55 protein-coding genes, 2 tRNA genes and 1 pseudogene (2 of these 58 cut by a window edge) are annotated in these 57,671 nt (G+C 34.8%); 32 read left to right on the plus strand and 26 right to left on the minus strand.

Annotated elements, in window-relative coordinates; translation table 11 throughout:
• Positions 1 to 55: the start of a 30S ribosomal protein S12 methylthiotransferase RimO gene (rimO, locus tag OQK60_RS08310; RefSeq protein WP_297685952.1), read on the minus strand. The gene continues 1,259 nt to the left of window position 1, outside the view; only the first 55 of its 1,314 coding nucleotides appear in the window; it begins with the start codon at positions 53 to 55; the stop codon falls past the left edge of the window.
• A 46-nt stretch (positions 56 to 101) separates the two neighbouring features.
• Between rimO and OQK60_RS08315 the strand changes: the two genes are divergently transcribed.
• Complete coding sequence (locus tag OQK60_RS08315) at positions 102 to 1,256, plus strand: aminoacetone oxidase family FAD-binding enzyme (protein WP_297685953.1); 1,155 nt, start codon at positions 102 to 104, stop codon at positions 1,254 to 1,256.
• On the opposite strand, the gene OQK60_RS08320 is transcribed toward OQK60_RS08315, so the two are convergent.
• The 10 genes from OQK60_RS08320 to OQK60_RS08365 all read right to left on the minus strand — a co-directional run bounded on the left by OQK60_RS08320 (position 1,257) and on the right by OQK60_RS08365 (position 8,614).
• The gene (locus OQK60_RS08320; RefSeq protein ID WP_297685955.1) at positions 1,257 to 1,583 is read right to left on the minus strand and encodes a hypothetical protein; all 327 of its coding nucleotides are present in this window, start codon (positions 1,581 to 1,583) and stop codon (positions 1,257 to 1,259) included.
• A complete protein-coding gene (locus tag OQK60_RS08325; protein ID WP_297685957.1) occupies positions 1,577 to 2,725 on the minus strand; it encodes a HAMP domain-containing sensor histidine kinase in 1,149 nt (382 codons plus the stop codon). Before OQK60_RS08325 ends, OQK60_RS08320 begins: the two co-directional genes overlap by 7 nt.
• Positions 2,718 to 3,374, minus strand: a complete 657-nt coding sequence (locus OQK60_RS08330; protein ID WP_297685958.1) for a response regulator transcription factor — start codon at positions 3,372 to 3,374, stop codon at positions 2,718 to 2,720. Before OQK60_RS08330 ends, OQK60_RS08325 begins: the two co-directional genes overlap by 8 nt.
• A gap of 23 nt (positions 3,375 to 3,397) precedes the next feature.
• Positions 3,398 to 3,703 carry a hypothetical protein gene (locus OQK60_RS08335; RefSeq protein WP_297685960.1) on the minus strand — a complete coding sequence of 102 codons (306 nt, stop codon included), beginning with the start codon at positions 3,701 to 3,703 and terminating at the stop codon, positions 3,398 to 3,400.
• Between the two features lie 97 nt (positions 3,704 to 3,800).
• On the minus strand, positions 3,801 to 4,049 hold the full coding sequence (locus OQK60_RS08340) for a hypothetical protein (protein WP_297685962.1): 249 nt from the start codon (positions 4,047 to 4,049) through the stop codon (positions 3,801 to 3,803).
• Positions 4,050 to 4,114: 65 nt separating this feature from the next.
• On the minus strand, positions 4,115 to 4,828 hold the full coding sequence (locus tag OQK60_RS08345; protein ID WP_297685964.1) for an ABC transporter ATP-binding protein: 714 nt from the start codon (positions 4,826 to 4,828) through the stop codon (positions 4,115 to 4,117).
• Positions 4,829 to 5,974, minus strand: a complete 1,146-nt coding sequence (locus tag OQK60_RS08350; RefSeq protein ID WP_297685966.1) for an ABC transporter permease — start codon at positions 5,972 to 5,974, stop codon at positions 4,829 to 4,831.
• Positions 5,971 to 7,116 carry an efflux RND transporter periplasmic adaptor subunit gene (locus OQK60_RS08355; protein ID WP_297685968.1) on the minus strand — a complete coding sequence of 382 codons (1,146 nt, stop codon included), beginning with the start codon at positions 7,114 to 7,116 and terminating at the stop codon, positions 5,971 to 5,973. Before OQK60_RS08355 ends, OQK60_RS08350 begins: the two co-directional genes overlap by 4 nt.
• Positions 7,113 to 8,375 carry a TolC family protein gene (locus tag OQK60_RS08360; protein ID WP_297685969.1) on the minus strand — a complete coding sequence of 421 codons (1,263 nt, stop codon included), beginning with the start codon at positions 8,373 to 8,375 and terminating at the stop codon, positions 7,113 to 7,115. The genes OQK60_RS08355 and OQK60_RS08360 overlap by 4 nt, the downstream gene beginning before the upstream one ends.
• Before the next feature lie 164 nt (positions 8,376 to 8,539).
• A tRNA-Val gene (locus OQK60_RS08365) sits at positions 8,540 to 8,614 on the minus strand.
• A 159-nt stretch (positions 8,615 to 8,773) separates the two neighbouring features.
• Here OQK60_RS08365 and pckA point away from each other — a divergent pair.
• On the plus strand, positions 8,774 to 10,357 hold the full coding sequence (pckA, locus tag OQK60_RS08370; protein WP_297685971.1) for a phosphoenolpyruvate carboxykinase (ATP): 1,584 nt from the start codon (positions 8,774 to 8,776) through the stop codon (positions 10,355 to 10,357).
• Positions 10,358 to 10,589: 232 nt separating this feature from the next.
• Here pckA and OQK60_RS08375 read toward each other — a convergent pair whose 3' ends face one another.
• Positions 10,590 to 11,150: a DedA family protein gene (locus tag OQK60_RS08375; RefSeq protein ID WP_297685974.1), complete on the minus strand. Its 561-nt coding sequence runs from the start codon at positions 11,148 to 11,150 to the stop codon at positions 10,590 to 10,592.
• A gap of 176 nt (positions 11,151 to 11,326) precedes the next feature.
• Positions 11,327 to 13,309: an excinuclease ABC subunit UvrB gene (gene uvrB, locus OQK60_RS08380; RefSeq protein WP_297685976.1), complete on the minus strand. Its 1,983-nt coding sequence runs from the start codon at positions 13,307 to 13,309 to the stop codon at positions 11,327 to 11,329.
• Positions 13,310 to 13,561: 252 nt separating this feature from the next.
• On the opposite strand from uvrB, the gene OQK60_RS08385 reads away from it, so the two are divergent.
• On the plus strand, positions 13,562 to 15,223 hold the full coding sequence (locus OQK60_RS08385) for a methyl-accepting chemotaxis protein (RefSeq protein WP_297685977.1): 1,662 nt from the start codon (positions 13,562 to 13,564) through the stop codon (positions 15,221 to 15,223).
• A gap of 2 nt (positions 15,224 to 15,225) precedes the next feature.
• Here OQK60_RS08385 and OQK60_RS08390 read toward each other — a convergent pair whose 3' ends face one another.
• Positions 15,226 to 16,863, minus strand: coding sequence for a protein phosphatase 2C domain-containing protein (locus OQK60_RS08390; protein ID WP_297685980.1), 1,638 nt, complete (start codon positions 16,861 to 16,863; stop codon positions 15,226 to 15,228).
• A gap of 155 nt (positions 16,864 to 17,018) precedes the next feature.
• On the opposite strand from OQK60_RS08390, the gene OQK60_RS08395 reads away from it, so the two are divergent.
• The 5 genes from OQK60_RS08395 (at position 17,019) to OQK60_RS08415 (ending at position 23,135) form a co-directional block, all read left to right on the plus strand.
• A complete protein-coding gene (locus tag OQK60_RS08395; RefSeq protein WP_297685982.1) occupies positions 17,019 to 18,632 on the plus strand; it encodes a YcaO-like family protein in 1,614 nt (537 codons plus the stop codon).
• Complete coding sequence (locus OQK60_RS08400) at positions 18,601 to 19,824, plus strand: class I SAM-dependent rRNA methyltransferase (protein ID WP_297685984.1); 1,224 nt, start codon at positions 18,601 to 18,603, stop codon at positions 19,822 to 19,824. Before OQK60_RS08395 ends, OQK60_RS08400 begins: the two co-directional genes overlap by 32 nt.
• On the plus strand, positions 19,825 to 20,463 hold the full coding sequence (locus OQK60_RS08405; RefSeq protein WP_297685986.1) for an HAD family phosphatase: 639 nt from the start codon (positions 19,825 to 19,827) through the stop codon (positions 20,461 to 20,463).
• 195 nt (positions 20,464 to 20,658) lie between these two features.
• Positions 20,659 to 22,149, plus strand: coding sequence for a GGDEF domain-containing protein (locus OQK60_RS08410; RefSeq protein WP_297685987.1), 1,491 nt, complete (start codon positions 20,659 to 20,661; stop codon positions 22,147 to 22,149).
• Between the two features lie 62 nt (positions 22,150 to 22,211).
• Positions 22,212 to 23,135, plus strand: a complete 924-nt coding sequence (locus tag OQK60_RS08415; RefSeq protein ID WP_297685989.1) for a glutaminase — start codon at positions 22,212 to 22,214, stop codon at positions 23,133 to 23,135.
• A 24-nt stretch (positions 23,136 to 23,159) separates the two neighbouring features.
• Here the strand turns inward: OQK60_RS08415 and OQK60_RS08420 are convergent, their stop codons facing one another.
• Positions 23,160 to 24,182 carry a polysaccharide deacetylase family protein gene (locus OQK60_RS08420; protein WP_297685991.1) on the minus strand — a complete coding sequence of 341 codons (1,023 nt, stop codon included), beginning with the start codon at positions 24,180 to 24,182 and terminating at the stop codon, positions 23,160 to 23,162.
• Between the two features lie 12 nt (positions 24,183 to 24,194).
• Positions 24,195 to 24,857, minus strand: a complete 663-nt coding sequence (locus OQK60_RS08425) for a glucosaminidase domain-containing protein (RefSeq protein ID WP_297685993.1) — start codon at positions 24,855 to 24,857, stop codon at positions 24,195 to 24,197.
• A 129-nt stretch (positions 24,858 to 24,986) separates the two neighbouring features.
• On the opposite strand from OQK60_RS08425, the gene OQK60_RS08430 reads away from it, so the two are divergent.
• Positions 24,987 to 25,391, plus strand: a complete 405-nt coding sequence (locus OQK60_RS08430; protein ID WP_297685995.1) for a TerB family tellurite resistance protein — start codon at positions 24,987 to 24,989, stop codon at positions 25,389 to 25,391.
• 48 nt (positions 25,392 to 25,439) lie between these two features.
• Here the strand turns inward: OQK60_RS08430 and OQK60_RS08435 are convergent, their stop codons facing one another.
• From OQK60_RS08435 to OQK60_RS08450, 4 genes are all read right to left on the minus strand, one after another.
• Positions 25,440 to 26,720 carry an MFS transporter gene (locus tag OQK60_RS08435; RefSeq protein ID WP_297685997.1) on the minus strand — a complete coding sequence of 427 codons (1,281 nt, stop codon included), beginning with the start codon at positions 26,718 to 26,720 and terminating at the stop codon, positions 25,440 to 25,442.
• Between the two features lie 207 nt (positions 26,721 to 26,927).
• The gene (locus tag OQK60_RS08440) at positions 26,928 to 27,104 is read right to left on the minus strand and encodes a hypothetical protein (protein ID WP_297686000.1); all 177 of its coding nucleotides are present in this window, start codon (positions 27,102 to 27,104) and stop codon (positions 26,928 to 26,930) included.
• A 2-nt stretch (positions 27,105 to 27,106) separates the two neighbouring features.
• Entirely contained in the window at positions 27,107 to 28,735 is a 1,629-nt protein-coding gene (locus OQK60_RS08445) for a cbb3-type cytochrome c oxidase subunit I (RefSeq protein WP_297686002.1), read from the minus strand.
• A gap of 13 nt (positions 28,736 to 28,748) precedes the next feature.
• Positions 28,749 to 29,330, minus strand: a complete 582-nt coding sequence (locus OQK60_RS08450; protein WP_297686004.1) for a cytochrome C oxidase subunit II — start codon at positions 29,328 to 29,330, stop codon at positions 28,749 to 28,751.
• 238 nt (positions 29,331 to 29,568) lie between these two features.
• Between OQK60_RS08450 and OQK60_RS08455 the strand changes: the two genes are divergently transcribed.
• Together OQK60_RS08455 and OQK60_RS08460 are read left to right on the plus strand one after the other, a co-directional pair.
• Positions 29,569 to 31,137: a DmsC/YnfH family molybdoenzyme membrane anchor subunit gene (locus OQK60_RS08455; protein WP_297686006.1), complete on the plus strand. Its 1,569-nt coding sequence runs from the start codon at positions 29,569 to 29,571 to the stop codon at positions 31,135 to 31,137.
• Entirely contained in the window at positions 31,134 to 33,428 is a 2,295-nt protein-coding gene (locus tag OQK60_RS08460) for a molybdopterin oxidoreductase family protein (RefSeq protein WP_297686008.1), read from the plus strand. Before OQK60_RS08455 ends, OQK60_RS08460 begins: the two co-directional genes overlap by 4 nt.
• Here OQK60_RS08460 and OQK60_RS08465 read toward each other — a convergent pair.
• Positions 33,425 to 34,705, minus strand: a complete 1,281-nt coding sequence (locus OQK60_RS08465; protein WP_297686010.1) for an HD domain-containing phosphohydrolase — start codon at positions 34,703 to 34,705, stop codon at positions 33,425 to 33,427. The genes OQK60_RS08460 and OQK60_RS08465 overlap by 4 nt on opposite strands.
• A gap of 74 nt (positions 34,706 to 34,779) precedes the next feature.
• Here OQK60_RS08465 and OQK60_RS08470 point away from each other — a divergent pair, with 74 nt between their 5' ends.
• From OQK60_RS08470 to OQK60_RS08495, 6 genes are all read left to right on the plus strand, one after another.
• Positions 34,780 to 35,895, plus strand: coding sequence for a metallophosphoesterase (locus tag OQK60_RS08470; protein ID WP_297686012.1), 1,116 nt, complete (start codon positions 34,780 to 34,782; stop codon positions 35,893 to 35,895).
• 165 nt (positions 35,896 to 36,060) lie between these two features.
• Complete coding sequence (locus OQK60_RS08475) at positions 36,061 to 37,962, plus strand: ferredoxin--nitrite reductase (RefSeq protein ID WP_297686014.1); 1,902 nt, start codon at positions 36,061 to 36,063, stop codon at positions 37,960 to 37,962.
• Positions 37,963 to 38,048: 86 nt separating this feature from the next.
• On the plus strand, positions 38,049 to 38,276 hold the full coding sequence (locus OQK60_RS08480) for a hypothetical protein (protein ID WP_297686016.1): 228 nt from the start codon (positions 38,049 to 38,051) through the stop codon (positions 38,274 to 38,276).
• Between the two features lie 5 nt (positions 38,277 to 38,281).
• Entirely contained in the window at positions 38,282 to 38,500 is a 219-nt protein-coding gene (locus tag OQK60_RS08485) for a hypothetical protein (RefSeq protein WP_297686018.1), read from the plus strand.
• Positions 38,501 to 38,564: 64 nt separating this feature from the next.
• Positions 38,565 to 38,641: transfer RNA gene (locus OQK60_RS08490), tRNA-Arg, on the plus strand.
• Between the two features lie 175 nt (positions 38,642 to 38,816).
• Positions 38,817 to 39,749 carry an esterase-like activity of phytase family protein gene (locus tag OQK60_RS08495; protein ID WP_297686020.1) on the plus strand — a complete coding sequence of 311 codons (933 nt, stop codon included), beginning with the start codon at positions 38,817 to 38,819 and terminating at the stop codon, positions 39,747 to 39,749.
• On the opposite strand, the gene trpA is transcribed toward OQK60_RS08495, so the two are convergent.
• The gene (gene trpA, locus OQK60_RS08500; protein WP_297686022.1) at positions 39,746 to 40,486 is read right to left on the minus strand and encodes a tryptophan synthase subunit alpha; all 741 of its coding nucleotides are present in this window, start codon (positions 40,484 to 40,486) and stop codon (positions 39,746 to 39,748) included. The two genes, OQK60_RS08495 and trpA, sit on opposite strands and share 4 nt — an antisense overlap.
• 2 nt (positions 40,487 to 40,488) lie before the next feature.
• Positions 40,489 to 40,893 (minus strand): Hpt domain-containing protein, encoded by a 405-nt coding sequence (locus OQK60_RS08505; protein ID WP_297686024.1) that lies wholly within the window; start codon positions 40,891 to 40,893, stop codon positions 40,489 to 40,491.
• Between the two features lie 78 nt (positions 40,894 to 40,971).
• Between OQK60_RS08505 and panB the strand changes: the two genes are divergently transcribed.
• Genes panB through OQK60_RS08520 form a run of 3 tightly spaced genes read left to right on the plus strand, consistent with a single transcriptional unit; the run spans position 40,972 to position 43,836 of the window.
• A complete protein-coding gene (gene panB / locus OQK60_RS08510; RefSeq protein ID WP_297686026.1) occupies positions 40,972 to 41,763 on the plus strand; it encodes a 3-methyl-2-oxobutanoate hydroxymethyltransferase in 792 nt (263 codons plus the stop codon).
• 13 nt (positions 41,764 to 41,776) lie between these two features.
• Positions 41,777 to 42,790 carry a Holliday junction branch migration DNA helicase RuvB gene (gene ruvB / locus OQK60_RS08515; RefSeq protein WP_297686028.1) on the plus strand — a complete coding sequence of 338 codons (1,014 nt, stop codon included), beginning with the start codon at positions 41,777 to 41,779 and terminating at the stop codon, positions 42,788 to 42,790.
• On the plus strand, positions 42,787 to 43,836 hold the full coding sequence (locus OQK60_RS08520; protein ID WP_297686030.1) for an AI-2E family transporter: 1,050 nt from the start codon (positions 42,787 to 42,789) through the stop codon (positions 43,834 to 43,836). The genes ruvB and OQK60_RS08520 overlap by 4 nt, the downstream gene beginning before the upstream one ends.
• Positions 43,837 to 43,839: 3 nt before the next feature.
• On the opposite strand, the gene OQK60_RS08525 is transcribed toward OQK60_RS08520, so the two are convergent.
• The gene (locus OQK60_RS08525; protein WP_297686033.1) at positions 43,840 to 44,724 is read right to left on the minus strand and encodes a lipid A biosynthesis lauroyl acyltransferase; all 885 of its coding nucleotides are present in this window, start codon (positions 44,722 to 44,724) and stop codon (positions 43,840 to 43,842) included.
• Positions 44,725 to 44,819: 95 nt separating this feature from the next.
• Between OQK60_RS08525 and OQK60_RS08530 the strand changes: the two genes are divergently transcribed.
• The 7 genes from OQK60_RS08530 (at position 44,820) to OQK60_RS08560 (ending at position 51,034) form a co-directional block, all read left to right on the plus strand.
• The gene (locus tag OQK60_RS08530) at positions 44,820 to 45,725 is read left to right on the plus strand and encodes a PDC sensor domain-containing protein (protein ID WP_297686035.1); all 906 of its coding nucleotides are present in this window, start codon (positions 44,820 to 44,822) and stop codon (positions 45,723 to 45,725) included.
• Complete coding sequence (gene hisH / locus OQK60_RS08535) at positions 45,722 to 46,333, plus strand: imidazole glycerol phosphate synthase subunit HisH (RefSeq protein WP_297686037.1); 612 nt, start codon at positions 45,722 to 45,724, stop codon at positions 46,331 to 46,333. Before OQK60_RS08530 ends, hisH begins: the two co-directional genes overlap by 4 nt.
• Before the next feature lie 16 nt (positions 46,334 to 46,349).
• Positions 46,350 to 47,060 (plus strand): 1-(5-phosphoribosyl)-5-[(5-phosphoribosylamino)methylideneamino]imidazole-4-carboxamide isomerase, encoded by a 711-nt coding sequence (gene hisA, locus OQK60_RS08540; protein ID WP_297686039.1) that lies wholly within the window; start codon positions 46,350 to 46,352, stop codon positions 47,058 to 47,060.
• An 81-nt stretch (positions 47,061 to 47,141) separates the two neighbouring features.
• Positions 47,142 to 47,516 (plus strand): response regulator, encoded by a 375-nt coding sequence (locus OQK60_RS08545; protein ID WP_297686040.1) that lies wholly within the window; start codon positions 47,142 to 47,144, stop codon positions 47,514 to 47,516.
• Entirely contained in the window at positions 47,516 to 48,349 is an 834-nt protein-coding gene (locus OQK60_RS08550) for a 50S ribosomal protein L11 methyltransferase (RefSeq protein WP_297686043.1), read from the plus strand. Before OQK60_RS08545 ends, OQK60_RS08550 begins: the two co-directional genes overlap by 1 nt.
• A gap of 2 nt (positions 48,350 to 48,351) precedes the next feature.
• Positions 48,352 to 50,391 carry an ATP-dependent zinc metalloprotease FtsH gene (ftsH, locus tag OQK60_RS08555; RefSeq protein ID WP_297686045.1) on the plus strand — a complete coding sequence of 680 codons (2,040 nt, stop codon included), beginning with the start codon at positions 48,352 to 48,354 and terminating at the stop codon, positions 50,389 to 50,391.
• Complete coding sequence (locus OQK60_RS08560) at positions 50,381 to 51,034, plus strand: phosphatidylserine decarboxylase (protein ID WP_297686047.1); 654 nt, start codon at positions 50,381 to 50,383, stop codon at positions 51,032 to 51,034. Before ftsH ends, OQK60_RS08560 begins: the two co-directional genes overlap by 11 nt.
• Here the strand turns inward: OQK60_RS08560 and OQK60_RS08565 are convergent.
• Positions 51,027 to 53,357, minus strand: a complete 2,331-nt coding sequence (locus tag OQK60_RS08565) for a hypothetical protein (protein WP_297686049.1) — start codon at positions 53,355 to 53,357, stop codon at positions 51,027 to 51,029. The genes OQK60_RS08560 and OQK60_RS08565 overlap by 8 nt on opposite strands.
• 176 nt (positions 53,358 to 53,533) lie before the next feature.
• Between OQK60_RS08565 and OQK60_RS08570 the strand changes: the two genes are divergently transcribed.
• The 5 genes and pseudogenes from OQK60_RS08570 to OQK60_RS08585 all read left to right on the plus strand — a co-directional run bounded on the left by OQK60_RS08570 (position 53,534) and on the right by OQK60_RS08585 (position 56,916).
• Positions 53,534 to 54,832 (plus strand): HAMP domain-containing sensor histidine kinase, encoded by a 1,299-nt coding sequence (locus tag OQK60_RS08570; RefSeq protein ID WP_297686051.1) that lies wholly within the window; start codon positions 53,534 to 53,536, stop codon positions 54,830 to 54,832.
• Positions 54,833 to 54,945: 113 nt separating this feature from the next.
• Positions 54,946 to 55,233 carry a cytochrome C gene (locus OQK60_RS08575; protein WP_297686053.1) on the plus strand — a complete coding sequence of 96 codons (288 nt, stop codon included), beginning with the start codon at positions 54,946 to 54,948 and terminating at the stop codon, positions 55,231 to 55,233.
• A gap of 186 nt (positions 55,234 to 55,419) precedes the next feature.
• Entirely contained in the window at positions 55,420 to 55,722 is a 303-nt protein-coding gene (locus OQK60_RS08580; protein ID WP_297686054.1) for a monooxygenase, read from the plus strand.
• A gap of 180 nt (positions 55,723 to 55,902) precedes the next feature.
• Positions 55,903 to 56,274 (plus strand): annotated as a pseudogene (locus OQK60_RS11280) (sodium:calcium antiporter); the annotation flags it as partial.
• Positions 56,275 to 56,370: 96 nt separating this feature from the next.
• The gene (locus tag OQK60_RS08585; protein WP_297686056.1) at positions 56,371 to 56,916 is read left to right on the plus strand and encodes a hypothetical protein; all 546 of its coding nucleotides are present in this window, start codon (positions 56,371 to 56,373) and stop codon (positions 56,914 to 56,916) included.
• 23 nt (positions 56,917 to 56,939) lie between these two features.
• Here OQK60_RS08585 and serS read toward each other — a convergent pair whose 3' ends face one another.
• A protein-coding gene (gene serS / locus OQK60_RS08590) for a serine--tRNA ligase (protein ID WP_297686058.1) crosses the window boundary here: on the minus strand, positions 56,940 to 57,671 show its 3' portion. The gene runs 516 nt beyond the window's last position; the window shows 732 of its 1,248 coding nt (coding positions 517-1,248); its start codon lies beyond the right edge, outside the window; the stop codon is at positions 56,940 to 56,942.

Below are 57,671 nucleotides of genomic sequence, written 5' to 3' on the forward strand. Positions count from 1 at the left end.
TATCAACCAGGTTTTTTGTACATCCAAGAGATACTATGTGAAGTTTATTGCTCATTATTACTACTTTATAAATATTTTTCGTATTATACTATAATGTCGAGATGAAAATATATGATGTAATTATCTTGGGTGCCGGGGCAAGTGGTTTGATGTGTGCCTCGCACCTTGATAAAAAATTCACTGCAGCGCTCGTAGATGTAAACTCTAAAGTTGCACAAAAGCTCAAGATTTCCGGTGGAGGAAAGTGCAATATCACAAATGTACATGTAAGCCAAGAGAACTATGACGGCAATGGGGAATTTATATCTTATACTTTAAATGATTTTTCTAAAGATGATTTACTTGAGTATTTACATGTAAACGGCGTAGAGCCTGTTATCCGCAAAAATCGTTACTACTTCTGCAGAGATTCATCTGATGAGATTATAAATATTTTAAAAAAACAGACTCTACATGTAGATATGCTTTTAAATAGAGATATATTACATGTAAGTAAAAAAAATGACATCTTTGAAGTAAAAACATCGAGTGGAGTTTTAAAAACAAAAAGACTTATTGTGGCAACCGGCGGTAAAAGTTTTGCCAATCTTGGTGCAAGTGATATCGGTCTGGAGATTGCAAAAGACTTTGATATCAAAGTTAAAGATTTTACTCCGGCACTTGTCGGTCTGACTGTTCAAAAAGATCAGTTTTGGATGAAAGAGCTCAGCGGTCTTAGCTGTTATGTAAATATAAAAGTAGAAGATAAGATTTTAAAAGAAGAGATGCTTTTTGCACATAAGGGCATAAGCGGACCGGCTGTTCTTTCAGCATCACTTTACTGGAAGAAAGGAAATATAGCTATTGATTTTTTGCCAAGTAAGAGTATTTTAGAGCTTATCAATGGAAGTAAAAAAATGGTTAGTTCTGTTATCCCTCTGCCAAAAAGACTATCACGCGAGATATTAAAAGCTCTACATGTAGAAGATGTAGAGTGTAAAAAACTAAGCCAAGAGTCTAAGAAAAACTTACAAAAGATTCATAACTATGAGTTCGCTCCGGCAGGTAATTTTGGTTTTACTAAAGCTGAAGTATGCCGTGGCGGTGTACTCAGCGATGAGTTAAACTTTGCGACATTTGAGTCTTTACATGTAGAAAACTTACACTTTATAGGCGAGGTCATAGATGTGACAGGCGAGCTTGGCGGATACAATTTTCAGTGGGCATTTAGCAGCGCGGTAACTTGTGCAAGAGCGATAAATGCTACTAGGGCTTAATCAGTAAAGCTTAGAGTTCATATTGAACTTATCGTAGTAGACATCAATCATCTCTTTTAACAGCTTGTCATCCAAGCTTGTTTTTTCTTTTATGCCAAACCTATTTAGATATCCGACAGGCAGAATTGATTTTTCAAATGTAGGGTTTTTGAGATACTCAAATATCGCTTTTTTGATTTTTTTTTCGCTGCTGTATTTTAGAGTATATTTTTTCATCATCATATTAAATTTAAAATCATCTCCGTGACAATTTAAACAGTTTTGCTCAAATGAAGATGCACCCAAAATAGACGAAAATAAAATTATAAATATAGTTGTTCTTACCATGTCAATATAACCTTTGTACCTTTGTTGATAACGGATTTAATATCAATTTTTATATCATACTCATCTATAATAGATTTGATGATGTCATAGCCGATTCCAAATCCGCCTTGAGTTTTATCGAACCTGCGATATCTCTCAAAAATTTTATTTATTTCATCCTCGCTCATCCCTTTGCCTTCATCAGAAACACTTAGTAATGTTGAGGTTAAAGTGATATTTATATTAGTCTCTTTATCTGTATATTTAATGGCATTAGAGAGTATATTGTCAATCAAACGCTCTATTTTTTGCTTGTCTGCATTGAAATATACATTTTCTTCTATCTCTGCATGTATGTTTAGTTTTTTAATATTTGCCATATGCGTAAAATAGTGTATTCTTTGATTTAACATGTCAGATAAATTCAGCTCTTCGTTTTGAGATGAGACTTGATGGTTTAGCAGAAGGTAAACCAAGTCCTGATACAAGTTTGAGACGGTAGTAGAAGCCGTTTTTATTCTTTGGAGTTTTTTCATGGATTTTTCATCACAGTTTTGTGGATCGAGTGTCTCAATATTGGCAAGAATTGTTGTAATTGGAGTATTTAACTCATGCGTTGTGTCTTTGATGAAGTTATCCAGAAGCCGTAGATTGTCTCTTAATGGTTTTAACACAAGTTTTACTAAGAAAAAAGAAGTAATTATAGTAATAATTATTACTACTATTGCAAGAGTGACTAACTCATTTAAAATATTCATAGGGGTGGTTTTTTTCTCTATCACTGTGTATGCAGCACCAAGATAGTAAGGTTGAAGTGAAGATATATAATATGAATTGGAACCAATAAAGAAAAATTCTTTATCCAAATCTGTTACTTGTGTTTTAAGTGTTGAAAAAATCAAGTTTTTATCTATATCGTAAATAGCACTGTTGAAATCTTTAAATCTTGGATATTCATATTTTTCATCACTGCTTTCATGAACAGATAAAAGTTTATCCTCAAGTGTCAAGCTGTACTCTTTTAGAAGCTCTTTTTCACTGTGTGTGAGCTGCTCTTGTTTGTAAAAATAGTAACTGGTAAAAAGTGTTGCAATCAAAAGCAGGGTAGAGCTTAAGTAAAGAGCAAGCACATAAATTATAGTTTGTTTTTCGCTCTTATACAAGTTTATAACCTACTTTTTTTATACTTAGTATATTTTCTTTTCCTAAATGTTTACGCAAGTTTTTTATGTATGTTCTTAAACTCATTTCACTGTGGGGCTTATCAAATGACCAGACATTTTGGTAAATATCTTCAAATGATACACACTCATTTTTATGTTTTAAAAGTAATTTTAAAAGTAGAACTTCTTTTGGATTTAGCAATATTTTTTCGTTATCAACTATAAGTTTAGTTGTTTGAGTATCAAAATATATATCTTTAGTTACAAGAACAAGAGCATCTTGCGATTTAAATTCTCTTTTTAAAAGTGCTTTTATGCGAAACAGCAACTCCTTTAAAGCAAAAGGTTTTTTTATATAATCATCAGCACCGGATGTATAACCTTGAGATAAATCATCAATACTGTTGAGTGAAGTTGTGAAAATAGCAGGAGTTGATATGCCGGCCTCTCTTAGCTCTTTTAGCAAAGCAAATCCGTTAATCTGTGGAACATTTACATCAAGTAAAAACATATCAAAATTCTGTTTAAAAATAGTTTCTAAGGCTTCATTTCCATCATAAACAGCAACAATGTCAAAGCCTTCATCTATCAGAAACTCTTCAACCGTTTCTGATAAATCTATGTCATCTTCTAAGTATAAAATTTTCATAAAAAATTATACCTAAAAAACTATTATGCATATACTAAAAAACCTTCAGTTTCTGCTTCATTGACATCAGCCTTAGTCAAAATATCAAGAAGTGTTTGAGTGTATTCTTCAGCACTCATAGCAGAAGCATCTACCTCTTTCATTTGGGTAACTGCCGCCATTCTCTCTTCTTCACTCATAGAGCTAAGACTTTCTTTCATGGTATCTCTATCTTGGGTAGATAAACTCTGCATGATATCTCTCATACCGCCTTGACCCTGACCTCCGCCAGAACCATCCATTTTTCTCATCTGCATTTGCTGCATTGAGCTATATGAACCTACATCCATTTTGTCTCCTTTTTTACTAAAGATAAAAAAGTATATGTAATAAATGTGAAAAAATCGTGAATTCTTACTTTTGAGAACGATTTTTGCTTGTAGTTAGTTATCTACGACCGCCTCCGCCGCCTTTAGAGCCTTTATATTGATTTCCTGTTCCGTCTTGGGGACCTGAACTTCCTGCATTCTCATTTCCTTTTCTGTACCTGTTTTGTTTTTTTTCACCGGAGCCTTGATTATTTTGATTCATAGAGCGCTCTTGTATCTGTTGCATTTTTGCTTCATGTTCTGCAAAGCTGTCCTCTGCAAAACAGATACTCGCTGCCAACACTGAGAGTAGTAAAATTTTTTTCATCGGTAAATCCTTATTTTTATTTTCTCTATTATGATGATAATCTGTGAAATATTTGTGAAATGAAATTACAATATTTGTTTCTCATCTGAATCATGAAAAACTATGCCTCTGTTTTGTATTTTCATTATTCTGTCACAGTATGGAAGGATTCTTTCATCATGCGTAACTGTGATGATTGCAACATTTTGCTCGGATGCAATCTTTTTAAGCATTTTTATAACACTAACAGCTCTCTCACCGTCTAATGCAGCCGTTGGCTCATCTGCAAGGATTATCTCAGGATTGTTTGCAAGTGCGCGTGCAATCGCAACTCTTTGGTTTTGTCCTCCTGATAGTTGTGATGACATGTTGTATGCTTTGTCGTCTATTTCGAGGTATTTTAAAAGCTCCATGGCCTTCTTTTGAGCATCTTTTTCACTTACTTTATTTGCTTGAGGAAGAAGTGTTATGTTTTCTAAAACATTTAAAAATGGTATTAGATAGTGCGCTTGAAATATAAAACCAATCTTCTCTCTTCGAATGCGACGAGTATCTTTTGCCATCCATTTGTCTTTGTAGACCATGTCTTCTCCAAGCCAAATTTCTCCGCTTGTCGGCTCTATTACACAGCCTATCATCATCAAAAGAGTTGTTTTTCCTGCACCGCTTGGCGCAATGAGTGCAACAACTTCGCCTTTTTTTATTTCAAATGAGGCATTTTCAATAACCTTAACAAGGTTTTCATCTTTTCCAAAATTTTTGACTAAGTTTTTGACTTTAATGGCGATTTGTTGATTCATTTATCCTCCGATTGCTTGTGCAGGATCTGCACTTATTACTTTTTTTACACCTACAAAAGAGGCCAATATAGAAGCAACAATAATTACGCCAAAAAGTGTCCACGCATCAGGAATTTCTAATACAACTAATTTTGGGAACTTATCGTAAGTGAAATGTGAAAATATATTTCCAAAAATAAAAGCGAAAATACCAAGCAGCAGAGTCTCTTTAATAATCATATTTATAATCAAGCTGTTTGGCAGGCCCATAAGTTTCATAATGGCTATCTCTTTCATTTTCTCTAGAGTCATCGTATATATGATAAGTGCGATAATAATCGTTGAAACAACAACGAGTATAGCTGTAAAAAGTCCTATCTGCTTTGAAGATTTTTCTATCAGGTTTTTTGTCAATATATCTTTTTGCTGCTGCGCCGTATATACATTTTTATGTTGCCATTTTCTTATACTCTGTGCCACTTCATTTACATCATATCCATCTTTAATCGTTGCAAGAACAGTGTTTACCATCAATGATTCAGAGTTTTTTACTCCTCTGGCTTCGTTGTTATGAATCTCTTTGTTTGAGTACAAAAATTGCAGCTCCTGAGCATCTTTTAAGCTGATGTATACCAATGGGTCTCCACCTGATGATACGGTGTTACGCGTGATACCGACAACTGTATAAAAATTTCTTCCAAGTTTGATTTTATCTTCGAGTTTAAAGCCGGTCTTGTCAGTTACTACAATCTCATAGTGATTAGTTTTTAGCACACGCCCAGCTATCAATCTGTCCTTGTTTATTGGATTGATTGTTCCATAAACATCATATCCGACTGCAAAAACACGAACAGGCTTGATTTCATGAGGAAGCTGAATGTTTTGAAAAGTCATAGCTTCACTTTTATCTATGCCGTCTACAACGAAGATAATATTTTTAAGATCTTCATGAACTCTGGAAGATTCCGCAAAAGGTCCCATTGTATTTTCTTGGACAATCCATAAATCAGCATTGATATCGTTGAGTAATATCTCCGCTTCAGCGACCATGCCACGATAAACACCAATCATAATAAGAACAATTCCAAGTAACATTCCGACACCCATGGCAGTAACAATAAACTTGCCAAGAGTGTGCTCAATATCCCTTGCAGCTAAATTTATCATCTATATATCTTCATTCCATCGCGGAGCGGTTTGTTGCTGCTTGTATACAAAAGCAGTTCACTGTCGGCGTTGATCCCTGATGAAACGGCGGCTTCATTATCACTTTTTGCTAAAATAGATATTGGTTTAAAATTGGCAGTTGTACCATTTGCCACCCAAACACCTTTTTTGCCATTTCTTGTAACAATTAACTTAAGAGGAATTTTCAAAACATTTTCATATTTGGCTACTTTAATTGAAACTTCTGCCTGCTCATTTATGTAAAACGGAGTAGGAACGACATCAAAACCGACAGCTACTTCTCTTTCAAGCGTTACGGCATTACTTATGGCTACTACTCTTTGAATAGTTCCGGTTAATGCTGTATTAGGCTGAGACCTAAGTTTTATTGAGGCTTTTTGCATCAGTTTAACTTTGTCTGATAAGCGCTCATCAATATTTACTTTTACCCATAATGTTTTTGGGTCTACAATTTTAAAGATTGTAGTTGAAGGTAGAACATATTGTGCAGCTTGGGCCTCTTTTGCAATAATATATCCGTCTACAGGAGAGTAGATTTTAAGTCTTTGTATTTTGGTTGCTATTGCTTCTATACTCTTTTTAAGGCGTGATTTTTCTGATGATGCAGAAGCTATCTGCGAGTTAGCGGCATTTATCTGTGCATTGATGTTTTGAAGATCGCTTTTTGCCTTATCGTACTCTGCTTGAGTTGCAAACTTCTGCTCCATAAGCTTTTTGTAACGCTCGTAAGTTGCCAACAGAAGCACTTTTTGAGCTTCGAGACTCTCTAAAGTGCTTTTTGCAGCATCAACTTCATGTTCTGCCCTTTGTAAAGCAAGTTTTGCCTCATCGTGAAGCATTGGTAATTCAACCGGGTCTATGCTGATAAGAAGTTCTCCTTTTTTTACCCACATTCCCTCGTCAAAGTATATGTTTTGTATCTTTCCGCCGCTTTGCGCTGTAATGTTATATATATTTTTTGCATCGACATTTCCAATACCGCGTATTGTTACATTTAAGTCTCCGGTAACAGGTTTAGTAGTTGCAAAAGTTGATTTTACAACATAAACTTTGTTGTAAAAAATAGCTCCGCCTAAAATGATAAGAAGTGTTATAATTGTATATTTTAGCAATTTGCTCATTTAGTTTGTCCTTGTAAATAGTCTAGTCTATTGATGATTTTAATAACCGCGAATTTGGCTTCTAACAAGCCCAATTCTGCATAGAGATTTGTTGAAGTTGCGTCAAGTATTTCTATGTATGTTGAGAGCCCTTCTTTGTATCTTGCTTGGACTATCTCTTTTGTTAGCATTGAAGACTCTATCAAAGCTTTTTTTGCTTTAATAGTGTGCTTGTATCTATCAAAATCAATTATTAAATTTTCAAGTTCTTCTTGGATTAAGAGTTTTTTTGAGTTATATGACTCTTTTGCCTGTTTTTTTGATATAAGTGCTTCTTGTGTTTGCGCACTAATCCTTCCGCCGCTGTAAATAGGAATATTGATACTGATACCGACCAATGAGGTATCGTACTCATTTATGGAATCCTGATGTGTGTATGATGCAACTGCGTCTATTGAACCGTAGTTTTGAGCTTTTGTTGCACTGTATATAAGGTCGTTTCTCTCTATCTCTTCTTTAGAACTCTTTAGCGTAAAGTTTTTTTCTAAGATATCTTGAAAAAGTAAATCTTCATTTTGCAGAGCTTGATTGTTTTGCAATGCAGTGTTGTCAACGAGCTTTGTTTCAAAGTCTACTTTTTCTCCCATATATAAAGAGAGTGTAGAAAGCGCTTTGTTTAGGTCAGCTTTTGTTATAGCCAGAGTATCCTCAGCAATATACATTGCACTTAGTATGCTTGTTGCGTCTGCCTCGGTTTTTAGACCCTCTTTAACAAGAGCTTGTGCCTGTTTGTAAAGCTCGTTTTTTGTCTGCAGATCTTTTTGTCTTGCTTTTAGTGCATTGGTTTGAAAGAGTGCTAAATTATATAGATTTTTTACATTGTAAATAAGAAGAGCTTTTGCATCGTCTAAAGAGATGTTGGCAATGTTTTCATTTTTTTTAGAAGCTTTTATATTTGATGTGGTTCGTGAAAAATCATATATTTTTTGATTTATTTTTGCATCAAATTGCCAATTGTCATCTTCTATTGTTTTAAATTGACCGTTTTGCGGCATAACAAATGTGTTGATAGGATTGTACTGCGCACCGATATTAATCTGCGGCAAATAATCAGCTTTTGCTATATCCACAAGATGTCCGCTTTGTTCAACATTTAGAGTCAAGTTTTTTATATCTGGATGATTTTTGAGTGTTTTGTCAATACACTCATCAAGTGTTAATTCCTTGGCGCTCAATAAAAAAACAAAAACATATAAATACAGGGTTAAAAATTTTGTCATATGTATCTTTCATAGTATTAAAATAGTGTATGTATTATAGTCAAGTTTTGTGGAATTATTGTGAAATTGAAGTTATTCTACATGTAGTTATATATAAATGATAATAAGTAAAAAGACAGTAGGTTCAAACTGCTTAATACAGCGTAAGTCGGTTTATTATGTAGTGGTGCTCAATATTGGACTTGAACCAATGACTTCTTCCATGTCATGGAAGCACTCTACCACTGAGTTAATCGAGCAAGGGCGTAATTTTATCAAAAAATACTTAAATTAAATTTTCTTTTTAAGCAATAAAAGAAGTTTCTAAATTTTTCAATCAGGACTATATATTTACTTTTAATTTAGGTTTATTAAGTGTATAATTTCGAAATAATTAAAAAGTACCCAAAAGGTAAGTTATGAACTTAACTGAGTTAGAAGAAATAGGTCTCAAAAATGTTGGTAATGTTTATCATAATCTGAGTTATGACGAATTGATTCAGCATGAGCTTGAGAATGATGAATGTGCTCTTACAAAAAAAGGTGCAACAGCTGTTGACACCGGTATCTTTACCGGCCGTAGTCCCAAAGATAAGTATTTTGTAGACCGTGAGCCATCAAATAAACACATTGCCTGGGGCGATGTGAACAAAAAAATTTCTTCTGAAATTTTTAATGAACTTTTAGTTGTTGCCCAAGAGCAGCTATCAAACAAAGATCTTTATGTGACAGATGTATTTTGTGGTTCAAGTGCCGCTTCAAAAAGATCAGTTCGTTTTGTTTCTGAGATTGCTTGGCAGTCTCACTTTGTTAAAAATATGTTTATTCGTCCTACTCCGCCAGAGCTGGAAGTTTTCAAATCAGACTTTACGGTTTTAAATGCCTGTAAAGCTGTGAATGACAAATGGAAAGAGCACGGAATGAATTCTGAAGTGTTTGTACTGTTTGATATAGAAAATAATATAGCTATTATTGGTGGTACATGGTATGGTGGAGAGATGAAAAAAGGAATTTTTTCAATGATGAACTACTGGCTGCCACTGGAGAATAAATTACCTATGCACTGTTCTGCGAATGTCGGTAAAAGAGGTGATACGGCACTTTTCTTTGGACTAAGCGGAACCGGTAAAACTACTTTGTCAACCGACCCTAATCGTGCTTTAATCGGTGATGATGAGCATGGTTGGGATAATTACGGTGTGTTTAACTTTGAGGGTGGATGCTACGCAAAAGTAATCAACCTTGACGGCAAAAGTGAACCTGAAATTTACAATGCTATTAGAACTGATGCTCTTTTAGAAAATGTTGTGATGTATGGTGATGGTGAAGTGGATTACGAGGATAGTTCAAAAACTGAGAACACCCGTGTTTCTTACCCGATTGAGCATATTGAAAATCATGCACCTAGTTTAAGTGCAGGCCACCCTGAAAACATCATCTTTTTAACAGCTGATGCATTTGGTGTATTGCCTCCTGTTTCAAAACTTACAAAAGAGCAGGCAATGTACTACTTCTTAAGTGGATATACTGCTAAAGTTGCCGGAACAGAGCGTGGTATTACTGAGCCTGTTGCAACATTTAGTGCTTGTTTTGGTGAAGCGTTTTTACCACTGCATCCAACAGTTTATGCAAAACTTCTTGGCGAAAAAATCGATGAACATGGTGTTAATGTTTATCTTGTTAACACTGGCTGGACAGGTGGAGCTTATGGTGTAGGGCATAGAATGAGCATCAAAGATACTCGCGCTTGTATTAATGCTATTTTAGACGGAAGCATTAAAGAGAGTGAGTTTGATGTTACTAAAACATTTAGACTACATGTTCCAAAAACTCTTGGTAATATAAATCCAGAGATATTAAATCCTCGTAATGCCTGGAAAGATAAAGAAGAGTTTGATAAAACTAGAGATGAATTGGCTGAGATGTTTATTGAAAACTATAAAAAATATCAAGATGGAGAGCATGAAGACTTCTCCCCATACGGACCAATCGTAGGCTCTTAAAACTTCATCTTCACAGCATTTTGCACAAAAAACCAACACGGCAGGCTTTATAGCCTAGCCTTAGTTGGATATTTTGCACAAACTGCAGCAAATCTAACAAATCATTTGTGCATTTTCTGCGTTGCTACGCTCGTGGTGCACAATAGTGCACTTCCTCCTTATGCGCCTTGAAATTACATTACTCTTTAAATTTTACTATGACTTAAATCTAACAAATTCTTCGTATGCTTGCTTACTTTTTCTTTGTTGCCTTGTGCATATAAAGCCATAAAGCCCCAGCAAAAACTACAAGAATTATTGGTGCTATCCAAGGTTTGTCGCCAACAACTTCAGCAGCTTTTACCAAAGCACCCCCAGAGTAGTAGCTTCCAAATCCAAATACTAAAGCCCAAACTGCTGAACTAAGTACATTTAAAATAGCAAACTTTTTAAAGTCATATTTTGTAAGTCCGATAGCAATCGGTATAAGAGTTTTAATCCCATAAACAAATTTTTGTATTAAAATTATCCAAGAGCCGTTTTTTTTCATCATTACATGTGCAAGTGCAAGTTTTCGTCTATGTTTACGAAGCCCGTTCATCATTACACCTTTTTGGTATCTTGCCATATAAAAAAGCAAAACATCACCAAGTGCATTTGCAATAAAGGCTATTACTATAACTAAAGTCAAATCCATTTTGCCCATAAAAGAGAGTACGCCAGCACCGATAAGAGCTATAAATCCACCACCAAGAGAGTAGAGAAAAAGTCCTATATATCCATAAGTTTCTAAATTACTAAAAGTATCTTCCATAATTATCCTTAATTTGATTAATCAAATGAAGGAAACCTTCATCTAATATGTACGATATCGGAAGTATACCCACAAAGGGGGCACGCTGATTCCGCTATCTACGCTAACGCTAGGTTCTACCCTCAAGGGGCACCGAGGTCTTCGGCAGAGAGCCCATTGCACTAGTGCAATTTGTACTAAAGTTTTTTAATTTTTGTTATTTCATCACGAAGTCTGGCTGCCTCTTCAAAGTTTAATTCACGAGCAGCTTCTTTCATTTTAAGAGAAAGTTCTTTGACCATCGCTTTTCTCTCTGATGCTGGCATTTTATCCATTTTTTTGTGTTTTTGGTAAATATCACCATAATCTTCAACTTTTAGATTCTCATCAAGAGAGCGTTTTGTAGTTTTTGGAGTTATGCCGTGCTTTTTGTTATGAGCATCTTGAATCTCTCTTCTGGCAGTAGTTGTCTCTATCGCTCTTTGCATTGAGCCTGTTATTTTGTTGGCATATAAAATAACCCTGCCGTTTTCATTTCTGGCTCCACGGCCAATTGTCTGAATGAGTGCCGTTTCACTTCGTAAAAATCCTTCTTTGTCTGCATCTAAAATAGCGACTAAAGAGACTTCAGGAAGGTCTAAACCTTCACGAAGCAGGTTTATGCCTATAAGTACATCAAACTCACCAAGTCTTAAAGAACGAATAATCTGGTTTCTCTCAATCGTGTCAATATCAGAGTGCATATACTGAACTTTTATCCCTAAATCTGCCAAGTATGTTGTAAGTGCTTCTGCCATCTTTTTCGTGAGTACTGTTATGAGTACGCGCTCATCTTTAGCTGTGATTTTTTTAATCTCATCATGTATATCTTCAACTTGATTATCTGAGCTTTTTATCTCTATGACAGGGTCAAGCAATCCTGTCGGGCGGATAATTTGCTTTGCTACAACACTAGACATGTCAAGTTCATACTCTGCTGGTGTCGCTGATACAAAAAGATAGTGTGGAGCTTTGTTTATGTACTCCTCTGCTTTTAAAGGTCTGTTATCCAAAGCACTTGGAAGCCTAAATCCATAATCAACAAGAACCTCTTTTCTAGCTCTATCACCTGCATACATCCCTCGATACTGCGGAAGTGAAACATGAGACTCATCAACAATTACAAGATAATCTTTATGATTTACTTCAAAGTAATCAAGCAGTGTAAAGGGAGCTTCACCTGGTTTTTTGTCTGTCAGTAGTCTTGAGTAGTTTTCAACTCCCTTGCACATTCCGGTAGTTTGGAGCATCTCTAAGTCAAATTCAACTCTCTGTTTTAGTCTTTGGTACTCTACAAGTTTTCCCTCTTTTTGAAAGTATGCAAGTCTATCATCAAGCTCTTCTTCTATGCGTTTTATTGCAATAGCCATCTTCTCCTGTCCGACGCTAAACTGTGATGTTGCATAGATGGTAAACTGTTTATGGTCTTCAAGTCGCTTATTGTCAATGATATCAAAAGTATAAATTGCTTCAATCTCATCACCAAAGAACTCAATGCGAATGGCTTCTTGTTCAAAATATGGCGGATAAACATCAATACTTTCACCATTTACGCGAATATGTCCACTGTCAAAATATGAATCGTTTCTACTGTAGCCCATCTCTACAAGACGAAGCAGAAGTTTTTTTTGAGATATCTCATCGCCAATAGCGATGGACTGAACCATATTTTGATACTCCTGGGGGTCACCTAAACCGTAGTTTGCAGATACAGAAGCTATGACTATAACATCATCATAAGAGAGAAGATTAGCAGTTGAAGAGAGCCTCATGCGCTCTAGTTCATCATTGATGGCACTGTCTTTTTCTATAAACAAATCTTGACGGGGTATATAAGCCTCAGGTTGATAATAATCGTAATAACTGACAAAATACTCAACATGATTATTTGGAAAAAATTGTCTAAACTCACTATATAGCTGAGCAGCTAATGTCTTATTGTGCGTCATGATGATGGTTGGCATCTTGACTTTTTCTATTACACTAGCCATAGTGTATGTTTTACCGCTGCCTGTTACACCTTCAAGTGTTTGGTAGCGATTGCCTTTTAGTATGGAGTCACTCAAGGCTTTTATGGCTTGTGGCTGGTCCCCGGCAGGAGAGTAGTCTGATTTTACTTTAAAATTGGCTTCTTTTTTCATTGATGGAATTATAGCTGATTAGCATTAATACAATGGACGGTTTTAGTTTCTATTTTCTGAGTAATTTGTGCGAAGTATAAAAACAATACAATAACAAATATGTTTTGGTGACAATATCAATAGATTTATGTTCCGTCAGGTAACATTGTCTGTGTTTTATCCACTATAATTTAACATACTAGTATAATAATATTTTATAACACAATAGTCTTTAGTATAATTAATATATATAATCAAAGAACAAGGCAATATATGACATTAGCAACGAAAATAAAATTGAGTTTTTTAACAATATTGACTGTAACGGCTATTCAATCAGTGGTAGTATACAATGGTGTTTCTTCGATAGGTTCCGAGTTGGAGGAGATTGCAGACTATCAGGTTCCGATAAATACTTTGGTGATGGAGTTAGAAAAAGACATACTCAAAGAAGAGGTGTTGACTTATGAGTTGCTATTTTACTCCAAAGATGTAAATTCTGAAAAATTTTCTGATATTGAACATAAGATAGAAGAGATAGAAAAAGAGACTGACAAAAAAATTGCAGAAGCTTTAAAGACTATTGATGCTGCTGTAAAGCACTCGCGTGAACCTAAGATAAAAGCAAAATATCAAGAGATGGAAGAGATTTTTAAGAAGATTGATTCTCATCAAAAAGAGTTTGAAGCCTTGTTAAAAGAGTTAGAACATGATCTCTCAAGTGCCGAACATGAAAAGATACAAAAGCATACGAAAATGGTTGAGGAGATACTTCAAATAATGGATGCCGAGATAACTGAGATAGTTTCTATAATTGAGCATCTTTTAGAAGAGTCAATGCAGCAGGCTCTTGAACATGAGCGCAGCTTGATTAAGATTATAGTTATTGTTCTTGTGCTTTTATTTATCTCTATATTGGTTATTGGGTATGTTATTACATCTCAATTTACTAAAACTATCTCTAAAATACAAAACTATATTCAGCATATATCTTCTAGTAATGATTTAAGTAAAAATCTAAATGTAGACTCAAGTGATGAAGTCGGCATGATGGCAAAAGATTTAAATACTCTGATAGTGTCTTTAAAAAATCTGATAGAAAATACAAAAAAACTCTCTGAAGAGAATTCTTCAATATCTCATGAATTATCTACGACAGCAAATAGAGTTGGGCATAATGTTGAAAATTCTGTAGTGATAGTAGGAGAGGCAACCAGCCAAGCCCAAGAGATAAAAACTGAAATTATAGATGTAGTAGCAGAGGCGCAAGAGAGTAAAAAAGAGATAATCAAAGCAAATGAAAACCTGGCAACTGCAAGAGGTGATATTATAACTTTGACATCAAAGGTGCATGAGACGGTAAAAGTTGAAGTAGAACTTTCTCAAAATATGCAGACACTGTCTCGTGAGGCAAGTGAAGTAAAAACTATTTTGGTTGTTATAGAAGATATAGCTGAACAGACAAATCTTTTGGCATTAAACGCAGCCATTGAAGCAGCAAGAGCAGGTGAACACGGAAGAGGTTTTGCTGTTGTTGCCGATGAGGTAAGAAAACTTGCTGAGAGAACTCAAAAATCATTGGCAGAGATAAACACTACTATTAGTGTTGTTGTTCAGTCGATTATTGATGCTTCTTCAAGAATGAGTGCTAATTCAGAAGAAGTTCAGGAGTTGGTAAATATTGCGCAAGGCGTTGAAGATAGAATTAATGTTACAGTCGATATTGTTAATGAGGCAGTTAAAGCTAGCGACCATACTGTAGAAGATTTTGAGAGAACCGGTAAAAATGTAGAGATAATTGTTGGAAAAATTGAAGAGATAAACAGCATATCTGCGGTAAATGCCAGAAATGTTGAAGAGATAGCAGCAGCTGCCGAACATCTCAATACTTTGACGAATGAATTAAACTCCAAACTTGAAGTTTTTAACACTTAAAATTAAGAATTTATGTATAAAAGCAATAGTATGTTTATCAGAGTCATTATTATAAATGCAGTTTTATAAAATGTGAGTGGTGAACGCTCTATAAGCGTAGCGTTTTTACAAAAGAACGGTTTTACATTTTGTGGAGATTTTAGCTCATAACTCATTTCAGAATAATGCTCGTATCTAAGCTCTTTATCTATAGAGATTGCGCGAAGAATCACGCTGTCAAGCCAAGCGGGAATGTTTTTATTGTATACGCTTGGTTTTTTAGCCTCTTTAAATGAGGGTGATTGAAATGGTTCTATCTCTTTATAAGGGTATTTGCCCGTTAAAGAGAGATAGAGCGTGACCCCAATTGAGAATATTTCACTTGATTCACTTATGGACTCACCTTGAAATCTTTGTGGAGATAAAAAACTTGGAGTTCCGGCCTTTGTATTTGTTGAAAATATTTCTGTTATGCTCCCAAAATCTATGATTTTAAATTCTAAATTCTCATCATTGTCTTTTGAAATCATTATGTTTGGTGGTTTTATGTCGCCATGCACTAAATCATATCTAAGTAAAAACTGTGACATATCCAGAAGTGTTGAAGCTAATTCAACCGCATCATCTATAGTAATTTGTTTATGAGATAAGTAGTTGTCTAAATCTTCACCATGAAAAAGCTGCATGACATAGTAACGAGCAGTTCTGTTTTTTGGTATTACTGCTTTTGGGAAAAATTTTGCCTTGAGTCTTTTAGCATTCCAAGCCTCTTTTACGAACAGATCTAAGATTGTCTCATCATCTATCGCTTCAACAGGAGCAAATTTAATAACATATTTTTTTGTTTTTTTAGAACATAGCCAAGTCCTGCCATTTTGAATAAGCGGTGCCTCAAGTCTGTAGCCGTCTATGATTTGGTCTTTTTTTAAACTCTGAGGTATTTCTATTTTTTGCTGCTTAAGTATTTCAAGTTCATTTGCTTTTAGTACTTCGATAACTACAGCAGTTGTGTCATCAGGAAGCTTGTCTTCCATAAGCTTACTTGCTTTTTTTACTAGAGTAGATGCTCCTAAGTTGATATCTGTCTCTAAGCAATTATCACTCATAATATTGTATAGACCATCACTGCACAGTAGAATCTTGTCATTTTTTTGGATGATGTTTTCAAAATAGTAAATTTCTATATCTTTATGAATTCCAACAGCTTGAGTCAAGACATCTTCATAGCCATCTTCATTCATTGAGTGGTCAAAAGACAACTGATTTAATACCTTATCTCTAAGAAGATATACTCTAGAGTCTCCAACATTTGCACCATAGAGTTTGTTTCCCTCTATAACTACAATAGCAAGAGTTGTGACAAGTTCGGCTCTCTCGTAGTTGACAATAGATTCTTGATAAAGAATCTCGTTTATTGATTTAACAAAAGTTTTTATTGACTTCTCAACACTCCATGTTTTTGGACGAATTTTAAAGTTGTTCATCAAGTAAGTAGTGACTCTTTTAGCAGCTTGGGCACCTTTATCAGCACTGCCAACACCATCACAAACTATGGCTACTGTTGTGTTGCCAATAGTCTTGATGTCGTAAAAATCATCACCGACTAACTCTTTACCTTTTGCAAGAGAAAAGCCTGATGACTTTATGCTGTTTTTTTGCATGTTAAACTTTCTTTGTGTGAGTAATCGTCAATAGCGATTTTAAATACTACCATAAGAGATTCTATAAGTAAAGTAATAACAATCTAAAGCAATCAAATTGGTAGTTTTAGATAAACTTACACTATATAAATATAAATAATTTGAGAGTGGTTGAAATGAACCTTTTATCTAAAAATGCTCCCCTAGAAGAGTCTATAGCAAAAATGAAAACTGTTTTAAGGGGTGTTGGATGTGAGATGACTTTTTCTCAGCAAAAACATCCGCTAGAGCACTGCTTCTCCGTCAATCTTACATCTGTTGAGGCACCAAATCATATATACTCAAACGGAAAAGGAATTCTTTTAGATGCCTCTGTTGCAAGTGCTCTTGGCGAGTATATAGAGCGACTTCAGACAAATAACTTTTTTATAGATTTTCATCTGCCAAAGAGAAAATATTATCCCGATGAGCTTGCGTTTGAGTTTGGCGGTGAGTACCTGAGTGATGAATTACGAAAAATCTATAATCCAAACAAAGAACTAAGTGATAATGATTTAGTGGACTTTAACAGTGACTACGAAGACAAGGTCGTGGCACTTCCATTTGTAAATCAGACAACTAAAGAGAGAGTGTATATCCCGTTAAATATTTTGAGTAATCTTTATGTCAGTAACGGTCTGGCAACAGGAAATACGCCTTTAGAAGCTAAAGTTCAAGCTCTGAGCGAGATTTTTGAGCGTTATGCAAAGATAGAGATAATTAAAAACGGCTACGCACTTCCAACCTTTCCCGATGAACTTGTTAAATCATTTTCTAGAGTTTACAAAGATGTCTTAGCCCTAAGAGAGTTAGGTTACATCGTAGAAGTTCTTGATGCTTCACTCGGAGGAAAATTTCCCGTTACAGCCATCTCACTTATTAACCCAAACAATTCCACTCTTTTTGTCTCTTTTGGTGCACATCCGATTTTAGAGGTGTCGCTTGAGAGAACTATGACGGAGCTTATGCAGGGGCGCTCTTTAAAAAACTTGGACACCTTTGAAGTACCTACTTTTGATATGAGTTTAGTAGCGGATAGTTTTAACCTTGAGTCTCATTTTGTAGACTCAAACGGAAAACTTGGCTTTGGCTTTTTGAGCGCTAAAAAAAGCTTTGAGTATTCGCCATTTTTATATGATGGAAATACGAGCGAGCAAGAGTACATGTACCTTATAAATATTTTAAAAAATATGAAAAAAGAGAGCTATCTAAGAGAGTATGACTACCTCGGTTTTTACTCTTGTCAGATGATAGTTCCCAGTATCTCTGAAGTGTATCCGATTGAAGATTTGATATATAACAACAAAAATATCGGCAAAGAGATTCGTGATATGGTTTTAAACTTCACAGATTATGACCCGCAAGATATACTCATGAGTATTGAACAGCTCGAAGAGTCTTTAAATATGGAAAAATATATCGGTGTGATATTCAAAGAGAACTTTAACATGTCAGAGTTCAAGGCACAGATTTATCTGCTTCTTGGAGAGATGGATGAAGCTTTAGAACTGCTCGAATATGGAACCAATAAGTTGGGACATATTATAGTGGAGTTGACAAAAATGGAGGAGATGGAGCTTGATTTTAAAGAGTATGAGGATGCTTTGTATAATATCTTTACACAGGAAAAAGTCCAAAAAGCATTGCGAATTCTTGACGGGGATGATTTTCTTATAGATACAACTCTTCATACAGATTACAACAATATGCTGGCTATGTATGACAGATTGGAGAGTAAAAAAAATGTATAAAGAGATAGACTTGCTTGTGAAGCCTGAATTTGTCCAGGAGTATAAAAACGGATATCCTTTGATATCAAAAGAGTCTATCTCAGACTGGTCTAAAGTCACAAAAGAGGGTGAGATAATAAACCTCGTAGATAATAAAAACAAATTTATTGCAAAAGGTTACTACGGCATACAAAATAAAGGCTATGGTTGGGTGCTGAGTGCAAAAAAAGATGAAAAGATAGATGTCGAGTATTTTAAAAAGAAAATAGAGTTTGCTATCAAGTATAGAAAAGATTTTTTTGATGATGAGAGTACTACAGCTTTTAGACTCTTTAACGGTGAGGGTGACGGAGTAGGCGGTTTAACTATAGACTATTTTGACGGTTTTTATCTGCTTACATGGTACTCCATCGGTATATACGAGCAAAAAGAGGCGATACTAGAAGCTTTAAGATCTCTTGTAGATTTTAAAGGTATATACCAAAAGAAGAGATTTGACTCTAAGGGAATGTATCTTATAGATGGGGATGATTTTGTCTGCGGTGCTAAGGCTGAGGCTCCCATAGTAGTAAAAGAAAACGGCGCAAACTTTGCCATCTATTTAGACGATGGACCGATGGTCGGAGTATTTTTAGACCAAAGAGATGTTAGAAAAACAATTCGCGATAAATACGCAAAAGGTAAAACTGTGCTAAACACTTTTTCTTACACAGGTGCCTTTTGTGTTTTTGCAGCTTTGGGCGGTTCAAGCAAGACTACAAGTGTTGATCTGGCAAACAGAAGCCGCGCTAAAACTCAGGAGCAGTTTCGTATAAATGACATAGATGTCCAAAGCCAAGATATCATCGTGGAGGATGTTTTCAACTACTTCAAATATGCTGTGAGAAAAAATTTGTTATTTGACATGGTAGTGCTTGATCCGCCGAGTTTTGCAAGAAGCAAAAAGCATACATTTTCTGCTTCAAAAGATTATGTAAACCTTCTAAAAGAAGCCATACAGATAACAAACAAAGGCGGTATCATAGTCGCTTCAACCAACTCCGCAAACTTTAGCATGATGACATTTAGAGACTTTATATTTAAAGCATTTAAAGAGTTAAAAGGCAAGTACAGAGTTGAGGAGAGTTTCTCGCTTCCAAAAGATTTTAGAGTTAATGATAAGTTTAAAGAGGGTGATTATCTCAAAGTTGTGTTTATAAGAAAAGATAAATAGATGAAAAAATATCTTCTGTTTGATAATGACGGTGTTTTAGTAGAGACTGAAAAATGGTACTATGAAGCCAATAAAAAATCTCTTCTTGAGATAGATGTCGAACTTAGTTTTGATGTCTATATGGAGATAATGGCTAGAGGCGGTACTGCTTGGGAAGTTGCTAAAAAGCAGGGGCATAAACAACATGTCATTGATGAACAGCGTAGACGCAGAGATATATACTACAGAGAGTTTATCTCATCACAGCCCATAGAGATAGATGGTGTTGTTGATGTTTTAGAAGAACTCTCTAAAGAGTACAGTTTTGGGATTGTGACAACTTCAAGACGGGTTGATTTTGACCTTATACACAATGAAAGAGAGATAGTAAAATTTATGGATTTTACACTTTGTGTAGAGGAGTACCCCCGCTCTAAACCGTATGCAGACCCATATCTCGCAGGTATGAAAAAGTTTAATGCCACTCACAAAGAGTGTCTTGTTATCGAAGATTCTCAAAGAGGACTTACTGCCGCAGTTAATGCAGGGATAGATTGTGCAGTAGTTCAAAATGCCTTTACAGCAACTCATGATTTTTCCAAGGCGACTTACAAGATAAAAAAACTCCAAGATTTGCCAAAACTGCTTAAATCTATATAAACCAAAAGCTTAGTTAAATTATATTTGATTTTATTGTTATGATTTAGATTTATAAAAGCTTTTATTTTATCAAAAACTGTTTATTTAAGTTATGAAATTAATATTAGTTTTATTTATATGAGGGTAAACTCTACATGTATTAAATGTCTATTGTTCAATAAATGTCGGCTAAAGATGTGAGAGGATTCTTTATTGATGGAAGTTAAAAAACTTAAGTATCTTATCTTAATCACTATAATGCCGGCACTTAGCATCATTTTTATATTTTCATATGCTTTTATACATGTACAAGAAGATATAGATGTTCACTCTTCTAAGATAGAAGCTCTTGGTATAATCAAAGAAGTTGGAAATATTATTTTTGATGTTCAAAAAACAAGAGGTTTTGCTTGTCTGGAAAAACCAAATGAAAAATCTATAAAAAAATTGCAAACAAGTAGAGAAAATATTGTAAAAAATTTAACTCTACTAAGAGAAAAACTTGTTTTGATTAAAGATGACGCTTTAAAAAATGAGCTGTCTGAGTTTTTATACTCTGTTGAAGACGAATTTTTGGAGAATATGGATTTTAAGCAACTTACACAGATTATATACAAATTTATGTTCTTCTCTCATCGTATATCTTACTCTTTTGAACTTCCTTTAAAATCTAATCTAAATGATTATCTCTTAACTAACAATATTATTTATCTGCTTCCTGAGATTATTGAGCATAACGGTCAGATTAGAGCTATAGCATCTAACATAAATGATAGCAATTTTACACAAAATCAAAAAAAGACAGTTTTAACACAAATAGACAAAATTGAAGAAAAATTAAATAAACTAGAAGAAAATTTGTTTTTATTGTACAAGAGTCCAAACCATGTTGAAATTAAAAAAAATCATAAAAAAATGATAGAGGCACAAAATAATATAACTAATTATGCTAAAAGTTGGCTCTTAGATAATAATATAACTGTTGAATCAAATGAAGCCTTTGAGTTAATGACAAAAAATATTGAAGCGATAATAGAACTATACAACTCGAATTTGGTTTTTTTAAACAAATCTTTAAAAGAAAATAGAAAATACTCGACTTATATCCTTTTTGGCGGATTTATGTCCATGTTGTTTGTTATATATGTAAATATACTTTTTTATTATAAAAATAGAAAATATGTCGATAAAATAGAAGAACTTACCATAACAGACAGCATGAGTGGTTTATACAACAGAAGGCATTTTGATGAAGTATTTGAAAACAGTTTGAAAGTTCAACAAAGAACAAAGCAAACGCTAGTATTGATAATGTTGGATATTGACTTTTTTAAGACATATAATGACACCTACGGGCATCAAGCCGGCGATATAGCAATAACAAAGGTAACAAAAAATTTAAAAAATGCTTTAAAAAGAGCTGGGGACATGGCATTTAGACTCGGTGGGGAAGAGTTTGGTGTTTTGTGCGGTGGAATGAGTGAATCGGAAGCTTTGGATTTTGCAAACAAAATAAGAGAAAATATTGAAAATGAAAAAATTGAGCACAGCGAGAGCGAAGTAAGTAAATATGTAACCGTTTCAATGGGAATAATTGTAGTTCAGCCAAATATTATGAACACTCCAAATGAAATATATAAATGCGCTGATAAAGCTCTTTATAAAGCGAAGGAAGAGGGGCGTAACAGGGTTGTAGTTTATAAATAAAACAACTTTTTCATAAATTAATTATGTTATAGTTTTATATATTTATAAATAGGGTGTGAGATATGGATTATCAATCAATTTTAAATGAAATAGCAGAAGAAATCGCCCCTTTGTTAAATGACGGGAAAGTCGCCAACTACATACCTGCGCTTGCCCAAGTAAAGCCAAACCAATTTGCTATGACGCTTACGCTTTTTGACGGAACTCAGCACAGTATAGGTCAGTCAGATACGCTGTTTTCTATTCAGAGTATTTCAAAAGTTTTTACCTTTACTTTGGCACTGAAATTTTTTAGTACTGATTTATATAAACGAATTTCTCGTGAACCGTCCGGAAATCCATTTAACTCTCTTGTTCAGTTAGAATACGAACATGGCAAGCCGAGAAATCCATTCATCAATGCGGGTGCTATCATTGTTACAGATACATTGATAAATCATTTTGGCAGTTGTGAGCTTGCTTGTAAAGATATATTGGAGTTTATTAGAGAGATTTCCGATGACTTATCAATCAACTCAAATGATGTAGTCTCAACTTCTGAGATGGAGCATGGACATAGAAATCTGGCTCTGGCAAACCTAATGAAGAGTTTTAACAATCTTGATAACAAAGTCGAAGATGTGGTCAGTACATATTTTAAGCATTGTGCTTTAGAGATGAATACGAAAATGCTTTCTCGCTCTATGCTTTACTTGGCAAATCATGGATCAGACCCTATAACGAAGCAGTGCTTTATAACTCCATCACAAGCAAAACGAATAAATGCGGTTATGCTTACCTGTGGGCATTATGACGCTTCTGGAGATTTTGCATTTCGTGTAGGATTGCCGGGAAAAAGTGGAGTAGGTGGAGGAATAGTCGCTGTTGTTCCAAAACTCATGGGCATAGCCGTCTGGTCACCGGGGCTGAATGCTCAGGGAAACTCTTTAGTCGGTACAAAAGCTTTAGAACTTTTTACAGATAAAACAGGACTGTCTATATTTTAAAATCTCAATAATATGAAAGATTGATTATTTTGCTATCCACAAATGAGAGTACCAATACCACTTTGAATTTCCAGCAGGTGCGGTACATGTATATCTGTCTCTTGGCGGTACAATCGGTGTGTTCGCAATAATTTCAACCTCTTTTGGGGAAATCCACTCTACATTTATCTCTTTGCCGCTTGACATGTAACACTGTATATTTTTGATTTCTTCTGCTAACTTTATACGAAGTTTTGGAGGATTTTCTCCTGAGAGAACCGGCTCTATCGGTGAAACAGACTTTATTGGCATCTGCAGAGTATTTAGTTTACTGGTGAAGCCATCAGGAGTCGCAAAAGCTTCTGCCATAGGAAATCTGCTTAAAGCCCTTAGGTTGCTATACTCTCCAATAGGTCCAGAAGTTTGAGTAACACCTATGTAACCAAGCTTTTTAAGTAACTCGGCCATTTTCATATTGTACTCACCAAACGGGTAGGAAAAAAGGCGTGGCTTTTCATTTGTACCAGCGCTAAACTCTTCTTGGAGTCGTTGCTGTGCTCTTTGTATCTCTTTGGTAATTCTTTTTGTCCATGCTTCATCTGTCTCAGTGTTTTTAGGAAGAAGAAATTCGTGAGTTAGTGCATGATTGGCAAATTCAGCACCGCCTGCTTGCATCTCTCTCATCTGCTCCCATGACATGTAGAATTTGGATTTGTTATCTACGGGATTTGTAGTAACAAAAACAGTAAAAGGGAACTTTTTACTTTTTAACATAGGATAAGCATTCGTGTAAGTGCTGATGTAAGCGTCATCTATAGTGAGTGCTACCGTTTTTGGCGGAATAGTTTTTTTGTCTATTATATGATTTACAATTTTTGAAAGCGGCCAGACTTTATAATCGTTTTTTTGGAGATAATCAAGCTGATATTTAAACTGCTCAAGAGTGATATTTGTGGAAGGGTACCTAGTCTCACCAAAACGATGGTACATAAAGACAACTGCACTGTTGGCGAACAGAGGCATAGTAATAAAAAATACTAATCCCAGCAGGACTATTCTCAAATTCATAAACTCATCCTTCTAGTCATATTTTTTAAGTTTATTATATCTGATTATTTTGGCTAATTCTACGGTATATTTTTCTTTAAGTTCTGAGTATCTGTTTAGTTTTTTAATGATTTTAAAAACATCATCACTTTCAAATCTAACTTTTCTAAACTCTTTATAGGCTTTGGCTCTGCCCATCATTCTATAGTAGGCTCTTATGGAGTCTTCAATAGAGTTAAATTTCCTCAGCCATATTGTTTTCTTGCCGTCTCTCATCTCTTTAGCAGCTATTCTTGGCTTGTTCTTACTGTAGCTCCATATGCCAAATGTATTGTTTGCTTTTGTAAAAAATCTTGAAGTACCCCATGAACTCTCAATCGCGGCTTGTGCTAAGGCAATACTCGGGGGATGTGGCTTGAGTGCAAGTAGAAGTTCTTTATCTGATTTAACTTTATATATTCTTTTTAATTCAGCAATATTTTTAGTATTTCTGCCTTGTTTGATATCTTTTGAGACAGTTATAAACTGCTCTTGAAGCTCTTTATATACTTTATTGATAGCAGGAACAACAAGTGCATAAAACCGCTTTTTTTTGGCGGATACACTCATTTTTTTGGGAACTACAGATGCAATGTACTTTGGCTCACTTTTTTTTGCTTCAAAAGCAAAGAGAGTTAGACTAAGTAAGATTGACATGTATAAATATTTCATATTTATATTATATAGGTATCAAGCTTAAATAACTGATTTTGATATTGTTTAGGAGATGTTGGTTTTTAAAGCATATAATAAAACAATAATAATATAAATTAAAAGAGGTAAAGAATGCTATTGATGGAATTGAAAAATGAAGAGAAATTTGCCTTTTTAGGTCTTGCTTATTATGTTGCCAATATTGATGGGGAATTTGAAAAACAAGAGAAAGATATTATTGAGGATTATTGCACAGAGATGGGGATTGACAATATAGAGTATAATATGAATGATTTTAATTTTGAAGAGACTCTAAGTAAAATAAAAACTCCCAAAAGTCAAAAAATTGTTATTTTGGAGTTGATGATATTGATCCATTGTGATGATAAGTTCCATCGGTTTGAGCAAAATGTTATTGATAAGATAGCCAATTATTATGAAATACCTCAAAATAAGTTAAATATATATTCACAGTGGGGAAAAATGACATCAGCACTTTATTTGCAAGGTAAGATGTTTTTAGAAGAAGAAATCTAGGTGATGAAGCTTAGCACCTAGATATACAAGAGATTAGATTATATAGTTTTAGATTCTACCGCCAGCTGCAACACCCCAAGTAGTCCTCCATCTAGTTTTAACTAAAGAGATACCCATGAGAGCTACTAAAACAAGTCCTGCAAATATCATAAACCCAGCTGAGTAACCATCAAAAGTTCCCTTTGACCAACCAAGTGTTTTGATAAGAAGAGTACCGCCGATACCGCCGGCTGCACCAACAAGACCAGTCATGATACCGATGTCTTTAGCAAACCTTTGAGGCACTAGTTGAAAAACTGCACCGTTTGCCATACCAAGGTTGGCCATAATAAGAAACAGTACCAATATAGCAATCCAAAATGGTAAAACAACAGTTGCGTTTAGCATTGCTAAAAGAGCAACAAGACCAAAGAAAATGTATAGAGATTTAATGCCGCCTAGTTTGTCGGCAGTTGCCCCGCCAAATGGACGCAAAACTGCACCTGCGAAGATACATAAAGCACCAAAGTAACCGGCTACAACTTTTACATTTGCTTCATCAAAAATATCAAGACCAATCGCTGACATGTCAACACTGTATGTGTTCATAAGGTAAACTTTCATATATCCTGCAAATCCTACAAATCCACCAAAAGAGATTGCATAAAATAGTGAAAACCACCATGTGTCTTTATCTTTAAGCAATTTACCGTAATCTTTTAACTTTTTAGGACGAGCAGTATAAATATCTGCCGGTGCATCTTTAGCAAGTAAAGCATAAGCGATGAAAGTAACGATAGCCATAATAGCACCAACTAAAAATACCGATTCCCATCCCCACAGCTCAGCAATTTTTGGAGCAAACAAGAAGTCTATTACAACACCGATGTTTCCGGCACCTGCAATACCAAGAACTATACCTTGAGACTTGGGTGGGTACCACTGACCGGCTTGTGGAAGTGCCACGGCAAAAGAAGCTCCTGCAAAACCAAGACCAAGTGCAACTACAAGCAGTGCGTTATATGTAATGCTCTCACCCATAAAGTAAGCTGTTAAAAGAGCTGCGATAACAACTGTTTGTGCCATTAAAGCTGTCATTTTAGCACCAAGCTTATCAACACCAAAGCCTAAAACAATTCGTAAAATTGCACCTGAAAGAATAGGAAGTGAAAGCAGAGTCGCTTTTTCCCCTGCTGTCATTATGTGACCGCCGAGCGCTAATGCTTCAGAAATCTCCGTACTCAATGGACCAAGCATTGTCCACACCATAAAACTCATATCAAAATACAAAAAAGCCATCAACAATGTTGGTGTATGTCCTTGTCCTTTTAAATCTCTTATTCCTGCCATAAAAATCTCCCGTAATTTATTCTTGGAAAATTATAATACAAATTTGACATATTTATGACATTTTAATGATTAAAAAATAAGCAGGTATTAAAATTATATATGGTTAAATTTTAACCATTATGAGAATAATAGAAGTAATTAAGAAGTCCATGGCTAAAAAAACTTCTTAGTTACTTTTATTTAGATGTAAAGATAGGAAATAATTTCCTATCTTGTTTTAGCATATCGTAATTCTTCATGTTTTACAATACTAAAAACTGCATACCAGAAACCGGCAATTATTGTGCCTATCGCCATTAAAAGCATTGCATCGTTGTCTTTGATAATAAAGTTGGCAGCTACTGCAAATGCAATAACCAAGCTAATGTTTATAAAATATCTCATCTTTAATCCTTTTGTTGTGTTAAACAATTGTTTGTATCTATTTGTGCTTTTTTGTAAATCCCAAATAGACCTTTTAGACCTATGCTCATGATGATGTTATACATAAATATAACAAAGGCTAACAACATCATTGCACCACATATTCCGGCTAGTATCATATAGGTATTGTATTCACCGTTATGGTAAATAGTTCGTCTGAGCATTCCATCAATACCAGCCATACCCATAAAAGCGCCCATACCTATTCCACCCACAAGATGTAACCAAAAGTGAGCATTTGCAAGTTTTTGACTATAAAGTTTTACTCCGTTTGTTAGAATTGGAAAAAGTACATATATTGCACTGTATAGAGTCATTGTCAGACCAACTAAGATAGCGACATGAGCATGATTACCAATAACCCACTGAGTATTATGCAAGATTCTATTCATACCAAGGTCAGCTTGAATAATCCCGGCTGGAACTGCAAGCATGAAACCTAGTATTCCGCCAAGAAGAAACTTCAATTCATTGGTCATTTTAAGTGGTTTAGCTTTGTAAAGTGTAGTTAAAACAATAAATACAGCTATACCTTGAGTTACAAGTTCAAAAGCAGTAACAACCTCGCCTGAAAGCACTTTAAGAAAATTTGACTGCCCCTGATCACTCATAAGGTGGTGAGACCATACCGTCCATGAAACCACCATTTCTACGAAAAGTGCAGCCCTTGCAATGTTTTGCATATATAAATCTTTTCCTGAAATGAGCATTGCCAACAAATACCATGTACCGGCAACAAAAATAAGGACAAGCCCGTCAGCGACTAGATCTAGACCCCACCAGAACATATTTTTATATAGTAGAGCGTCTACCCATGAATGTTCTAGATTGAGACCCATTAGACCGCTTCCTATAAAATAGATAAGGATTAAAACTCCAGCAGTCATAATAACGATAGCATTAAGACCAACATCAATAGTACCTCTGGCAATAGCAGCAATAGGAAGCGGAACTAAATGTTTAGTATCTTTTTTTCTAAAGAAGTTAGCTATCGCCGTAATTCCAAGAGCAGACTTTAGAAGTCCCATAGACGGTTGTTGCTCCCAACCATCAGGTGTATATATAATAGTTTTAAATATGTTGTATGTGTATAGAAATGTACCTATCATAATGCTTACAATACCTAGTATATATACAATACCGCCTATTGCAGAAAACTGTTCTGAATCAGCAGGCAGTGGCCAGTACATAGTATATAGCGGTGCATAAGAAAACAGAAATCCTGCCAACCACATAACAAATGTACCACTACCAATAGTTATCCAAGACCAGTTTGCCATTTTAAGAGAGTATATTGGTTTTTCCATTAAATATGGTGTTAAAAATAAAAATGCCCCAAAGACAATCATATAAGATGAACCAAAAATTCCAACCATTGGATGAACCGTCATAATAGAGAAAAAGTGTGTTTCATCAATAAATGGGAGAGGCGTAATCTCATACATTCTCATAAGCATACCTTCTATGGCGGATAAACCATAATATAACAGTCCAATTACAACAAATCGCATTGCAATTTTCTGCATAGGTGTCATGCCTTCGTGCTTGAGACCACCATCATTTCCATTTATTAGTGTTTTCATAAAACTCATATATACCTCCTCCTTATTTCATAGAGCGGATGTCGTCTTCTTGACAACCGCTTACTACTATTGCATCTTCTATAATCATCTGTGTACCTTTTGGACCGGAATACTCAGTAGAACGAATGTAGTAAGTACCATTTTTAAGAAATTTCCACATTAAATCATTTCTATTATCAGCAACTACTTGCATCTGAGTAACCATTGTATGGTCCTGTCTGAAAATCCCAAATCCATAAGTCAAGTCATTACTATATGCATCAAACACAACATATTCATTACATGGAACTTGTAGTTGTGGTTCTTCTAAAACAATTTTATGATTCTCATAAGTAATTTTAAAAGTTTTTTCAGATTTTATGTTAGCTCTGTCTAAATCTATAGGTACCCAAGGCACAACATTGAAAGTTAAAAAGTGTAAACCAGTTCCAATAACCACTAAAACGCTTACATAACTCCAAAAGTAGACAGGTTTAACTACTTTTTTTGATTCTCCATCTTGTGTAATGCGATATGCATACCACCCAATAAGTGATATAGCTGCTAAAGCATAAATTGTATATACAAGCTTTAGTGTGCTTAATACATCAACTGAATCCGCCATATATCTCTCCTACTAAATTAATGAGATAACTTTACCACTTTTTGTGATTTAATAAACCTATTAATTGTATAATAATTAATCAATACAGTGATTATTAGTTTACATGTAGATTTTAAATTAATATTAAGTAAATATATTTAAAAGGTAGCTTGATTAAATTTTACTCATGATAATAATCAATATCATTTATAGTTCTTGTATAATGACTCAATTAGTAAATCATTTGGAGATTTAAATTATGCAAACACCTTTAGAGAGTTTTATAGACCACAAGGCCGATACAGGAATGCAGTGTGGTAACTACTCTATAGATATTCCAAAGCTGCAAGAGGGTGAACAGTATAGGTTTCATTTCGATGCGACGGCTTGTGTAGGATGTCACTGCTGTGAAGTTGCATGTAATGAGCAAAACAACAACCCTGCAGATATAAAATGGAGAAGAGTAGGTGAGATAGAGGGTGGAGAATTTCCTGCTTTCTCGCAGCTTTTTAACTCTATGAGCTGTAATCACTGTATAGACCCTGAGTGTTTAAAAGGGTGTCCGACAAATTCTTATATAAAGATAGACGAGACTGGAATTGTCGTGCATGATGATGATACATGTATAGGTTGCCAGTACTGTACTTGGAACTGTCCTTATGAGGTTCCTGTATTTCATGAAGAGCGTAAGATTGTAACAAAGTGTCATATGTGTCATGAGAGACTCGATGTCGGTCAAACTCCTGCCTGCGTTCAGGCTTGTCCGTCCGGAGCAATCGAGATTGAAGTTGTAAATGTTAAAGAGTGGCTAGATGGTGCAATAGATAGAGAAGCAAATATGCCTTTCTTGCCTGATGCTAGAATCACAAACTCTACTACAAGATACACACTACCTGATAATTTGCCAGAGAACATGAAAGAGGTTGATGAGCATATACTTCGCCCCGCCCACTCTGAACTGCCGCTTGTTTTTATGACAGTTCTGACTCAAATCTCTCTTGGTGGATTTTTAGCACTGTTTATGGGCAATGTTATGAGTCTGTTTGGATTTCCTGAGGTCAACTGGATAATGGCTCTTTTAGTTATGCTTCCCGCAGCCCTTGGACTTCCTCTTTCTGCTCTTCATCTAGGTCGTCCATTTTTGGCTCTAACTGCAATGAAAAACATAAAGACTTCATGGCTTTCCCGTGAAGCACTGGCTCTTGGAGTTTTTGTACTGCTTATGAATATTGTTGTTGTTTTATACTTTTTAGAAGTTTCTCAGACAATAATACTTTTAGTTGAGATTTTAACATTGACATGTGGAGTTTTTGGAATCTATGCGCAAGCAATGATCTACCGTATAAAAGCTCGTCCGGCATGGGATAGAACTACAACAAATCTGAAATTTTTTGCAACTCTGCATGTAGGAATATTTTTACTTGCTTTTGTGGCTGTTATTTTAGGAATGCTTAAAGTTGCTTTTCCGCTTATAGCACTGGCAATGTTAGGCGCGATTTCACAGATGTTTTTTACATATGAAGATTTAAGAACACTAAAAAGTGAAACTAAAAATGAGTACCAGTTAAAAAGAACCGCAAGACTTTACGATGAGAACTTTAAAAATATAAAACTGTTTCGTTTTATATCTATAGCTTTAGGTGGAATTATTCTGCCTCTATTAGTTATTGTACTGCTTAGTTCAGCTTCTTTTGCTGGAGCATCTTTAGTGATGTTTCTATCTTTAGTTCTTGTTTTTGCAAGTGAGATAAGTGATAGATTTTTATTTTATTCTACAGTTGTTCCTCTTGGAATGGCGGGTGGATTTTTTGTAGGAAAACAACGATGATTAGCAAATTAAAAGATTTTTTAGGTTTTGATATAAAAGCGGATAAGTATAAACTATCTTCAGATCCGCAGTTTGGAATGATAAGTGATGAGAAGAAACCGGACAAATGGGTTTTTTCTACATGTGGATATTGTGGAGTTGGTTGTGGGCTGTATATCGGTGTTAAGGACGATAAAGCAGTATATACAAAAGGCAATCCTAAGCATGATGTGAACATGGGAACTCTGTGTCCAAAAGGTTTGAGTGAGCATCAGCTTATAAATTCACCCCAGAGAGTGACTACGCCGCTTATAAAAAAGGGCGGAGAGTTGGTTTATGCTTCTTGGGAAGATGCATATACAAAAGTATCTGATGAGTTTAAGCACATAGCTAATGAGCACGGGTCTAAAGCAGTAGGTGTTATATCAAGCGGACAGCTTTTGACAGAGGAATTTTACACTTTAGGAAAGTTTGTTCAGCTTGGACTTCAAACAAATAACTATGACGGAAACACAACTTTGTGTATGGCATCTGCTGTTATGGGCTACAAACAGTCACTTGGCTCAGATGGACCTGTCGGTTCTTATGAAGATTTTGAAAAAGCAAATACGATTATTTTAATAGGTGCAAACATCCCTGATAATCATCCTATTTTAAAACTACATATTGCTAAAAATAAGAAAAAGCCTAAGATAATCGTAATAGACCCAAGAGCATCCAAGACCTCCCAAATGGCTGACATGTACATTCCGATAAAGCCAAGAACCGATCTTGCACTGTTTAACGGACTTGCATATATCATAATGGAACAAGGCTGGGAGGATGAGGGTTATATAAAAGCAAACACTAACGGATACAAAGAACTAAAAAAGCATCTACAAAATTATCCGCCTGGGGAAGTGGCAAACATAACCGGCATAGATGTTAAAACACTTTATGAGATTGCCCGTCAGTTTGCAGCTCAAGATGCAGTTTTGTCTGCTTGGACTATGGGAGTGAACCAATCTTTTATGGGGACAGATACTGTAAGCGCAATTATAAACCTGCATCTTTTAACAGGACAAATTGGAAAAGAAGGAGCAGGTCCTTTTTCCATAACTGGGCAGTGTAATGCTATGGGCACGAGAGAGAGCGGTTTTACATCTTCACTTCCGGGATATAGAAACTTTGGTGACATGTCAAGCGCACAAGAATATGCGGATATAGTGAATGTACCTTTGGATATTGTCCCAACTGAGCGCGGATATAAATATGCAGAGATTATTGATGCGATTGACAGAGGAGAGATAAAAGCACTCTGGATAGTCGCTACAAACCCATTAGTCAGTTTTGTAAATCAGGAAAAACTTCGTAAAACTCTGGCAAAACTTGACATGTTAGTTGTGCAGGATGCTTTTATGTCAGATACGGCAGAGATAGCAGATGTTGTTTTTGCAGCAGCAACCTGGGGTGAAAAAGAGGGGACCTATACAAATAGTGAGAGACGCTGTAACCGTGCCAATAAAGCGGTTGAACCTCTCTCTAATACAAAAAGTGACTTTGATATCATCGTTGATTTTTCAAAATATTTTGATGGTGTAAATGAACTTCTGTTTCCTTCATGGAGTAAACCCATAGATGCCTTTAATGAGTTTAAAAAGGTGACTAAAAATCAGCTTTGTGATTACTCAGGAATTACATATGAACTCTTAGAAGAGCAGGGCGGAATTCAGTGGCCTTGTAACGAAGAGAGACCACTTGGCACAAAACGACTATATTCATCAGATATTCCGTTTAGAACAAAAGATCAAAAAGCAAACCTTCTGTGTTTAGATTGGTTTGCTATGGCAGAACCTGCCAACAAAGAGTTTCCCCTTATCTTAAATACAGGAAGAACGGTTGAGCAGTGGCACACAAGAACAAAAACCCGCTCAATCGAGATACTTGATAATCTTGCACCAGAAGCATGGGTAGATATAAATCCAAAAGATGCAAATAAATTAAAAGTAAAAAGTGGAGAGAGAATTTCACTCTCGTCTGCCAGAGGCATAGTCAGAGATGTAGTTGTTCGTGTAACTCAGAGTGTGGCACCCTCAAATGTATTTGTACCATTTCATTATAATACTCAGCTGATAAATACTTTGACGGCAGAGAGTTTTTGTCCAAAATCAGGCGAGCCAAACTTCAAGCAAACTGCGATTCAACTGCATTCAGATGAGGTGCCAGAAGGTTTAAAATTTAAAGAAAATAAGATAAGCGGCGCCATTTCACATGTCAAAACAAAGTATGAAGGAATAGCTCTAAAAGAAAAGTTTGCAACAGATAGAGTCTAATCTAAAAAATATTTTTTTATTAGAGTATCGAGCTCTTTTTTCAGCTCTTCTTTTGTTTTTAATCTTGTCTCTTTATAGAGCTTTTCCGAAATTTTTATAAATATATCTAGCAACTCACCATCAAAGTGTTTATCATATCCATCTTTTAAAATCTCGATACTTTTTTCATAGTCAAAAGCTTCTTTATAGGGTCTTTTTGAAGTTAGAGCATCAAAAACATCGACAATAGCAAATACTCTAGCCGTAATTGGTATTTTTTTGCCTTTTATTTTATTTGGATAACCGCTTCCGTCATATCTTTCATGGTGATATACAATTACATCTTTTGCGTCTTCCAGCCAGCTGTTATGGTTGATAAGTTCAACTCCTTTAAGTACATGTTCTCTCATTATCTCAAACTCTTTTTCATCTAAATTTCCACTTTTTAGAAGAATATTGTCGGATATTCCTATCTTTCCAACATCATGCAAAAAAGCCCCTTTTATCAGCATTTTAATGCTTTTATGGTCTAGGTTTATGCTCTGCGCAAACTTAATTGCATAAAGAGTCACTCTGTAGTTATGCTCGTTTGTGTCGCTGTCTCTAAGTGCAATTGCATTACCAAGTGTTGTAATCATCATAATATTACTAGACAACAACTCTAATCTATGGGCATTTAGTTTTTTATATGCAAAATAGATTAGAGGAAATATCAAAAAAGAGAAGAGTACAATGGTCAAGATTACAGTAGTTATGGTAGCAAAAACACCTCTTTTAAACCTGTTAAGAACGATAGGCTCAACATATGATATACCTTCAAAATATCCAAGAAGTTTATCTGATTTGTATATTGGATAAAAAATTTGTATAAAGTTGTGTTTGTCTGAAACTTCGAAAAAATCATAGTTCATTTTTTTGGATGTTGGGAACTCATGATTAATAAAGTTATAGTGTTCTTGTATGAGGTTTAGTTTATCCGCGAACCTCTCTCCCGGAGCACTAAAAGCAAAAACTCCCTCTTTATTATTGTCATATATTTCTATTGTGATAAATCCAAGCTCTCTCATCAAAGATTTTACATCCTCTTTAAGTATATTCATATCTGAGAGCTTTAGATTTTGGTTATATTTACTTAATTTTTTATCGACATTCATTTTTATACTATCTGCTAGAGATGTGTAAAAATTGTATTGTTGAAAGTTGATGATAGATACAGTGCTGATGACACTAATAACAATTACAGCAAATAAAGCTCTTTTAAAAAAGGAGCTAACAATGTTATTGTAAGTTGTTTGCATTAAAACTTCTCATAAGTATAAATTTAGAAAAAATTTATTGTAGTTTGTTTAGGCTTAAAAGCTATAATGCTTGTATGAACTTCTCACTATTTGCAATCGCCTTTTTAGGTGTTTTTAGTTTACTTAACATGTACATATCAAAAAGATTGATTTCTAAACTTGATATTAAGGATAGTACAAAACGCTACCTGAAAATATTTCTGATAATTAACTTTATTGGGATTATAGGATATATGCTTGCACGCTATTATGTAAATATCCCGAGTTGGCTCTATTTTTTACTCTCTCTACCTATCGGTATACTTTTTTTACTATTTTGTACAGCAATTATTTATGATATATCCAATGTTATATTACAAAAAACAGTCTTATCTAAAACAAGAAGAGAGTTTTTCAAAAAATCTTTAGATATAAGTTCCATGGCAGTAGCAACAACACTAAGTGCAAAAGCAACATATAATTCCAGATTTGTAGAACTTGAAAAAATAAATATTAAAATAAAAAACCTAAAACAATCATATAAAATAGTTCAATTAAGCGACATACATATTGGCGGTATTATAGATGCAGCGTTTATAAACGAAGTAGTCCAAAAAGTAAACAAACTCAAACCTGACATTGTAGTAATTACAGGTGATTTGATAGATATAAAAGTTCAAAATGCAACTAAGCCTCTTAATGAACTTAAAGGCTTGAAATCAAAATATGGAACATATTTTGTAGTCGGTAATCATGAGTACTTTCATGGTATAGATGAAATAATCAAGGCTGTAAAATCATTAGACATAAGAGTGTTAGAGAATGAAAATGTTTATATTGGAGAAGAAGGCAAAGGCTTTAATCTGGCAGGGGTTTATGATGTAATGGGTTACAGAGTAGGACACCATCTTCCTGACCTTTCTAAAGCATTACAAAACACAAAAGAATCACCGACTGTTTTACTGGCTCACCAGCCAAGCTATATCCAAATGATAGAAGATAAGGTAGATTTACTGCTTAGCGGGCATACTCACGGTGGACAGATATACCCGTTTAGGTTTTTAGTTAAACTTCAACAGCCCTATGTCAGCGGACTGCACCAGCATAATGAAAATCTACAAATATATGTAAACAAAGGTACCGGCTTTTGGGGACCTCCAATGAGACTCGGTGCAAGCGCAGAGATTAGTGAGATAATTTTAGAAGCATAAATATACACCCCGCCACCTCCCTACATAATTACATTTACCGATAAAAATTAAACTTAGTACTGTCTGACACGGCATAATACTGTATAAATATTAAGCATATTTTTGTCTATTAATGATTAAAAAATAGATAAGATTGTAATATTAAACAGTTATTGGAGCTTTGAAATGATAGAGTTACAAAAAGCACATAATATAAGAGCAAAAAAGCTTAATAAAATAGAACAAATTAAAGAGTTGAAAAATCCGCAAGAGGCATATGAAAAACTAAAAGAGTACGCTAAAAATGGATATGAGTCAATTCCTAATGAAGATAAAAAATACTTTTTAAAATGTTTTGGCATCTACGATAGACCTGCTACACCTGAGAGATTTATGATCAAACTTCGTATACCGGGCGGACACTTAAACTCTGCTCAGGCAAAGGTTATAGGTGAATGCGCAAGAGATTACGGACAAGATTACATAGACCTTACTACAAGGTGTCAAGTAGAACTTAGATACTTGGACATCAAAGATATACCTACTCTTTTAGAGAAGCTAAATGATGTGGGAATAGACTCTTACCAAACTGGTGTGGATAATTTTAGAAATATTTTAAATGATCCACTTGACGAACTTGGTTTTGACAATATATTGCCATCACAGAAACTTCTTCTAAAACTTCAGGAGATGTTTTTGTACTCTCCAGATTGGATTTCTTCGCTTCCTAGAAAATTTAACACTGCTATAACAGGTTCTTTGTCAAACAGATGCAATATCTTTGGGCATGACTGCTGTTTCGTTTTAGCTCAAAAAGATGGTGTGTATGGGTATAACATGTATCTTGGTGGCAAAGTAGGTAAAGTAGCTAAAAGTGCTGATATATTTTTGGCAAATGATGAAGAAGTCCAAAAGGCTTTTGCTTCTATAGCAGATATATTTAGAAGATTTGGTTTTAGAGACAACAGAAATAAAAATAGACTAGATTCACTTATCAGTGCAGTTGGTATGGATGAGATTACAAAAGCTATAAAAGAGAATGCCGGTGTTGATTTTGCAACCGCCGGAGAGACTATGACAAAGATAGATTTTTATGATCCCGACCAGGGAAAAGTGCAACTTCGTGATGGGAGTTTTGCAGTTCATGTTGTAATTCCATCTGGAATTTTTTCAGGAAGTGCAATGATAGATGTTGCCAACTTAAGTGAGAGTTATGGAAGCAAAGAGATAAGGCTTGACATGGAACAGAGTCTGTATATACTTGGCGTAAAGAGTGTGCGCGCATTATTAAAAGAAAAATTTTTCGAGAAGTATAAGAGCGTAAACACTCCGTACTTTAATCATCTTATCGCTTGTGCAGGAACTGAGCATTGTCCTTTTGGAGTAATTGAGAATAAAAACGATGCCATTAATATGGCTGAGTATTTGAGCAACAGTGTACCTCTTGAGCATGGACGAGTTCGTATGTACTGGTCAGCGTGTGTAAAAGGCTGCGGCATCCATGGTTTGGGTGATATTGGCTTTGAGGGATGTAAAGTAAAAGTAAATGGTGAGACAGAAGGCGGAGTAAATATCTCTCTTGGTGGAAAGTTGACAAGTAACGGTGTAGAAGGACGCACTGTACTCAAGTCTGCCCCACTAATATATGCACATTATTATGTTGAGACACTTATGTTAGAGTATAAAAAACATAAAAGTGCAACCGAGAGTTTTGAGCAGTTTAATGACAGGGTATTGAGTCAATATACATCTGCAAATATTGGCTTTATGATGAAACTTGGAGCCTATTTAAGAGAAAAAAATATAGATGTCGATTTCGGGTTTAATGTTAAAACAAATACGGGTAAAAATGAAGAGTTTGAAGTGTTTGAATTGGGTCGAAGACTCTATTATGCATTAGCTAAAAAAGAGGCTTATTCAGCTTACGATAGATTTACAAATGTTCTTAAAAATGAAAAGCTAGAAGACATTAGAGTACTTGTACCAAATATTGATGAAAATTTGGCACTTATGCTTGAGCTTATATTAAATACGAAAGAGCAAAGCAGAGCAGAGGTGTTTTCCGAACTTAACTCTTTTCTTGATTAAGATAGCAAAAGATAGATTTGTTGAATTAGAATTAGTTTAAAATTATGATAGAATTATATTTATACAATATAAATCAGGGAATTGTAATGCATAATCAAACAAGTTTAGAGATATTAAATGAAAAAGTATCAAACATTTTACAAAAATATAATTCATTAAAAGCTGAAACAGAGATGCTTCGTACGGAGTTGATAACACTTAAGGCTGAAAAAGAGATCAAAGATCAAGAGATTGAAAAACTTATAGAACAAAATACTCAAAAAGATTTAGAAATAGAAGAGATTGTTGAAAAAATCGAAAGTATAATTGGATAAGTCTGATGAGTAAAAAGTTAGGCTTAAATATAGGTGGTCGTCGTTTTGATGTTGATGTAGAGGATAGTTTTGCTCCTTTTTTACAACAGCAGATGAAAAATGATTTTAATGTGGAAGGCAATAATGATTTAAAAGTATTGCTTCAGGCATATGTTCGTAAGAATCATGAACTTTTCATGCAAGAACAAAAAATAGAAGAAATAACAAAGAAATTAGAAGAATAATCTCTGATTTAGTATAATGTAAGTTAAGAGTGATATAATTTCATCCTCTAAATAGAGATGGTGTGCGCTCGTAGCTCAGCTGGATAGAGCACTGGTTTGCGGTACCAGCGGTCACATGTTCGAATCATGTCGGGCGCACCATTAAAACTAAAACTTCAATAATATTTCAAAACAAACTCATTATTAAACGATTTTCTTTGTACAATAAAAATCTATTTTTACCCTCTTATCGCTTAACTCGATAAAGCAGTTCCCTCCTAAAGGGATAGCTTGTGGGGAGATTAGTGATTGAATTTCAGTAAAAGAAGGGTTGCATATGTCAATAATTATTAAATTTTTTTTAACGATGATTGCTATTGTGTATTCATTAAATGCGCAGCTTTACACACATAGTATTAAACCCCAGTCACTTAAATCAGATAAATTGATGAATATAAAAATATTAGATACTGTAGCGGTAAAATTTGATGATTTTAACGGTATAGAATTTCATGAAATATCTGCTCTTGCATATCAAAAAAACAAACTTTACGCCTTAAGCGACAGAGGTTACTTGTATCACTTAAATATAAAAATTAAAAAAAATAGAATCAAAAGTTTAAAACTAGTAAAAGCATTAGAGCTAAAACGAAAAAACTCTAAAAGGTTAAAAAAGAAACATAGAGATGCAGAGGGTATGGTTTTAGTAGATGAAGAGTTATATATCTCTTTTGAGAGAAAACCAAGAGTCGATGTTTTTTCTCTTAATGGCAAAAAAATCAAAAAATATGAAATACAAAAAGAATTAAATAATATTGATAATTACCAAACAAAAAACAAAGCTTTAGAGTCCATTGCGTATAGTAAAAAACATGGGATAGTAACTGCCCCTGAGATATCTTTACTTGGCAACGATGAGAATCTACATGTAGTATATGCTAAAAACAAACAATACAAATTTAGAGCAACTTCTAAGTTGAGTGCAATGGAATTTATAGATGAGAACAGGCTTTTGACACTTGAGAGAAGTTTTAATGTACTAACCCGTCAGAGAGTTGTTACTCTAAATGAAATAGATTTAAGAAAGTCTCACAATGAAATCTCAAGAGCAAGGCTCTTAGCAGTTATGAGCAGCGACGATGGTTGGAACTTGGATAATTTTGAAGGTCTGACAAAGGTTGGTAAAAACAAGTTCCTAATGGTCAGTGACGATAGCGGAGGCTACTTTGATAAAACAGTATTTGTTCTCTTTAAAGTTTTGAGAGACTAACTGTTTATTTCATCTTTTAATATTTTAGACAGTTCGCTACACTCTTTAATCTTCTGTGTATAGTTAAGATTTTCTTTTAACATGATATCTACGAAAGCACTACCGACTATTACGCCGTCAGCACCCTTTACTTTATCTTTTGCAGTTTTTTTATTAACACCAAAGCCGACATAAACAGGGGTTGAAGTGTGTTTTTTAATAGAGATGATAGACGGCTGCAGATCTTCAGCGCTTCCTGAACCAGTAATTCCGGTATAAGCTACCATATATACAAATTTTTTAGAGTTTTGTACAATCTTTTTGATTCTATCTTCGCTATCGGTTGGAGCTACAAAGCTGATATTTGACATGTTGTTTGAGTCAAACACTTCACTGTATGCTACAGCTTCTTCATGGGGCAGGTCAGGTATGATTAGACCATTAATGCCAATATCTCTTAAATGTGGAATTAATTTATTCATGTTTTGTTGATAAAAGCTGTTGAAATAGCCCATTAGTAGCGTATCTACTTTAGGTGCCACTGCTTTAGAGATTTCTAAAACATCCTCAAACTTAATCCCAAGCTTCAATGCCTCATGGCTCGCTTTTTCTATAAGAGGCCCGTCTGCAACAGGGTCGGAAAATGGCACACCAAGTTCAAGTGTATCAACGCCACTCTCCCCAAGTGCCAATGCCAAGTCAATGCTAAAGGATTTTTCCGGATAACCGGATGTTATGTATGCTACTAGTTTTTTCATATCTATGATTTTTCCAAGTCAGGTAATTTAAGTAGAGAATATTTTATGCGAGTAAGATCATTGTCAAGTTTCAAATCTTGATTCCATTGTTCGTACATATCACTGATGCTAAACAACCAAGTTTCAGTCTCTTCATTTATACTTTCGTGATTAGTTCTTAACTCGTCTAGCATATCTTCAACAAAAGCAGAAAGTTTTGCCATTTGTGTGATTTTCAAAAAGCTTGAAGCTGATTTTATATTGTGAAAAACACGAAAAAGCTCGTTTACACTTTGGTCAAACATATTTGGTTTTGAAAGGTCGACTATCATCGTATCCATCATGTCAACCATTATCGAGTAGTGGTCTAAAAATTCGTCAACTATTTCGTAATCAAAGTTGGAATCTAAATCACTTCTTACGCCCATAATATATTTCTCCTATATAGTTCTTATTATAGCAATTTTTAGTTAAAATACTTTCTATATAAATAAAAGAGTTCTAAAATGATTAAAAAAATGACAATAACTTCTATCAAAAAATCAAAAGGTGTGCAGCCTTTAGTGATGATAACTGCCTATGATGCACTTTTTGCAAAATTATTTGAGTCAAGTGCTGATATGATTTTGGTTGGCGACAGCTTAAATATGAGCTTTGCAGGTAAAAAGGACACTATTAGTGCCACGCTAGAGCAGATGATATATCATACAAATGCGGTTTGTATGGGTGCAAAAAATAGTTTTGTAGTTTGTGATATGCCTTTTGGAACATACTCCAATAAAGATGATGCTCTCAAAAACGCAATAAAAGTTTTTCAAGAAACTCCTGCTGATGGCATTAAAGTAGAAGGCGGTGAAGATAAAGCTGAGATAATAAAGCATTTAACTTCCAACGGCATAGCTATATGCGGACATATCGGTCTGCTTCCTCAAGCTGTTCGTGGAGAGGGCGGTTATAAAGTAAAAGGCAAAACTCCCGCAGATGAGCTTCAACTTATAAAAGATGCACAAGCTGTGGAAGAAGCAGGAGCTTTTTGCATGGTAATTGAAGGAGTAAAAGCCGAAGTAGCGGCGGTAATTGCAAAAAGTGTAAATATTCCGGTTATTGGAATTGGCGCTGGAGTTAATGTTGACGGACAGGTACTTGTCTTTTCTGACATGTTAGGATTTTTTGAAGAGTTTACACCTAAGTTTGTTAAAAAATATCTTGATGGCGCATCTTTAGTTAAAGAGGCAGTCAAAAACTATTCGGATGAAGTTAAAAGCAAAAAATTTCCAAAAGAGGAACATACCTACTAATGAGAAAATGCTAATGGAACGACTTGTTGAAATAGAAAAATTTGAATCAGAAGAATCTACTGAGATGACTCTTCGCCCTGATGCTTGGGATGAATACATAGGGCAAGAACAAATCAAAAAAAATCTCAGTGTTTTTATAGAAGCAAGCAAAAAAAGAAATGAGGCGCTTGATCATGTTTTGTTTTTTGGACCTCCAGGCCTTGGAAAAACCACTCTTGCGCTAATTATTGCAAATGAGATGAACACAAATATCAAAGTTACAGCAGCTCCTATGATAGAAAAAAGCGGAGACTTGGCTGCTTTGCTTACGAACCTAGAAGAGGGAGACATACTCTTTATAGATGAGATTCATCGCCTCGCACCGGCAGTTGAAGAGATACTATACTCAGCTATGGAAGATTTTAGGATTGATATTATTATAGGCAGCGGCCCTGCAGCACAAACAGTTAAGATTGACTTGCCAAGATTTACTCTCATTGGTGCAACAACAAGAGCAGGAATGCTCTCAAATCCACTCAGAGATAGATTTGGAATGAATTTCAGGATGCAGTTTTACAAGCATAATGAACTCGCAGAAATAATTTCTCAAGCATCGAGTAAATTAGATAAAGAAATAGTCCATGAAGCTTGTTATGAAATAGCAAAAAGAAGCAGAGGGACTCCTCGTATTGCACTTCGTCTTTTACGCCGCGTTAGAGACTTTGCAGAGGTAGCAGAAGAATTTACAATAAACCATGACCGCTCTAAGTATGCACTTGATGAGCTTGGGATTAATTCACATGGGTTTGATGAGATGGATATAAAACTGTTAAATCTATTGGTAGGTGCTAAGGGAAGAGCTATGGGACTTAGTACAATAGCAGCAGCTCTTAGTGAAGATGAGGGAACGGTTGAAGATGTTCTAGAGCCTTACCTTATTGCAAATGGTTACTTGGAGAGAACAGCAAAAGGCAGAAAAGCTACAAGAAATACATATGAGATTTTAAATATCCCGATTGAAAATACTGATGAAGGAAGTCTATTTTGAAGCCACAATATTTTGTTGCAATACTCTTTGGTGTATCTCTTTACTGGATGTATTTTCTGTATGCTCCATTTTTATTAGTTATGGCGATTGCTGCACTTTTAGCAGTTTCAACTTCAGATATACAAACTTTTTTAGAAAAACTTTTTCGCTCCAAGTTTATAGCAGCACTTGCAGCGAGTTTTTTACTTGCAGTGCTGTTTTTTGCACCCCTTGGATATTTTTTAACCACATTAACTATAAAACTGAACTCTTTAGAAGCAGATACTTTTTTAAATATCAAAGCTTATATTGAAGGTTTTATTGAGACTCCACCTGCTTATTTACAGTTTTTGAAGCCATACGCACTTAATCTCTTAGAAGAGTTTACCGCCAATAAATTCACATCATATATACTTTCAGTAACAGCAACGATTGGAACATTTAGTGCCGGCTTTTTAAAGAATGCATTTTTAATTATTATATTTTACTTTTTTGCTCAGTATAACGGAGCATATATTATAGAGTTTATTAAGAGAGTTGTTCAGATATCAGTCAATGAGACAACCCTTATTATTAAAGAGATATCATCTGTGATGAGTGTGGTTTTTTACTCTATTATTGTAACTGCGATGTTTGAAGGAGTTCTTTTTGGAATGGCAGTTTCATTTATGGGCTATAATGGACTTCTGTTTGGGATTATGTATGGATTTGCATCTTTGATACCGGTTGTTGGCGGTGTTTTGATGTGGCTTCCGTTTATGTTATTTGAATTTTACTCAGGTAATAACTCAAATGCAATTTTTATAGCACTTTATTCGATTATAGTTATATCCATAATAGCAGATACATTTATAAAACCTTTAATAATTAAAGAGATAAACAGCAGACTTTTAAAAGAAGATGATACCAAAATTAATGAACTTGTCATTTTCTTTTCTATTATCGCAGGCTTAGCTACATTTGGCTTTTGGGGGATGATTTTAGGTCCGGCGATTACTGCCTTTTTTCTAACGATTATGAAAATTTTTGAAGAAAGAACTAAAGAGTGCAGTGAGAAAACCGGCTAAATCTTATTTCTTATAGATTTCCGGATATTCACTTTTGAATCTTCTGTGTACCCAAAACCAAAATTTTGGTTCATCTAAGACAAGTTTATTTAGCCAATCAGCTTGAAGTTGAGTGGCTTTTTGTAAATCAGCTTGCTCATCATCTGTTTTTTCAACAGGAATTTCATCAAAGAGCATTAGGGTGTAGTTCTCTTCATCATCGGTTCTTATAGTTATAGGGATAATTGCAGCATTGTATTTTCTAGCAAGAAAAGCTGGAGTTGCAGTTTGACGAATTTTTTTCCCTAGAAAATCTACCTCTAAACCTTCTCTTTTATTAAGACTTGTATCTATTACTATACCGCAGCCTTCACCGTTTTTTATAAGTTTTATAAGCGGTTTTAAAACATTTCTCTTTTCTAAAGATTTATTTGAAAAGTGTGCCCGCGAATCTAACAGCCACTCTTCATATTGTTTGTTTTTCATACTTTTATAAACGGCTGTGATGGGTTCTATAAAGGCTCCGATAGATGCACCACCCAACTCCCAAGCACTATAATGCGGAGTAACATATATAACTGCACGACCGTCTTTGTGTGCTTTTTGTACAGCTTGGATATTTTGTATAGTTACTTTTTTTGCTAAATCTTCTTTACTCATATGTTTGATTTCTATAAGATGCAAAAAATTAAACAGTAAGTTTTTAAAACTATATTTAGTTATCTCTTTCTTTTCATCATCACTCATATTGCTGCCAAAAACAAAGTCAAGATTTTTGTAGGCTATATTTCTATATCTTGAGGATGCATAGTAAGCAATAGTTGCAAGCATAGAAAAAAAGCCTTTTCTAAAGCTTTTAGGTAAAATCATTAAAATTTTTTCTAATAGTAAGAATAGTTTAAAACCCATTGGTGAGATAACTCCTGTAATTGTGAGTGCGATTATATCAAATTGTAATTAAGCCTTTGGTATAATCACACTAAATTATTTAAAAGGTAATGAAAATGGTTGCATCTGATATTCAAAATTTTTCTGAGGGTCGAACAAAAGCTAGGGCGTATTTTTGTTATCTGTTTTCTAAAAATATTCCAAACAGGCTGCCATCTATATCCGAAGAGATGATTATGCCTCGTCTTTTAAAGATGAAGGCAGATCAACCAAACTGTGAAGGTGTCTATCTTCTAGATTATCGTGGTGTGCAAATCACACCGACTTTTACTGCAAATAAGCAGATAGATGATGATGCAGGAAAGATTAGAGCTGATAGAGCTTATTATTATAGAGCTGTAAGAGAAAAGAGATGTACCATAACCGATCCATATCCATCTCTTATTACCGGCGAGTTGACAGTTACTGTATCTCAGCCGATTTTTGATGAAAGTAACGAGCTTAAATATGTTGCATGTATGGATATGCCTATTGATGAAGTTATAAAAGTCTCTAAACAAAACAGCTCAGATATTTTTTACTCAAGATTATTTAAATACTCATACGGTATCTTTGCTTTTGCTCTAGTTGCAGTTTCCATATTGCTTTTTTTTAAAGGAATAGGCAGTTTTTTAACTTATGAAATAACACCTTCACATTTTGCAATAAAAGATGTATTTGAAGCAACTATTCTTTTAACTCTGGCATTGGCAATTTTTGATCTTGCAAAAACCTTAATAGAAGAGGAGATAATAGGGCGAAATAAAGAACATAGCATTTCAGAACCGCATAAAACAATGGTCAGGTTTTTGGGTTCTATAATCATCGCACTTTCTATTGAAGCATTGATGCTGGTATTTAAATTTGCTATAACGGACCCTGAAAAACTTATCTATGCCATGTATATAGTCGGCGGTGTTGCAATGCTGTTGGTAGGATTGGCGATTTATATAAAATTTACAAAATTAAAGATTGAAGAATGATAGCAATTGTTGATTACAATATGGGAAATTTGGCAAGTGTACAAAATGCATTTGCCAAACTAGGTGAAGAGACGGTGGTTGAGAGTGACCCGCAAAAGTTTAAAGATTATGATAAATTAATACTTCCCGGTGTTGGAGCTTTTGGCGATGCAATGGAGCATTTAAGAGAGCGAAATATGATAGAAGCTTTGAAGGAGTATGCTAAAAGCGGAAAATACATGTTAGGCATCTGTCTTGGTATGCAGCTGCTTTTTGAGAGTAGCGAAGAGTTTGGTAATCATGAAGGCTTAGGTTTAATTAAAGGCAGTGTGACTGCTTTTGATACAACTAAATTCAGTGAACCGCTTAAAGTTCCACATATGGGCTGGAACAGGATGTTTACCGAGAATCACCCGCTTTTTGAAAACTTAGATGAGGAACATTACTTATATTTTGTACACACATATCATGTTAATTGTGCAAATAAAGAAGACATTGTAGGGCGTACAGAATATGGATATGAGTTTACATCAGCTGTAGCTCATGAAAATGTTATGGGCATTCAGCCTCACCCTGAAAAAAGCCATGAAAATGGACTTAAAATACTAGAAAATTTTATAAAACTATAGAAAAAGGATTTACACTTTGACTTTATACCCAGCAATAGATTTAAAAGACGGAAAAGCAGTTAGACTTACAAAAGGTTTGATGGATAGTGCAAAGATTTACTCAGACGAACCTTGGACTCTTGTGAAAAAGTTTGAAGAGATGGGAGCGGAGTGGGTACATTTAGTTGACTTAAACGGTGCATTTGCAGGTGAGCCTAAAAATTTGGAGCAGATAATTAAAATACGCCAAAACTGTAATGTAAAACTTGAACTTGGCGGTGGAATCCGTGATGAAGCTACAATTAAAAAAATGCTTGATATTGGAATAGACAGAATCATACTTGGCTCAATCGCAGTTAAAGATGCACAATTTGTAAGAGATATGGCTGCAAAATACCCAATAGCAGTTGGAATTGATGCAATTGACGGTTTTGTAGCGGTTGAAGGCTGGGGCGAAGTTAGTAACATGAGGGCAACAGATTTGGCAAGAGAATTTGCAAATGCCGGAGTTGAAGCAATTATTTGTACCGATGTAGGTAAAGATGGAACACTCAGCGGTGTAAATGTAGAGTTTACTGTAGACATTGCAGAGACAAGTGGAATAAGCACTATTGCCAGTGGCGGAGTTAAGGATGAGAATGATATAAAAGCTCTTATCGCCACAAATAAGGTGGATGGCGTGATAATAGGCAAAGCATATTACGAAGGTACTTTAGACTTACCAAAGATGTTTAAGCTGTTAAGTTAAGCACTACTTAATCATAAAATAAATAAAATTTAGGTATTATTGCTTACTAAATTTTGCAAAATATAAAGAAAAGGATTTCGTTTGAAATTACTTGTTGTTGATGACAGTTCAACTATGCGTCGTATTATTAAAAATACTCTTGCTAGACTTGGACATAAAGATATTTTAGAAGGTGCTGACGGCCTTGAAGGATGGAGTGAGCTAGACGCAAATCCAGATATTGACATGTTAATAACCGACTGGAATATGCCTGAGATGAATGGACTCGAACTTGTTTTAAAAGTTCGTTCTGATGAGCGCTTTAAAGATTTACCTATCATTATGGTAACAACTGAGGGTGGTAAAGCAGAAGTTATAACGGCTCTCAAAGCAGGTGTTAACAACTATATAGTAAAACCATTTACACCACAAGTTTTAAAAGAAAAACTTGGTGCTGTTATGGGCATTGAGGTGTAATGCAAGAGCATTACTTTGAACTAGTAGTCAAATTATCTTCTCATCATTTACTCTTTTCAGATTTTTTGTCAGACACTTTACCGGTAGGTTTTGAAGAAACTGATGATGGTTTTATCATTAGAAGCGAGGAAGAACTTGACACTATAGTTTGGGGACTTGAACAGTTTGCAGAGGCATTACAAAAAGCCCTTGGCCAAGAAATAGAACTAGAGTGTACTCAAACAAAACTAAAAAATAGTGACTGGGTAGCAGAGTATCAAAACAGTATTCAGCCGCTGCAAGTAGATAAGTTTTACATCCATCCGACTTGGAATGAGCCAAGTAAAGATTTAATAAATATAGCAATAGACCCTGCACTTGCGTTTGGAACAGGACATCACCCAACAACGGCATCATCATTAAGAGCAATAGCAAAATATGTGAAAAAAGATGATAAAGTTTTAGATGTTGGATGTGGAAGCGGAATACTCGGAGTGGGAGCATTAAAGCTAGGAGCATCAGTTGATGCATGTGACACAGACAGAGTTTGTGTTGATAACACAAGGGTTAATGCAGAGCTAAATTCAGTTGAGTTTGATAATCTTTGGGAAGGTTCATGCAGCTTGGCAAATAGTAGTTATGATATAGTTGTAGCAAACATTGTAGCAGATGTGTTAACTTTTATCGCCAATGATTTAAAGAGCGTTTTAAAAGATAATGGGATATTAGTACTATCAGGCATACTAGATAAGTATGAAGAAAAAGTTTTGAAATTTTACAAAGATTTTGAAATTATAGAAAAAATAGCCCAAGATGAATGGGTTACATTAATATTAAAACAGGATAAAAAATAGATATGCAAAAAAAAGACGATAACAATCAAGATAATAATTTTTTTAATAAAAATCCATTAATTACATTTGCAATATTTTCAGTTGTAATTATAGTGCTCTTTAAAACACTTATAGGTGATGCGGACAATCAAAATGGAGCTCTTGGCGGTACTAATAAAAAAATTCAAAAAGTTAGTTATTCAGAACTTAAATCTTTGGTAGCATCGAAGAGTCTAAAGAAAGTAGATATCGGACAGAGTTACATTAGAGCTTATTCATCTGATAGTGCAACTGTTTATACTACTAGAATTGTTCCAAATGATACAAATTTAATACAAGAGTTGGATAAGCAAGGTATCGAGTACACCGGTTTTAGTGAAACAAACTGGTTTACAGAGATGTTTGGATGGTTGTTTCCATTTTTAATTATTATTGGAATATGGATGTTCTTTGCAGGACGCATGCAAAAAAGTATGGGTGGCGGTATTCTTGGTATGGGCAATGCAAAGAAGATGATCAACTCTGAAAAACCAAAAACAAAATTTGATGATGTCGCAGGTGTTGAAGAAGCAAAAGAAGAAGTTCAAGAGATAGTAGACTTTTTAAAATATCCCGGCCGCTATGTTGAAATAGGTGCAAAGATTCCAAAGGGTGTTCTTTTAGTGGGTAGCCCCGGTACAGGTAAGACACTTCTTGCAAAAGCGGTTGCAGGAGAGGCTGATGTTCCTTTTTTCTCTGTAAGCGGTTCTAGTTTTATTGAAATGTTTGTCGGTGTTGGTGCTGCGAGAGTGCGTGACCTTTTTGAACAAGCAAAAAAAGATGCTCCTAGTATCATCTTTATTGATGAGATTGATGCAATTGGTAAGAGTCGTGCGGCAGGTGCGCAGATGGGTGGTAACGATGAGAGAGAACAGACTCTTAATCAACTACTAGCTGAGATGGATGGTTTTGGTACTGATACACCTGTTATTATTTTAGCTGCAACTAATAGACCTGAAGTTCTTGATGCCGCACTACTTCGTCCCGGTCGTTTTGATAGACAAGTTTTGGTTGACAAACCAGATTTTGAAGGGCGTGTAAAAATTTTAAAGGTACATGTTAGAGGCGTAAAAATGGACGATGATGTGGAACTTGAAGAAGTTGCTCGTCTAACGGCAGGACTTGCCGGTGCCGATTTGGCAAATGTTGTAAATGAAGCGGCTCTGTTGGCCGGAAGAAAAAGCCAAAAGACTGTAAAACAAAAAGATCTTTATGAAGCAGTAGAACGCGCATTGGCAGGACTGGCTAAAAAATCTCGTCGTATAAATCCTAAAGAGAAAAAAATAGTTGCATACCATGAAAGTGGCCATGCTTTACTAGCAGAGACAACTGATGGCGCTAAAAAAGTTTCAAAAGTTTCTATTGTTCCTCGTGGTCTAGCTGCTCTTGGGTATACACTAAATACTCCTGAAGAGAACAAATTTATGATGCAAAAGAATGAGATGTTAGCAGAAGTGGATGTTCTTCTTGGAGGCCGTGCTGCAGAAGAAGTATTTATCGGTGAAATCTCAACCGGTGCCGGAAACGACCTTGAGCGTGCAACTGATATCATTAAATCAATGGTTCAGACTTATGGAATGAGTGATGTTGCCGGATTGATGGTTCTTGAAAAAAGCAGACAATCATTTATTGGAGGTTATCAACAAGCTACTCGCGAGTATAGTGATAAGATGGCAGAAGATATGGATGAGTTTATAAAATCATCACTTCAAGAGAGATACAAAGCAGTAGTAAAAAGACTTGAAGAGTACAGAGGCGCTATAGAAGATATGGTCAAGCTTCTTTATAAAAAAGAGAATATTACAGGTGAAGAAGTAAGAGATATAATTATTAACTTTGAAAAAGCTAATGGCATGAAATCTAAAGTTAAAATTGTTGTTAATGATATAGAAGAAGAACTCAAAGCAGATGCAAAAATGTCTGATGACAATAAAGACTCAGATGAAGAATCCAAAGCAGATGCAAAAACACCTGAGGACAATATAGACTCAGAAGAAGAGGCAAACAAAGAAGATGAAAAATAATCTATTACCAATAGCTAAACAAGGCTGGGGATACACATTAGGCGCAATTTTATTTTTTATTATTTTTGCCATTTTAGATTTAGGTTTTTTACAATTTCTTGCATTTATAGCAACGGCGTTTTTTGTTTTTGTATTTAGAAATCCAGAAAGAGAACATCCTTACTATCAAGAAAACAGTGTTGTTAGCCCTGTTGACGGAGTAGTCTCTTCAATAGATGAATTTAAAAATGATGAATATGCTTATAGACTTGAAATAAATAGTACCTATTTAAATGTATCTCAGTTGAGAGTACCATTTTCATCAACACTTCATAGTATAGAGAAACAAAACGGAGCAAGACTCTCAAGATTTTCTTCTTTATCAAAAAGTATTAATGAAAATACAGAGTTAACATTTATTGACAAAAATTCTAACCGTCTAAAAATTATACATAGACTAAAACAGAGTTTTATGGGCATAGACATAAAAGCATTAAAATCCCAAAAATTATATCAGGGTTCAAGATACGGTCTTATGATAAATGGTGTTACAACCTTGTATTTACCTAAAAACTTTAGGTTGAATGTAAATGTAGGCTCTGAACTTGTAGCATCAGAGACATTAGTGGGTTACTTTACTAAAGAAGATAAAACTACTAAATAGTTGATTGAGTTTTTTCAAATAGTAGTTTATCCAAATCAATATCAAAGTTAAAATATTCAGAATTAAAATTCTTTTTATGTATTCTTGAGAGTTGAATAACAGCACCCTTGTTGTTTTTAATCTCAAGATAAAGAAGCCCTAAAGCATATCTGCTCTCTAAGAAATTAGAATCTTTCATTTTAGATAATTCTAGTAGTGCTATCGCATTTGCATGATGATTTGCTGCTGTAGAAGCAACAGCACCCATAAATAAAGTATATGGGTCTCTTACCTTCAGATCATCAATAAGACTATTGTATAGAGTATAAGATTCTTCAAATGCACCATCATACAGAGAAGCTAGAGCTAGTGCACTTGTTATTTCATGTGTAGGCTCTGTTGTTGATTCCAGTACCTCTCTTAACTGCTTTCGTAAATGATATAGCTTTCCTATGATTAGGTTTTGTTGAGTATACAGATATCTTGTGATATGTGGACCAAAATACAGATCGTCGAAATTAAAGTTTTGAACTTTTAAATACTTCATGACTTCCTGTGCATATTTTTTTGGTTTTAATTCATAAAAGTGAGCATCTATGTAGACTAAATGAGGCAATATCTCATTTGGAAGCAGTATAGAAAGTTTTTTAGAAGATTGTTTAGCAGCATCTAAGTTGTTTTGTTTTAGAGCTATTATAGTGTCTAAAACCAAATAAAGAGGCCTCTCTTTATAGTTGTTTTCAAGCCAGCTTGAAGTTGCAAGTATATTGTCTTGGCTTAAATAAAATAGTGTCTTATAAAGCTCAATGTCTTCGCTGTTTTCTTCATGAGACAAAGAGTCTTTTATTATAGATATGAATTTGGTATTTACATTATCGGTTAGCTGAGAGGTCATAATAGCATACACTCCTGATAGATAATTCTTTGAATCAAGATTGTATGAGCGTAAAAAATGTTTATGCGCATCTTGCATATTACCCATTTGAGCATATGTAAGAGCCAAGTTGTAGTGCAGTATAGAATGTTTAGGCTGTATGTTTACTAACTCGGCTAACATTAAGTTTGCTTCTCTTGTTTTAAAAGATAACGCTTTTTTTATAGCTTGTACAATTCCTATGTTTACATTTGAAGATGAGGCACTCTTTTTTAAGTATGTTTTAGCAGAATTTACATTATCAATAAAAATATTTGCATTTCCTTTGCGAATATAACTAATAGTCTGGTTGGCATTAAATATTTTATAAGGGGAGAAATAAAATATTTTTTGATAGTTTATTTTTTTACTTTGACTGACTACATCTCTATAGCGTTTTTGAGCTTCATCAATATTAAATAGGGAGTCTTTTAGTTTTACTGTTATTGGATATGGTTTATAAGCCTCTTCGCCAAACATATCTGTCGCATTATCTATCTCTTTAGCTCCCTCTTGTACCTGACCGGCTTTTATATTTATATATCCTAACGCAACTTGAGATTTTATTGGTTCAATATTTTTTATTATAGCGCTCTTAAAATACTTTTTAGATAATGTTAAATCTCCAACCCTTGCATATAAAAGTCCTAGAGAAAAATCATCTGCTTTATTTTTATTGATTTCTATATTTTCTATAGCGCTATAATTATTTTCAAACAGGGCATTTATTTTTGCACTTATATTATTTTGAATATTCATGTACTCTTGTGTTGTTGGATTTTTTAATGCACTAAGTGCTTCAAGGTAATTACCCTTGTAGTAATTAATTAGAGTATAGTAATATGAATATAAAGGGGACTGTCTCTCCTGAGGAAGGTAAGCGTATGCTAAGTCTATATAGTATTTAAAACCCTCTTCGTTTTTTAAATGTAGTGAGCAAACAGCAGCGTTGATGGCACTGACACATCTTTTTTCATTATTTAGTATCGCTTTTTGAAATGACTGTAGTGCCATTTCATACTGTGCATCTTTAATCTGTGCAACACCAAGGTTGTATGATGAGACCGCTTCACTATAAAATGCAATTTTTTCAAAAAGAGAAAGTGCTTCGTCTTTTGAGCCTGTTGAGTATAGATAATTAGCCTTTGCTATCATATTTTCTATTTTACTCGGCTCAATATGTTTTTGTGCCTCTTCTTTGAGTCTGTCCTCTATGTAATTTGTAGACATTATTTTTTTGCTAGGAGTGCTTGGTAAAATAAAAAATACTATCACTACAATCAAAATTAAAGCAACCGCTGCTCCTATAAATAGTAAAGGTTTTTTATTTGAAGACTTTTCATCTAGTATCGATTCATCTGAAGAAGCATCAGTATAGGCAGCATCACTGTCTTCAATAATGATTATTTCTTCTTCTAAGCCCTCTGACATTATCTACCTTAAATATATTTTGTATTATATAGCAAAAAAAGTGCCAATATACAGGCACTTCTATGTTGTGTTGTATTATACTATACATGATTAGTTACTTTAGAAAAGTTTCTTTTGTAATAAGCTTTAAAAATGTATACTTCTTTAAATACTAAATTTTCAACCAAAAGGTTACTGTGTATAAAAAACAAAATTCTTTTTATACTGATTTTTTTGTAAGTGGTCATGATTTTGACAAGAGTGAAGTGCTTTTAAAATTCCAATATCAGGTGCTAAATACAGTTTTAGTTGTAATGGCGGTATTTACTTTTATTTTTGCTTTTTTAAGTTCTTTGGGTCTTAATCCACTTGGTGAAATACAAACAGTAGTCAATTATCTTTTGGTCGTTAGTGCCATTGTACTAATTATTAGACTGCGGGGACCAAAAACGCGCTATCTTCAAACTGCATATTTTATGTATGGGGCGGCATTTGTTGATTTTTTATCTGCACTAATGTTTGTGCCGCACGATGAGTTTCGTATGATCTGGTTTTATTTGCTAGTATTTGCCGCCTACATCACAGGAGGTGTCCGTGCGGGTAATATTATTACTGTAGTGTCAATTATAACTATCCTTGCTACTAACCTTTTTTATGAACTTAATCTATCTCAGACAGCTGTTGTCAGTTCAATTTTAGGACTGATTATAACGGGACTTTTTATTCGTGCATATACTAAAAAGATTGTTGACTTTGAGAAAGAGATTACAGAGCATGAAAGTCTTATGATAGCACAGTCTCGTTTTGCTGCGATGGGTGAGATGATGAGTATGATTGCTCATCAATGGCGTCAACCTTTATCTACAACAACGCTTATGATTACAGAGACAAGAATAAAGTTTATGCTCGCCGGTAAAGAACCAAATGAGTATGATAAGACACTCGATAATATTTCTGACACTATGATGTATCTCTCAGAGACAATAGATGACTTTCAATCTTATTTTAAACCTCAAAAAACTTCCCAGAGTATATTTATTGGTGAAATATTAGAGCGTGTAAAAAATTTGATAGAAACACGACTCTCTTTAGCTAAAGTAAAACTACATATAAAGCAGTGCGAGAACGAACCTATAGAAATATATGTAAATGAACTTGTTCAGGTGTTGATAAATATTCTTAACAATGCTATTGACATATTAGAAGAAAGAAATGTTACCAAGCGTCACATCTGGATCAATGTTAGTTGTGATGAAAATAATGTATATGTTACTGTAGAGGATAATGCCGGTGGAATAGAGACTGAGATAATGGATAAGGTTTTTGAGCCATACTTTAGTCACAAGTCTAAAAATGGCACGGGCTTAGGATTATATATGGCAAAAATGATTATAGAAAAACATATGAATGGAAATGTAGGCGTTGGTAACACTACAAAGGGTGCTTTATTTAGTATTGTTTTGCCAAAAAAAACAGTAAATACACCCCCACTGTAAAGTATTTAGTGAGTAGCTGCTATATTTTTTTCTTATAATACTTGATGTTCGTCAAGTTTAATTATCATTTAATATACTATGATTTTCCTTATCTAAATTTCAAAGGATGTTAAATGAAGAAAATTGTTACTGGGATTGTTGTTGCTTTAACTGCAACTACTACTTTAATGGCTGGCGTAAATGCAGCTGCTTGTACAGGTTGTCACGGTGCTGATTGGAGCAAAAAAGCTCTAGGTAAGTCTTTAAATGTTGCTGAGATGACTAAAGCAGATATTGCTGCTGCACTTATTGGTTACAAAGATGGTTCATATGGTAGAGAAATGAAGGGAATGATGAAAGGTCAAGTTGCAAAATACTCTGACGCTGATTTAGAAGCTTTCGCACAAACTATCGGTAAATAATTTTACTCGAATTGCCTTTTGTGGCAATTCAAAACTCCTCCGCAATATTTAAAATCTAAACTTAATAAATCTAAATTTTACTTAACATAAAACTTTTAAAATTTATGACTATCAATAAACATAAATGTTAAGATTCAAAATGACTTCTACATGTCACAATTTTTCAAAATAAAAAGGATTGAAAGTATGCAATACTTACTACAAGTAGATTTTCCACATAATGGACCGTTTGGTGACGAATTAACTACAGCAATGAGCGAGCTAGCAAAAGACATAGCGACTGAGTCAGGACTAATTTCTAAGTTATGGACAGAAAATGAAAGTGAAAAAGAAGCAGGTGGAATTTATCTTTTTAATAACTTAGAAGATGCAGAGCGTTATTTAAAAAAACACACTGATCGTTTAACATCATTTGGATATGAAAATATTCGAGGTAAAATTTTTCTTGTTAATGAAGCATTGAGTAAGCTATCTCTTCCTAAGCATTAATTTAATAGTAAAATTACATCAATTAGGTAGTTGATTCTAGCTATTTACTAAAAATAATCTATAAAAATATAAGGAATTAAAAGAAAAAATGAAGTAAAATAGATAAAAGGAAAGAATCATGTCAATAGTGCTTAATAAAATATTTAAAGTATTCGCTTGACAGATTTTGCTAATTGGCCTTTGGCTTTTATAGTAACGGCTTTTGCTATGCTTGCAGCGATTATCGGATGGTTTGGTGTGAAGATGACCAAAACTGCTCGTGACCTTGCCCACAGTACCGGTCTGGGAGAAGCACTTATGGGGGCATTGTTTATTGGAGCATCAACATCTTTATCCGGTATAACATTGTCTGTATCAGCAGCATCTGCAGGATACGCAGAGCTGGCTGTAAGTAATGGTTTGGGAGGTATCGCTGCTCAAACCGCATTTCTTGCCTTAGCAGATATTGCTTACCGGCGTGCAAATTTGGAGCATGCGGCTGCATCAGCTGAAAATTTATTTATGTCGGCTTTTCTTCTTGCCTTGTTGTGCATCCATGCAGTAGCACTGTCGTTTCCGGTTGTTAGTATCTTTGGCATACATCCTGCTACAATAATTTTGGTGATCTTTTATCTCTTTGGTATACATCTTTTAGCTAGGACGCACGACATGCCGATGTGGCTCCCTAGAAAGACGAAAGATACACCGCTAGAACCTTCGAATCAGAGTCGCAGTGAAAACCGTCACCTTTGGAGACTCTGGCTAAACTTCGCCGGCTATGCAGCTATTGTTGCTTTGGCCGGTTGGTCTTTATCTCAGCTAGCAGTACCTCTGGGAGAAAAAACCGGTTTATCACACGGTGTCGTCGGAGGTGTATTTACTGCTGTCTCCACATCAATTCCTGAACTTGTAGTAGCCATTACCGCAGTTCGTATGGGAGCTTTAAATTTAGCGGTTGGTGATATTATCGGCGGTAATGCATTCGATACTCTTTTTATTGCTGCATCTGATGTTGCTTATCGAGAAGGCTCAATCTACGCTGTTATGACAAATATTGAGCAGTTTTGGCTGGCTAACTCTATGCTGATGACAAGCGTGCTTCTTTTGGGTCTTATATATCGTCAACGCTATGGACCGGGGAATATCGGCTTGGAAAGCGTTACTCTTCTCGTGTTGTACTTTGGTGGAGTGGTAATTATATCTATAGTTGGATAGTGCAACTTGTGCCGATAAAAAGATTAGAAAATATAAGGTTTTAAAACTTCAGGAATCGTTATGCTTCCATCTTCGTTTTGATTATTTTCCATGATAGCTACAAGAGTTCTGCCAACGGCTAAAGCAGAGCCGTTTAGTGTGTGCACAAAAGAGTTTTTCTTACCGTCTTTGTAACGGATTTTAGCTCGTCTTGCTTGAAATTCTCTAGTGTTAGAGATAGAGCTTATTTCACGGTATGTATTTTGCCCAGGTAACCAAACTTCAATATCAACTGTGTATGCTGCACTGAAACCCAAGTCTCCTGTACAAAGTGTTACAAGGCGGTGAGGAAGTTCAAGTGCAGTTAAAATATCAGATGCACATGTAACCATATCATTGAAAATCTCTTCACTCTGCTGGGGTTTTGCAATTGATACGAGTTCAACTTTATGAAACTGGTGTTGTCTAATCATACCTCTTGTATCACGCCCGGCTGCACCTGCTTCTTTTCTAAAACATGATGTGTATGCTGTCATTTTTATAGGCAGCTTATCTTCACTTAGTATCTCATCTTGGAAAAGATTAGTTAAAGGAACTTCGGCAGTTGGGATTAAAAACAGCTCTTGGTCTTGCATTTTGTATAAATCATCTTCAAATTTTGGAAGTTGTCCTGTGCCTTCTAGTGCGGCTCTGTTGACAAGTGCCGGAACGCTAACCTCGTCAAAGCCTCTTTTAGAGTTAAAGTTAAGCATAAAGTTAATAAGTGCACGCTCAAG

The sequence above is a fragment of the Sulfurimonas sp. genome (genome assembly GCF_026196735.1).
Taxonomy (GTDB): domain Bacteria; phylum Campylobacterota; class Campylobacteria; order Campylobacterales; family Sulfurimonadaceae; genus Sulfurimonas.

Coding starts and splice junctions, on each gene's coding strand:
- OQK60_RS08315 (WP_297685953.1), top strand. CDS start 102: ATGAAAATATATGATGTAATTATCTTGGGTGCCGGGGCAAGTGGTTTG.
- OQK60_RS08320 (WP_297685955.1), bottom strand. CDS start 1,583: ATGGTAAGAACAACTATATTTATAATTTTATTTTCGTCTATTTTGGGT.
- OQK60_RS08330 (WP_297685958.1), bottom strand. CDS start 3,374: ATGAAAATTTTATACTTAGAAGATGACATAGATTTATCAGAAACGGTT.
- OQK60_RS08335 (WP_297685960.1), bottom strand. CDS start 3,703: ATGGATGTAGGTTCATATAGCTCAATGCAGCAAATGCAGATGAGAAAA.
- OQK60_RS08340 (WP_297685962.1), bottom strand. CDS start 4,049: ATGAAAAAAATTTTACTACTCTCAGTGTTGGCAGCGAGTATCTGTTTT.
- OQK60_RS08345 (WP_297685964.1), bottom strand. CDS start 4,828: ATGAATCAACAAATCGCCATTAAAGTCAAAAACTTAGTCAAAAATTTT.
- OQK60_RS08350 (WP_297685966.1), bottom strand. CDS start 5,974: ATGATAAATTTAGCTGCAAGGGATATTGAGCACACTCTTGGCAAGTTT.
- OQK60_RS08355 (WP_297685968.1), bottom strand. CDS start 7,116: ATGAGCAAATTGCTAAAATATACAATTATAACACTTCTTATCATTTTA.
- OQK60_RS08360 (WP_297685969.1), bottom strand. CDS start 8,375: ATGACAAAATTTTTAACCCTGTATTTATATGTTTTTGTTTTTTTATTG.
- pckA (WP_297685971.1), top strand. CDS start 8,774: ATGAACTTAACTGAGTTAGAAGAAATAGGTCTCAAAAATGTTGGTAAT.
- OQK60_RS08375 (WP_297685974.1), bottom strand. CDS start 11,150: ATGGAAGATACTTTTAGTAATTTAGAAACTTATGGATATATAGGACTT.
- uvrB (WP_297685976.1), bottom strand. CDS start 13,309: ATGAAAAAAGAAGCCAATTTTAAAGTAAAATCAGACTACTCTCCTGCC.
- OQK60_RS08385 (WP_297685977.1), top strand. CDS start 13,562: ATGACATTAGCAACGAAAATAAAATTGAGTTTTTTAACAATATTGACT.
- OQK60_RS08390 (WP_297685980.1), bottom strand. CDS start 16,863: ATGCAAAAAAACAGCATAAAGTCATCAGGCTTTTCTCTTGCAAAAGGT.
- OQK60_RS08395 (WP_297685982.1), top strand. CDS start 17,019: ATGAACCTTTTATCTAAAAATGCTCCCCTAGAAGAGTCTATAGCAAAA.
- OQK60_RS08400 (WP_297685984.1), top strand. CDS start 18,601: ATGACAGATTGGAGAGTAAAAAAAATGTATAAAGAGATAGACTTGCTT.
- OQK60_RS08405 (WP_297685986.1), top strand. CDS start 19,825: ATGAAAAAATATCTTCTGTTTGATAATGACGGTGTTTTAGTAGAGACT.
- OQK60_RS08410 (WP_297685987.1), top strand. CDS start 20,659: ATGGAAGTTAAAAAACTTAAGTATCTTATCTTAATCACTATAATGCCG.
- OQK60_RS08415 (WP_297685989.1), top strand. CDS start 22,212: ATGGATTATCAATCAATTTTAAATGAAATAGCAGAAGAAATCGCCCCT.
- OQK60_RS08420 (WP_297685991.1), bottom strand. CDS start 24,182: ATGAATTTGAGAATAGTCCTGCTGGGATTAGTATTTTTTATTACTATG.
- OQK60_RS08425 (WP_297685993.1), bottom strand. CDS start 24,857: ATGTCAATCTTACTTAGTCTAACTCTCTTTGCTTTTGAAGCAAAAAAA.
- OQK60_RS08430 (WP_297685995.1), top strand. CDS start 24,987: ATGCTATTGATGGAATTGAAAAATGAAGAGAAATTTGCCTTTTTAGGT.
- OQK60_RS08435 (WP_297685997.1), bottom strand. CDS start 26,720: ATGGCAGGAATAAGAGATTTAAAAGGACAAGGACATACACCAACATTG.
- OQK60_RS08440 (WP_297686000.1), bottom strand. CDS start 27,104: ATGAGATATTTTATAAACATTAGCTTGGTTATTGCATTTGCAGTAGCT.
- OQK60_RS08445 (WP_297686002.1), bottom strand. CDS start 28,735: ATGAGTTTTATGAAAACACTAATAAATGGAAATGATGGTGGTCTCAAG.
- OQK60_RS08450 (WP_297686004.1), bottom strand. CDS start 29,330: ATGGCGGATTCAGTTGATGTATTAAGCACACTAAAGCTTGTATATACA.
- OQK60_RS08455 (WP_297686006.1), top strand. CDS start 29,569: ATGCAAACACCTTTAGAGAGTTTTATAGACCACAAGGCCGATACAGGA.
- OQK60_RS08460 (WP_297686008.1), top strand. CDS start 31,134: ATGATTAGCAAATTAAAAGATTTTTTAGGTTTTGATATAAAAGCGGAT.
- OQK60_RS08465 (WP_297686010.1), bottom strand. CDS start 34,705: ATGCAAACAACTTACAATAACATTGTTAGCTCCTTTTTTAAAAGAGCT.
- OQK60_RS08470 (WP_297686012.1), top strand. CDS start 34,780: ATGAACTTCTCACTATTTGCAATCGCCTTTTTAGGTGTTTTTAGTTTA.
- OQK60_RS08475 (WP_297686014.1), top strand. CDS start 36,061: ATGATAGAGTTACAAAAAGCACATAATATAAGAGCAAAAAAGCTTAAT.
- OQK60_RS08480 (WP_297686016.1), top strand. CDS start 38,049: ATGCATAATCAAACAAGTTTAGAGATATTAAATGAAAAAGTATCAAAC.
- OQK60_RS08485 (WP_297686018.1), top strand. CDS start 38,282: ATGAGTAAAAAGTTAGGCTTAAATATAGGTGGTCGTCGTTTTGATGTT.
- OQK60_RS08495 (WP_297686020.1), top strand. CDS start 38,817: ATGTCAATAATTATTAAATTTTTTTTAACGATGATTGCTATTGTGTAT.
- trpA (WP_297686022.1), bottom strand. CDS start 40,486: ATGAAAAAACTAGTAGCATACATAACATCCGGTTATCCGGAAAAATCC.
- OQK60_RS08505 (WP_297686024.1), bottom strand. CDS start 40,893: ATGGGCGTAAGAAGTGATTTAGATTCCAACTTTGATTACGAAATAGTT.
- panB (WP_297686026.1), top strand. CDS start 40,972: ATGATTAAAAAAATGACAATAACTTCTATCAAAAAATCAAAAGGTGTG.
- ruvB (WP_297686028.1), top strand. CDS start 41,777: ATGGAACGACTTGTTGAAATAGAAAAATTTGAATCAGAAGAATCTACT.
- OQK60_RS08525 (WP_297686033.1), bottom strand. CDS start 44,724: ATGGGTTTTAAACTATTCTTACTATTAGAAAAAATTTTAATGATTTTA.
- OQK60_RS08530 (WP_297686035.1), top strand. CDS start 44,820: ATGGTTGCATCTGATATTCAAAATTTTTCTGAGGGTCGAACAAAAGCT.
- hisH (WP_297686037.1), top strand. CDS start 45,722: ATGATAGCAATTGTTGATTACAATATGGGAAATTTGGCAAGTGTACAA.
- OQK60_RS08550 (WP_297686043.1), top strand. CDS start 47,516: ATGCAAGAGCATTACTTTGAACTAGTAGTCAAATTATCTTCTCATCAT.
- ftsH (WP_297686045.1), top strand. CDS start 48,352: ATGCAAAAAAAAGACGATAACAATCAAGATAATAATTTTTTTAATAAA.
- OQK60_RS08560 (WP_297686047.1), top strand. CDS start 50,381: ATGAAAAATAATCTATTACCAATAGCTAAACAAGGCTGGGGATACACA.
- OQK60_RS08565 (WP_297686049.1), bottom strand. CDS start 53,357: ATGTCAGAGGGCTTAGAAGAAGAAATAATCATTATTGAAGACAGTGAT.
- OQK60_RS08575 (WP_297686053.1), top strand. CDS start 54,946: ATGAAGAAAATTGTTACTGGGATTGTTGTTGCTTTAACTGCAACTACT.
- OQK60_RS08580 (WP_297686054.1), top strand. CDS start 55,420: ATGCAATACTTACTACAAGTAGATTTTCCACATAATGGACCGTTTGGT.
- OQK60_RS08585 (WP_297686056.1), top strand. CDS start 56,371: ATGCCGATGTGGCTCCCTAGAAAGACGAAAGATACACCGCTAGAACCT.